Here is a 57,671-nt window from a genome sequence, read left to right as displayed (position 1 = left end):
TCTAAAAAAACTATAATCTAAATATTACTAAAAATTATTACAATATAATAACATTTCTTATTATAACAAAATTTTTATAGCTTTTGGAGAAAAATTAAATAGAGCTAAAAAAATTTAACTCTATTTAACATAAAAACCAATCTATCCTAGGAATTCACCATTATTATCTAAAACATATTCAGTTCTTTCTTTCGAAAAATCTCCAGTAATATCAAAAGCTTCTATTGATATTCTTATTGGCTTTCCTTTTGGAAGATAAAATCTACTTTTATCAATTACAATTTTAGTTGCTTTTCTTGGTAATGTTCCTGCATAATTATCATTTACAAAAACATTATATCCATTTAAATCATCCTCTTTATTAGCTGTCCAATTAACAAATATTTTATTACCAGATATATATGCGTTTAGTCCAGTAACTGCAGAAGGTGGCATTAAACTATCTATGCTATTTGGCCCCCAGTTTAAATCTACCGGACTTCCAACTCCATCTAATTTTCCTTCATCAGTAAATTGCCACATAGTCCATCTCTTCCATCCTCCAACATTTGGTGGAATCCTTGGATTAGAAGGAATTCTAGTGTACATAGCAATCCATAAAGGCATATCACTTAAAGGGTATCCCTTTCCTGGAACTTTAAAATCATCATAGAGACCTATGAAGAATAATCCTGTATATAACATTAATCTTCTTCTAGTTTTTTCTTCAAATCTATCTCTAAATCTATCAATCCAATTTACAAGCTCTGTAGTAGTTAAGGATTTATCTGTAGGAGTTTCCACATCTAATACTGGAAATAGATCTCCATAGTCCCCATCTCCAAAACCCTGTTGCAAAACATCAATAAATTGATCTGCTTGAATAACAGCACTATCTAAATCCTTAGAAGGTTTAGCAAAATGATATGCACCACATGGAATTCCTAATCTTCTGCACTCTTTTGCAAACTCTAAAAACTTATTATCAATTCTTAGTTTACCTGTTCCAGAGCCTGAAGCTCTTAAATAAATAAAATCTGAATTTTTAGCTAGTGTTAAGAAATTAACATCTCTGCTAAATTCATTTAAATCTGGACCAAATGTACTTAATGGATTTTTATCTTGCATTAATACTCTCCCTGCAAAGTAGTTCTTACTATATAAAATATAATATTACAGGGAAAGTTGTTACTAAATAAAATTATTCTCTATTAACCTTTAAAGATTTTTCTATTATTGTATCTAAAAGTTCTTCAAAACTCATATTTATTCCTGCTGCACTTTTAGGGAATAAACTATTCTTTGTCATACCAGGTAATGTATTTACTTCTAATACATATGGAATATTATCCTTTACTAGCATGTCTACCCTAGCATATACATCACACTTTAATAACTTGTAAGTTTCTAAAGCCATTTTTTCTACTTCTTTATGAAGATCTTCATTTAATTTAACTATAAATTCATCTGCTCCTCCATCTTCATACTTTGAAGCTATATCAAAGAATTTTCCCTTTGGTTTTATAGCTAAAACAGGTAACATTTTTCCATCAATTATAGGACAAGTTATCTCATCACCTTTAATGTATTCTTCAATCATTACTTCTGTATCATATTTTAAGGCTTCTAACACAGCATCCTTAACTGCTTCTTTAGATTCAACTAAAGTTGTAGCAACTGATGATCCCCCATTATTAGGTTTTATAAATACTGGATAACCTAAATTTTCTATTTTTTCATAGTCTATTTCATCTACTGATGAAACCATTACCCATCTTGCTGTTCTAACATTTCCAAAGGCTAAAATTCTCTTTGTCATGTCCTTATCCATACATATAGCACTACTTAATGGACCACATCCTGAAAATGGTATTCCTAAAGTTTTAAGAACAGATTGAACAGTTCCATCTTCACCAAATTTTCCATGTAAAGCTAAAAGAGCAAAATCAATTCCTTTAACCTTCTCTATTAAATCTTCTTTTTCATTTAAAACTATAGGAATAGCTTCATATTTATCTTTATCTAAGGCATGAACTACAGAATTGCCACTTTGTATTGATATCTCTCTTTCTGAAGAAATGCCTCCCATTATTACTCCAACTTTCATATTTTTACCTCCAAATAGAAATAATTAAGGACTTGTCTTTTTTAAACAAGCCCTTAATATTATATCATTATCTTTTTAAAATAGAAAGTTTATGAAATCATTTAAACTTATTAAATCTCCTAATATATTTCATAAATATCAGCAAACTCTATTGATATTTTTTCAACCACTGTTTTATAATCTAAGCTTCCATTTTCGCAAACATCATTCTCCAATTTCACATTAGGTAGTAATATTGAAAATTCACTACCTGATTCATTACTTTCTCTTAAGAAAACTTTTCCTTCATGTAATTCCACTAAGGATTTAACCAAGGATAATCCTATTCCACTTCCTTCTTTATTTCTATTTAAGGATTTATCATTTTGTATAAATCTTTCAAAAATAAATTCTTTCATGTGTGATGGAATTCCTATACCTGTATCCTTAACCCTTATATCTACCCAAGTTTCATCTGCAAAAATACTAACTTCTATTTTTCCACCTGGCTCTGTAAATTTTATGGCATTAGATAATAAATTTAAAATTATTCTCTCAATTTTATCTGGGTCACATCTTATCTCTAATTCCTCACAATTAGTATCAAAGATTATATCTATATTCTTAGATTCTACATAAGGAATTACAGACATAGTTATATCTTCTGTAAGCTTTATTATGTCATAATTAATAAAGTCCATCTTAATAAAACCAGAGTCTATTTTTGTTATATCTATAAGATTATTTACAAGCCTTAACATCCTAAAACAATTTTGTTTTAAAGTTTTTTCATACTTATCATATAAATTAGCAAAGTTTGCCTTATTCTTTTTACTAGTGTTTAAAAGCTGTATGCATGAATATATTATGTTAATAGGAGTTCTAAGCTCATGAGATAAATTTGCAAAAAACTCACTTCTAACCTTGTCATATTGCTTTATTTCTTCAAATTTATTCTTTAATATTTCTATTTCTCTTACATCCTCTATATTTCTAGCAACTCTTACCCATCCTAAGGTATTATTTTTATTATCCTTAATTCTACTAGAAATGGATTCTAATTGAACCAACCCTTTTTTAGATCTTACCTTATCTATTGTTAAAATCTTATCTTCATTAAAATATTTGCTGTCTATTATATTTAAATTAGATTCAACTAATAATAAATCATAATAATTTTTTCCTATTAATTCTTCTTCACTATATCCTAAAACATCTATTACTGCTTTATTTACATAGCTTATTTTTCCTTCAACATCAATTGTAAATATTAAATCTTTTATATTTTCAGTAACTCCTCTAAGCCTTTGCTCCTCTAATTTTAAATTTTTCTCCATTTTGTATTCTTCTGTTATATCATTAATTCTAAGTACATAATAAAGATTTTTTTCTTTTTTTATTCTCTGAAGATTTATTTTTACAACTTCATCCTCTCCATTTAACTTTATTATACCTTTCCATTCCTTAGAATTTCTAAGCACACTTTCTATACAAATTATATTTTTATCATATAAAAATCCTTTAATTTGTTTTTCTAAATCAATATAAGTTTTATTTTCTCTATTTTCAGGTGATATTCTCTTACTTCTACATTTTTCATTTGCATAAAGAACCTTTAAATTGTTACTAAGTACTACAACTTCACTATTACAATCAAATTCTATTAGGTTAAAAAATGCACTTAGTTCTTCTTGCATAAAATTTTTATTTTTTATAACTTGAAGTAAATCAAAAAACATACCAAATACAAAGCTCATAAATGATATAAAATTAAAAAATACAATGTTTATTTTTATAAGATTATTATTAGTTATACTTAAAGAAAGGCCATAAACTAATTTTAATAACATAAGTGAAGCACTTATCATTATTACTAAATAAGTTATTTCTCTAAATTGAAAAATTCTAACTAAACAAAATATTATACAAGATATATATGTTAAAACTATTAAAACTAAAGTTAAATTATATATAAAATTATATGTATATATTCCTATGTTATAATTGACATTTAATATTTGTAATATAATCGTTACCAATATTACAAGTACTAAGGTTAATTTTTTATGTTTCCTTATAAAAGCATCAAAATTTTTAAGGCATAAAACAGCTAAAAGTAGTAATATCCCTCTAAATAAAAAACTAAATAAATTTAAGTCATAAACCTGATTTTCAACTATTTTTCCTGTTAAGACTATAAAAATCATTTCAGTAATAATACTTACATAAACAAGGGATATACCAAAGAACTCTTTTCGTTTAAGTCCTCTATAATATATAAAGCATATAGATAATATCATAATACAAAGAATTATTTGAGTCATTACTATAATTTCTTCAGCAGCATAAACTACACTTACATCCTTAAACAAATCTCTATTTAAGGCACAAATTAAATTTAACCCTTTTATAAAAAATAAACTAAGTAATATTACTGTGACTATTGCTATTCTTTTTAATGTTTTCTCTTTAATACCTAAATTGTTAAAAAGTCCAATTAACATATCTAAATTTTCCCCATTCTTATTTAGCATAGTACTTCTATTATATATTAAATAAATATTTAAAATAAGTAAAAATACCTCTTTTTTCAAAAATTTATTCATTTCTTCATAAAATTACTATATATTATTAATATTGACCTATTTATTTTTAACATCTAAAATGTTATTATAAAAATTTTAACAATTTAATAGGAGGATTAAATGAATAATAAAACAAAAGGTATAATTTTAATAACCATATCAGCACTTAGTTTTGCTCTTATGAGTACATTTGTAAAATTATCCGGTGATTTACCATCAATAGAAAAAAGTTTCTTTAGAAACTTAGTTAGTTGTTTTGTGGCATTTTATTTAGTGAAAAAAGATAATGCCTTACTTTTTGGACAGAAGGAAAATAGACTTTCTCTTATAGGACGTTCTGCTTTAGGAACCTTAGGAATTTGGGCTAATTACTATGCAATTGATAGATTAATATTATCAGATGCTACTATTCTTAATAAATTAAGTCCGTTTTTCGTTATTATATTTTCTTATTTATTCCTAAAAGAAAAATTAAAACCAATTCATATAATATGTCTTTTAGCTGCATTCTCTGGAGTTTTATTTATAGTTAGACCTTCTGGGAATTTAGCAAGTAACTTTATTCCTGCTATAATTGGACTTTGTTCAGCAGCCTTTGCTGGAGGTGCTTATACCTTTGTTAGATACTTAGGTGGTAAAGAAAAGGGAGCTACTATTGTTTTCTTCTTTTCTTTCTTCTCAATAGTAACTACTTTTCCTATTATGTTATTTCAATTTGAAACCTTTAGCTTAGAACAATTTGTATTTTTAATTCTTGCAGGGGTTGCCGCTTCTTGTGCTCAATTTGCATTAACAGCTGCCTATAAATATGCTCCAGCAAGAGATATTTCAATTTATGACTATACTCAAGTTATTTTCACAGCCTTAATAGGCTTTGTATTATTTGGAGATATACCAGATAAAATATCCCTAATAGGATATGCCTTAATTTTATTAGCATCTTTTTCTATATTTTTATATAATAAAAAAGAAGCTAGCAAATAAAAAAAGCTACACTATTTTGTGTAGCTTTTTATCTATTATTTTTAAAATAATCACAGTATTTATTTATCTTACATATATCACATTTAGGCTTTCTAGCTATACAACATCTTCTCCCGTGAAAAATTAAAAGATGATGGGTTAAGGACCATTCTTTTTTAGGTAATTCTTTTTGAAGTTGTTTTTCAGTTTCAAGTACATTATCTGAATGTGCTAAGCCAATTCTATTTGAAACTCTAAATACGTGAGTATCTACTGCAATAGATGGAACTCCAAAGGCATTTGATAAAACCACATTGGCAGTTTTTCTTCCAGCCCCAGCTAAAGAAGTTATTCCTTCCATAGTTTTAGGAACTTCTCCACCAAAATTTTCTTTTAATTGATGAACCATCATAATTAAATTTTTAGCTTTATTTCTATAAAGTCCTATTTGCTTTATTCTATCCTCTAGTTCCTCTTGACTTATAGTTAAAAAAGATTCTACATCTGGATAGTCTTTAAAAAGCCCTTTAGTTACCTCATTAACCTTTTTATCCGTAGTCTGTGCTGATAAAATAGTAGCAACTAAAAGTTGAAAGGGAGTTTCATAATTTAGCTCACATTTAGCATCTGGATACTCTTCTTTTAATATTTCTAATACCTCTTTAGTTCTCTTTTTCATAGTATATCCCCCTAATCCTTATATACCCCTCTATAATCTTCTGGTAAAAGATTGGCTATATTTTTCATAAGGTAATTTAAAGCCCTTTCTTCATACTCATGCTTTCCTTCATCTTTTTCTTTTTTTGGAAGGTCAATAGGAGTTCCAAACTTTATGTTAACCTTTGAATGATGAAACTTTTCTGCTCCCATATTTTCATCATTTATTGGCATAAGCTTTTCAGTTCCAGTCATTCCAAAAGGTACTATTTTGGCCTTTGTTAATCTTGCTATAAGTATAATTCCCTTTTTAGCTTCTATCATTTTTGCATTTCTACTTCTTGTTCCTTCTGGGAAAATAACTATATTTTCTCCACCCTTAACAGCCTTAACAATTTTGCTTAGGGATTCTCTGTCTGCTGAATTTGGCTTTATTTTTATATTTTTAACTAATCTTGTACCTATATTAGTTAAAGCCTCATCATTTAGCTTTACTCCAGCAATAAAATATGGATCATATTCTTTTTGTAAAACCTTATCTAAAACTAATCCATCTGCATTACTTAAATGATTTCCTATAAATATAAATGGACCCTCTTCCTTCTTTATTTTATCAAGTCCATAAACATTAAGGTCAGCATATTTATTTAAACATCCACCGATTAACTTTCCTGCTATTGGTTTAAAAATACTATCCGGTAATCTAACTAATATATTAGCTCCTATACGAGTAAACATAACTTTACCTCCTGTATCAAATTTTAACAATATATTATTATACATCATAAAAATTTAAAAGTCTATTTCTAAAATTTTTAAGACTTTCAGAATTTAATTCATAGTTTGATATATCTTCCTTATTAATTAAGACCTTTTTAATCATTATATTCCTTAAAATTGTATTTTTACCTCTCCATCCACAAGAAGTCTTTTTAAAAGTTTCATTAAATTCTTTTTTGCTTATTCTATGAAAATCTTCAAAAGAATCCTTTTGCATAAAAGTAAGAGGTTTAAAATCTTCTATATTTGTATAAGTTATTTCTTTATTATATGGACACTCTTTTTGACAGCTATCACATCCAAATATTCTTCCCTTCATAAGTTTTAAATATTTATCTTCTATATCTTTTTTCTGAGTTATATAAGACATACATGAATTAGTATTTTTCATCTTACTTCTATTTAAAACCTTAGTTGGGCAATTTTTATAGCATATCTCACAGGTACCACATTCCTTATGAGTTCTTAATTCCTCTAAAGTTCTTTCTTCTTCACACTGAATTTCTAAATCCGTAATTATTTCTCCTAAAAACACATAGGAACCATACTTTTTAGTGATTAGCATATTGTTTTTACCTATGAATCCTATATTACCTAAATATGCAATATATCTTTCAGGTAATGAATTACTATCAACTAAAGAAATTGCCCGTCCCCCTAAAGACTCTATATATTCGCTTATCTTCTTAAGGAAATTAGAGACAACATAATGATAGTCCATTCCTCTAGTATAAACTGAAAATCCATTATCAACATAGTCTTCATCATATAAATAAGGAAAAGCAATTGTTATTATGGTCTTCCCGTCTTCCATGTACACATTAGGATTTACTCTTTTCTCTATATCCTGTTCCTCAAACTCATTTTCAAACCCTTTATCTTTTCTTATATTGTACACCTCTTCAAGTTCTGAAAATCTTCTACACTTTACAAATCCCACAGTATCTAATCCTAAAGATTTACAAAACTCTAAAATCTTTTCCTTCAAAAATTATCACCTCAAACTAAAAAAGACTATATTAAATTTTTAGTTAGTAAATGTAAAACATATGGTTTTAATTTTTCTCTAACTAATAAAATTTATATATAGTCTTATTATAAACCAAATAATAAAAATTGGCATATTTATAAATTAATTTTTAATAACTGCTGGAATTCCAACAGCGGTTTTTCCCTTTGGAACATTCTTTAATACTACAGAGTTTGCTCCTATTTTTGCTCCATCGCCTATACTTATAGGCCCTAAAATTTTAGCCCCACATCCAATAATAACATTATTTCCTATAGTTGGATGTCTCTTACCCTTGTCCTTTCCAGTTCCTCCAAGAGTAACTCCATGATATATAGTTACATTATCTCCTATTTCTGCAGTTTCTCCTATTACAACACCCATTCCATGATCTATAAAAAGCCCTTTTCCTATTTTTGCCCCTGGATGAATTTCTATACCTGTAAAAAATCTTCCTAACTGAGAAATTAATCGTGCTAGAAAAAATAATTTTATCTTATATAGTCCATGTGCTATTCTATAAAATATCAAAACATGTATGCTTTGGTAAAGCAATAAAACCTCTAGTTTTGTTCTAGCCGCTGGATCATTTTTCATAACATTTTCTATATCATATTTTAAATTTTTGAACAAAATTTTCACTCCTACAAATTACTCATATAGCCCTGTTGAAAAATATTTTTCTCCTCCATCAGGTGCTATAACTAACACTTTTTTATCTTTTGCTATATTTTCTAAAATATCCTTTGCCCCTTTTAATGCAGCTCCAGAAGATATACCTACTAGAACTCCTTCTTTATCAGCAAAGTTTTTTGCCATAGTGTATGCATCTTCATTTTTAACTTTTATTATTTCATCAACTACTGATGAATCATATATTTTTGGTACGAATCCAGCACCTATTCCTTGAATTTTATGAGGACCAGAATTTTCTCCTGATAATACAGCTGAATCACTAGGTTCTACAGCAATTATTTTTATATTAGGATTATATTCCTTTAATTTTCTTCCTACTCCTGTAATAGTTCCTCCAGTTCCTACCCCTGCAATAAATACATCTAAATCTGGAATATCTCTTATTATTTCCTCTGCAGTAGTTTCATAATGTTTTTTAGCATTAGCTTCATTTAAAAACTGTTGAGGCATGAAATATCCCTTTGTACTAGCTAACCTCTCTGCTTCTTCAATAGCTCCCTTCATTCCTTTGCTTCCTTCAGTTAAAATTATCTCTGCACCATAAGCTTTGATCATATCTCTTCTTTCTTTACTCATTGTCTCTGGCATAGTTATAATAACTTTATATCCTTTAATTTTACCAATCATAGCTATGGCAATTCCTGTGTTTCCACTAGTTGGTTCTACTATAACTCCATTTTCTTTTAATAATCCATTTTTTTCAGCTTCTTCTATCATTCCTAAAGCTGCTCTATCTTTTATACTTCCTCCTGGATTAAATTTTTCAAGCTTAACAAATACATTATTCCCTTCAAATAAATTATTTGCTTTTAATATTGGTGTGTTTCCTATTAAACTTAAAAGACTGTTAAAAACCATATAAATTTCCTCCTTAAAAATATAATAAAAAGGCCTTACACTATTTAGAGACGAAGCTTTTTACTCCGTGGTTCCACTCTAATTAGGTAAAGACCTCACTTAATCAAGTACTATAAATACTCTATCACGTTAACGGGTGATACTCGAAAATTTCTACTTATAACTTTTCGAAATTCCTGTTCAAAAGCGCACTTCTTATAAAGCTTTGGTGAAAGATTTCCAGCACCACTTTCTCTCTGTGACCTATCCTTATAATACTTTACTTTATCACAACATTTATCCGACTATTTTGATATGAATTATATACTTTATTATATTCTTTTATTAAAATTTGTCAACTAATCTGTGTACTTTTTCTTAAATTTTCTTTTTAAGTTGTTAGGAATTAATTCATCAACTATATCGTGAATAAGAACCATACCAACTAATTTTTCTTCATAGTCCACAACAGGAATAGATATTAAATCATACTTTGTTGATTTTTCTATGGCATCCTCTATAGTACTATCTATATTAACACTTATGGAAGATGTGTGCATAATTTCCTTAAGTCTCTTATTTTCTTCATTCATTATTAAATCTCTTAAAGTTACAACTCCATTTAATCTATCTTCTTCATCAGTTATATAAACATAGTACATAACTTCTTCATCTGCATCTAATTCTCTTAAAAGTTCTATAGTCTCTTTTACAGTAAGATCTAAATTAAAAGATATAAAATCCTTGTTCATTATACTACCTACAGATTCATCTGAATATCCCATAAGCTCTTTAACTTCTTCTGCGTCTTCATTTTCTAAGGCAATTAATACTTTTTCTCTTTCTTCCTCATCTAGTTCATCTATAATGTCTGCTATTTCGTCATTTGGAATATTTTCAAAAAGCTCTGCAGTTTTAGAATGGGAAAGTCCCTTTATTATACTGCTTTGTACTTCTGGTTCTATTTCTTCTAAGGTATCTGCAGCTAAATCTTCATCTAAGCTATCGAAGACTTTTTTTCTGTTTATGGCATCAAGTTCTTCAAGTATATCTGCTAAGTCAGCTGGATGTAATTTTTGAAGCTTTTTATATGGAATAGCTAACTTTAAGTTATCATTAATCATTTCTAAAGACTCAACATCTTCCCACATAATAACTTTTTCTTGAAACTTTTCTTTAAAAACTTTAGCTAATAATTTTCCTAGTCCCTCTAATCCATTACGTCTAAACTTTACTATCTTCCCAGTTTCAACAGCTATTACCCTAAACTCACCTGCTATTTTTACTATTCTTAAATCATCAACCTTAACTACTTTTTTCCCATTTATATCTACTATTTTTCTATCTAATAAATTTTGAGATAAAAGATAGCTATAATTTCTAGGTAATATCTCTCTACTACCCCTTATTTGTATTTTAAATTTCCCATTATCTTTTTGGTAAAAATCTATATTTTTAAACTCATAATCAAATATGACTCCATCTCTCTTTACTTTATATCCTATAATTCTTGGATAACCATCCTCTGTAGTTACATAAACATCCTTTAAAACTCCTAGGACTTCATTGAATTCATCATATATTTTCTTATTGATTATGTTACTGTATAAAAACATTGTTAATTTGTTCATCCAGCTCTCCTCCTTTTTAATTTTAAAAAAATTTTAAAATTAAATTTCATTTTTAAGAAAAGGAGAAGTATATTATAAGTTTAATCTAATCTAGAAAATAACTTCCCTCTTTTCTTATAATATTTAATTTAAAATTGCACCTATCTTCTCGAGGGCTATCTTCCATTTAGTTTCACCACCTATAAATAAAAAATTACATAACTCTCTAATTTATTATATTATATAAACTCTAAAATGCAACGTTTTGTCAATATTTAAATAAAATTATTTCATTTCTCATTTGACTTTATCACTTCATCATGATAAAGTATTAGTGTAATAAATCGAAAGGAGAAAGATATGAAAAAGTTATTATTTTTATTAATTAACATAGTAATTTTATCTATTCTTATTTTTGGTTGTTCCTCAAAGAAAATAGAATCTAAAAAAGATAATAACACAGTAATTATAGGAATAGATGATACTTTCGTTCCTATGGGTTTTAAAAATGAAAAAGGGGACATAGTTGGTTTTGATGTTGATATAGCAAAAGAAGCTTTTAAGCGTATGAATTTAAAAGTTATTTTTCAACCAATAGATTGGTCAATGAAAGAAACTGAACTTACTAATGGAAATATAGATTTGATTTGGAATGGATACACCATGACACATGAAAGAGAAAAAAAAGTTGCATTTACAAATTCATACTTAAAAAATAGACAAGTTATAGTTACCCTTTCTAATTCTAATATAAATACCTTAAATGATCTAAAAGGGAAAACTGTAACTACTCAAGATGGTTCTAGCTCTCTTGATACCTTATTTGAAAATCCAGAACTAACTAAATCCTTTAAAAATGGAGAGCCTGTACTTTTTGATAGCTTTAATGATTGCTTTATGGATTTAGAAGCTGGAAGAAGTGACGCAGTTGTTTGTGATGAAATTCTTGCTCAGTATTATATTTTTAAAAATGACCCTAGTAAATTTCATGTTCTTACTGAAGACTTAGGGGAAGAAAGTTATAGCATAGGACTTAGAAAAAATTCTAATTTAATAGATCCTTTAAATAAAACTTTAGAAGATATGAAAGAAGATGGAACTATAGCTAAAATATCTAATAAATGGTTTGGAAAAGATTTAGAGAAATAAGGAGGTATTAACTTTGAATTATATTATTACTTTAATGCCCTCAATAATAGAAGGCTTAAAAAATACATTAGGTGTTTTTATATTAACACTACTTTTATCTATTCCTTTAGGAATAATAGTTACAATACTTAGATTATCAAATATTAAAATAGTAAACTTTATATCATCTTTATATGTTTTAGTTATGCGTGGAACCCCCTTATTATTACAACTAATATTTATATTTTTTGGACTACCAATAATAGGAGTTAGCATAGATAGATTCCCATCCGCCATAATAGCATTCACCTTAAATTACGCAGCTTATTTTGGCGAAATATTTAGATCTGGTATAAAAGATATTGATAAAGGACAATTTGAAGCAAGTAAAATCCTAGGTCTTTCAAAATGGTTTACCTTTAAAAAGATAATTCTTCCTCAATCATTTAAAAAGACTTTGCCTTCAATTGCTAATGAAGTTATTACCTTAGTTAAAGATACATCCTTAGTTTATGTAGTTGGCATAGGTGAACTTTTAAGAGCTGGTAAAATTGCAAGTAACAGAGATGCTTCTCTCCTTCCCTTGTTTTTAATAGGCATAATATATCTACTGTTAATAGGAATTCTAACTAAAATATTTAATAGGTTAGAGAAAAAATATTCATATTATAATTAGGAGGATTAAAAATGATAGAAATAAAAAACTTAGAGAAATCCTTTAAGGGTAATAAAATATTAGAAAACATCTCCTTTACTCTTAAGGAAGGAGAAATATTAACCTTACTAGGCCCCTCTGGAGCTGGTAAAACAACAATACTTAGAATTTTAAATGGACTTGAAACCTGTGACTTTGGAGATATAACCTTAGATTCTTTAAAAATTTGCGAAAAGGGAATATATAAAGATTCCAAAGCACAAAAGGAAATTCACAAAAAAATAGGACTAGTATTTCAAACATTTAACCTTTTTCCTCATATGAATATTTTAGAAAACTTAATTTTAGCTCCAATGCACACTCTAAACCTTTCTCTAGAAGAGGCTACTAAAAAAGCATTACAAATTCTTTCTAAACTTTCTTTAGAAGATAAAGCTAAATCTTACCCTTGTGAACTATCAGGTGGGCAAAAACAAAGAGTTGCCATTTCTAGAGCTTTAATGTTAAACCCTAAATATATATGTTTTGATGAACCTACCTCAGCCTTAGACCCATCTTTAACTAAGGATGTTTCAAATATTATAAAATCCTTAGCTAAGGAAAATATTGGAGTATTAATAATAACCCATGATATGGAATTTGCAAAAGAGGTCTCTTCAAGAATTATAAAATTAGATTCTGGGAAAATATTAGAGGATATACCTTCAAAAGAATTTTGGATCTAATAATCCACTTAACTTTTAAAAGTTTATTTTAAGTCTATTATTACCTAAAAAATAAGGGAATATATCAAAATTACTTAAGTAAAACTTATAAACAGTATAAAGAGAATTACTAGACTTTGACTTTCACTTAGAATCTAGTAATTCTCAGAATCTGTTTATAAGTTTTATTATTAACTCTTGATACAGTCCCTTATAGAAATTCTATTTTTCTTAAAAGTTAAAACTATATAAAAACCTAAAATACATAATATTAGCTCACTAATTATAGCACCATTTAAAAATTTAACTCCTAATAATTCTAAGGAGTTTTCTATTATTATAAAAGCTAAGGTCACCCCTAAAAATACTATACCTTTTTTATCAGAATGGTTTTCCTTTTTAAAAAGTATCAAAAAGCTTAATATAGCTACTAAAAAAAGAATATATATGGATTTAAGTAAAATTTGTTTTTCCGTTGTAATTACGTAACCATATTCCCAAGACATCTTAAAAAAAGGTTTAAAAATAGCTATGACTCCAATATAAAATCCTGTTAATACTATTGGTGCAAATTTAAAAAACTGAAAATTTATCTTATCACTTCTAAGTAAAATATAAAAGGCTATTAATGCCATTAAAGGAATATATATTATATCTAAAAAACCTACATATTTAAATAAACTTATATACCTTTGATCACTTACTAAAGCTAGTGCTATTAAGGATACGATTCTTATAATTTGCAACAAAAAAGCTATACCTATTATATTTTTTATTTTTTTAGGTGAATACCTATAATTTTCTACTAAATTACTTATAGTAATGAAAATTATAAGAAACAATACTGTGTAATAAATAAATGTTTGATTCATAATTCCTCCTAATTTATTTCTCACCTATCTTGTTTACATATTAAATCTCATTACTATAAGTTATTATTTATATTACTTATTTATTCCTAAAACTTGTATTCCATCTTTAATACATTGAACTCTTAATGGGAAATCTGGCCCTCTCTCTCCATCTATATCTGTAACTATTTCCTCATCAGACTCTATAAGAAGCTCATCTGTTCTTATATACTCAATTCTAGAATCTTCTAAGTGTTCTCCCTTTAATACCTTTATAAACATAGGTATTAATTCTGGAATATGACAAGCCTTAAATATAACTATATCTAAAAGTCCATCCTGAACCTTAGCCTTAGTTGCTAATTTAAAGTTTCCTGCTGTTTGACCATTAAACACAAGCATTAAATATATAGGCTCATTAAATACCTTGCCATTAGCAGTTATTTTAACATCTAGTTTTCTAAAGTTAGGCAATTCTTCTAAACCTTTTAAATAATATGCTAATTTACCTATTGTATTTTTTAAATTTGTATCTGTTTTTTGAGATACATCAGTAAATAATCCTGTAGATAATACATTTACAAAGTAATTATCATTTACCTTACCTAGGTCTACTCCAACTGCATAAGAATCTAATATTTGCTCAACACATGCACCTGCATCTTGAGGCATACCTAAATGTTTTGCAAAGTCATTTGCTGTTCCCACTGGAATAATTCCTATTGGAATTTCTATTCCTCTTTTTTTCATAGCATTTACAACAGTGTCTATAGTTCCATCTCCACCTGCAATCAGTATGTATTCATAAGTAGAATCTACTATATCTAGAGCATTTATTACATCTACTCCCCTTTGAATTCTATAGGGAACTATAGTATATCCCTTATCTTGATGCATAGTGATTATTTTATCAAGTTCCTTTAAAATAGCATTCTCTCCCGAATATGGGTTATATATAAATCTTACTTTCTTCAATGTCTTACCCTCCACTTTTAATTACTTACTATAAATAAATTAAATTGATATTTCTTTCAATTAATGGTATCATTTTTAATATATTATACAAACCCTACAATATTATAAAATTATATCATTTGTTAATCCTATTGTCGATAATGCTGTATAAGTAATTACATTTTGACTTATACTAAAAATTATGCAATAATATCTATGTTTTAACTTTTTATTCACAATTAGTCCAAAGTTATTTTGTTCTAAGATATATTTAATTTTGGGATTTACATTAATATAATTTTATTATTGTTAATATTTTTATTAGGAGTGATTATATGAGAAAAAGTAGTATACCAAATATATTTACTTTTATAAACCTATCTTTTGGTATATTATCATTATTAGCAACATTTAAATCAGAGTATTTATTAGCAGCAATATTTATACTTCTTGCTGGATTAGTTGATAGATATGACGGAAGAGTTGCTCGTTATTTAAATGTTTCTAGTGATCTTGGTAAGGAACTAGATTCTTTAGCGGATTTAGTATCATTTGGTGTGGCACCATCAGTATTAACTTTTGTATTTTATAATTTTGAATCTTTAGGTCCTATGGGAATTATAGGTTATGCATTATTACTTTGCTTCCCTATTTGTGGAGCTTTCAGATTAGCTAGATACAATGCAACTGAATTTGACGGTGTATTTAGAGGAGTACCTATAACTATTGCTGGAGCTGTTGTTGCTTTATTTATTTTATTATCAATAAAGTTTACTTTAAATATTTTATTCCCAGTAGTAATTTTAGTTGTATTCTCTTACTTAATGGTTAGTAATTTACAATTAAAGAAATTTTAACAAAAAATCCTATTAAAGAATTTTCTTTAATAGGATTTTTTATTATTTATTCTTCTTCCTCTCTATTAGAGTTTTCAAAAAGTAAGTCCTGCTCTACTTCAGTTTGTATTATATCCTTTGAAGCCTTTTCCATTATAAATTTAGATTTAAGTTTTATATACTTAATATAAGCTTCTTCATTATCCTTAATGACCTCTAAAATAGAATCTATTATCTTTCCCATTTCATCAACTCTATCTAAGGCATCATCTAAATCTCTCTTTCTAACTTTGGATATATTATTTAATTCTCCAGCAGCTCCAACTAAAAGTCTATAGGTATTAGCATAACTACTTAAAACAACACTTAAATTATTAACTTCTTTAAAATGTTTTCTAAAAATCTCGATTTGTCCCATTTAAAATTCTCCTCTTTAATACTAACATTCATTTAAAAGTCTAAAGTATCCTTGAGGGAATCTACATAGAGGACAATTCATTGGAGCTTCCTTTCCTTCATGGATATATCCACAATTTGTACATACCCATTTCACAGGTTCTTTTGATGAATATAAACTTTTTGATTTAATCTTATCATAAAAGTCCATATATCTTTCATTATGAGATTCCTCTACCTCTCTAAGTTCCTTAAAAAAGTCTGCTATTTCCTCATAGCCTTCACTACGTGCTGTTTCTTCAAACTCTTTATATATTTCTTTAAATTCATCACTTTCCCCCATAGCTGCTACCATAAGGTTATCTGCTATATCTCCTACATTACCTAAAAATCTTCTAAAAACTTCTCTAGCATGAGCATATTCATTCTTAGCAGTTTCATCAAAGATATCTGCTATCCAATGTTGTTCTTCCTCTCTTGCCTCTTCAGCAAATAAATTATATTTTGTTCGAGCACGACATTCTCCTGCAAAGGTTTTGTAAAGATTTTTTTCAGTTTGAGATCCTTTTAAACTTTTCATATTAACTCCATATTTTATATTATTTATATTCTATAATATGAAAGTTTTTTCCTATTCATCACACATAAATAATATATCTGACCCATCTTTACCCTTACTACTTAAATTTACCTTTCTTCCCCATAAAATATTTATATACTTTAAGGTTTTCTTTGCATAATTAGCTTCTAATTCTCTTCCATCAAAAACATGCTCTAAATTTAAAGTCATATCTTTTTTATTTAGCTCTCTAACTCTAATATGTGGAATAGAGCTTACACCGCATTCATCTGCAATAAGATTCCTAATACTCTTCCATCCTAAATCATCAGAAACTTCCTCTACAACATAATCAAATCCCTTTTTAACATACTGGAATAAATTAAGCTCCTCACAAAGCTCCCTAGTTAAATATTTTCTTATAAAGGAATTATCTCTTTCTAATGCTCTTACTTCAAAGATCTTTTCTCTGCCATACCTTTTTTCTATATCCTGAAAAATTCTAAAACCTATATAATAAGGGTTAAGTCCATAAGAAACAGGAGCCACAACATCATTATGTCTTTTTAAAAACTCTAAATGAAGTCCCTGTGGTAAATTTAACTTTTTCAAAATATTATAATGCCAATAACTTGCCCAGCCTTCATTCATTATCTTAGTCTCTATTTGTGGTAAAAAGTATAAGCTTTCTCTTCTAACTATTTTTAGAATATTTTTTTCCCACTCTTCTAAATTACTATAGTCTATTATAAACTGAATAATATCATCATCTGGATTAAGTGGAATTTTACTTATATCAGGAGGAAGTATTTCTTCCATAGAGTCTAAAATACCTCTATTTTCTTTTTTCTTATTAAATATCTCTAATACTCTTTTTCTCTGCTCATCTTGCGACTCCCTCTTTTCACCTATAACCCTTGGCACTTGATATCTTATGGAATGAGCAGAATCTAATATTCTTTCAACTTGGCTATAACCTATACTTGGATCATTTATATATCCTCTTATAGTATCTGCATCTAGCTTAAACATTTCTAAAGCATTATTTGCATCTGTTCCTTCTTTAAACAATCTATTATTTTTAAAGAAATCATTATGACCATATACATGAGCCATAGTTAATATTTGAAGCAATAAAGTGTTATCCTTCATTAAATAAGCTAGGCAAGGATTAGAATTTATAACCATCTCATATGGTAATCCTGTCATATTTAATGAATATAAGGTTTTATTCTTTTCATAAGCCTTACCATAACTCCAATGTGGATATTTAGAAGGCATTCCTACATATGCTTCATAACTTAGCATTTCATTATAGCCTATAATTTCATATTCCTGAGGATAATAATCTAGTCCTTCACTCTTTGCTATTTCTTCTATCTTATTGTTCCATCCTTCTAAATCTTTTAAATTATAATCCATATTTAAAGCCCCTTATCTTAAAACTCTCATTCCTTATTCTTTTCCTGTAGTTCTTCAGATAGCATATATTTTATAGCATTCCACAGATCCTTCTTTTCCTTTACAGTTACAGAGACAAAATTTTTCTTACTTATTTCTTTTTTAAATCTGTAGAACATTGTAGTGGAATAAGTGGATGGTAAAAGCTCTATATATCCAAACATATTACTTAAATCTGAAATTTCATTTACAGCTTCCATAGCCTTTTCATTATCCTCACTCCAGTTATCGCCGTCTGAAGCATAGAAAGGATATATATTCCAAACGCCTGGGTTATACTTTTCTTTTATTAAATCTATGGCAGCATTTATTCCCGAAGATATATACGTTCCTCCAGATTCCCCTTTGTGGAAAAACTCATATTCATTAACATTCTTAGCTGTAGTAGTATGAGATATGAATTCAAAGGCTACATTATTATATTTTCTCCTTATAAACCTAGATAAAACAAAGAAAAATGATCTAGCTAAATATTTTTTAGTGTTATCCATAGAACCTGAAACGTCCATTATAAAAATCATTACAGCATTGCTTTCTTTTTTAGGATGTTTTTTCACTTTATAATATCTTAAGTCATCTTCTCTAAAAGGAAATCTTCCTATTTCCGCTTCTTCTCCTATTTCACGCAATGCTCTTTTTTTTCCTTGTTTTCTAGCTATTTTACACATAACAGTTTTTTTCTTTGCAAGCCTTGGCCTTACACCATATTTTTGATATCCTCTTTTTTTAGCTGCACTTTCAACTATTATTTCAGAGTACTTCTTCCTATCTAAGTTAGGTAAATCAAGATCCTCAACTATATAATCCATAAGTTCCTCTAAGGTTATCTCAGTTTCATATATATCCTTTCCCTCCTGATTTCCTGCTTTATTATTAGAAATAGCTTTTCTCTTATCACTAGAAATTCTATCCCCTCGTCTTTCTTCTCCAGTACCTGTTGTGACCCCTTTATTATTTGCACCATAAATAAATTGATATTCCTTTATTCCTCTAATAGGAATTTTATATTTTTTATTTTTAGTTTCTCCAATTATGCTCTCCTCTGAAAGTATATCTCCTAAATTTTCTTTAATAGATTTTTCTACTAACTGCCTGTGACGTCTTCTATCCTCTATAGATCTATCATGTTCTACATGGTTTTCTGCTTGATCTCTAAATATGGCCATATTTTAATCCTTCCATAGGTTATTAGCTGCATATTTTAATATTACATCGCAGCAATGTGGACAATAACCATTTTTCTCCATTTGATTTACCATTGAATTATACTTTCTATCTTGATCTTTATCTCTTACTCTAGATTTAGTTATTATTCTTGATAAATCCTTAACTGAAGCTGTTAGTTTCTTTTCAATAGCTTCTTTTAGTGGTTCATAAGATCTATAGTCCATTTTTCCGCCACTTCTAACTATATAGAACATATATGATGTTACATCTGCCCTAAATCCCTTGGAAGAAGATTCTGATATTCCTATTTGTTCCTCTATGCTTCTCATAAATTCTTCATCTGGCTCTAACTCTTCACTAGTTGAAGAATCCTTAAGTTTTGTTTTATTTACATAAGCCTCTGCATTATCTATATAATTATTAAATAAACTTTCTGCTTGCTCCTTAAAAGAGTGAATAAATGCCTTTGTAATTTCTTTTTCAAGAATCTTATTATATTCTTTTCTTATGGTATCTTGAATATATCCTAAATATTTCTTCTTATCCTCTTGAGATATATCCATATCCTTAACAGATTTTATTATACTTTCCATAACGCTTAATGGATTTATACACTTATGCTCTGCATTTGATAGAGCATTATCTATTGCCTTTATAATAAATCTTGTTGAAATTCCCTTCATGCCTTCCATGGTTCCAGCTTCTTCTTTTAACTCTAAAACATCAATTCTCTTAGTTGTTCCCTTTTCAACAATTTCCTCTCCATTATAAAGTTTAAGTTTAGTAATTGGATCAACTTTCATAGAAGGAAGTAATCTTGTTAATATAGCAAACATTGAAGCAATTTCCATAGTATGAGGAGCTATATGAGCATCAAAATTAGATTTCTTTAATATTTTTTCATAAATTTTAATTTCTTCACTAAGCTCTAAACAATATGGAACTTCAATTTTTACTATTCTATCTAAGATTGCTTCATTAGTATGATCTGATTTAAATTTATTCCACTCAGCTTCATTAGAATGAGCTATTATAAGTCCATCAAAATAAATCATTGATCCCTTACCTGGTGAAGGAATAGATTTTTCTTGAGTTGCAGTTATTATGGTGTGTAAATATTCCACATCATTTTTAAATACTTCAATAAATTCAACTAACCCTCTATTACCAACATTAAATGCACCATTTAATGAAAATATTCTTGGATCATCCTCTGGATACATGTCCATTTTAGAAATATCAATAGATCCTGTTAAAATTGAGGTATCTTGATTATTAGGATCTACTGGAGGTACAACTCCAATTCCTTTTCTAGAACGAATTGAAAAATTCTTTGTTGAAACTGGAAACTTTTCATATTCTCCACCAAATTCATTTAATAATCTATACTTACAAACTGGACATAAATCTCCTTCAATCTCAACACCTAACATATCCTCAAATTCTTTTCTTAAATGTTTAGGTATTAAATGCAGTGGCTCTTCATGCATAGGACATCCCTCTAAAACATATACTGGCGGTGCTGTTTCTAAAACTCTTTTAATTGATTCTACTAAAGAGGATTTACCTGCTCCCACAGGTCCTACTAAGTATAATACTTGTCTTGCTTCTTCTCCCCTCATTGAAGCTGAATGAAAATAATTCATTAATTTCATAACAACTGTATCAATTCCATAAAAGTCTTCTTTAAAAAAGTTATATCTCTTTATTTTTTCATTCCCATATATCTTTTTAATTTTTGCATTTTCCTCAGGTCTTAATATTTCAAAGCCCTTATCCATAATAAGATCATAAATCCTTTTATGAGAAAGTTTTGCAACATCAGGATTATTTTTTACAATTTCTAAATAATCAAGAAATGTTCCCTTAAACTTCTGCTTATTATGTTTTTCCCTATCACTTTTTATAAACTCTTTAAAATCCATTGTAATCCCTCCTTTACCCTAAATATATTCCTTATCTATTATGTTCTATGACAAAATATCCTTATAAAACAAAAAAGAAATTAGTAAAACTAATTTCTTTTTCCATACTTTTCATAATCTCTTAAGGTTGTAAGAATAAAAGGGCCATACTTTGTTATTTTCTGCTCTCCAAAGCCCCTAATATTTTTTAAATCCTCTTTACTTTTAGGATTTTTATTTATTATCTCCATAATCATTGAATCTGTAAAAACTATGTATGGTTTTACTCCTTCTCTTCTTGATATATCTTTTCTTAAAATACGAAGTTTCTTGAAAAGTTCTAAATCCATGCACATGCTTTCTTCATTATTATTAACCTCTAAAAGTACCTTTTCTTCTCCCTTTAATATTCCTATAGATTTTCTATTTAACTTTAGCATAGAATATGTTCCTTCTTTTCTCTCTAAAGCCTTAATAGATAAAAGCTCCTTTATTATGTCCTTTATATACTTACTTGTATATTCTTTCATTATTCCAAAGGTTGAAAGCTCGTATAGCTTATATTTTTCAATCTTTGGCCCATGAATCCCCCTTAAAATATCTATTAAAACACTTTCTCCAAAGGCTTCCTTTGTTCTATATATACATGATAATATTTTTTGTGCCTCTAATGTCATATCTATTAAATCACTATTTTTTAAGCAGTTAGTACAATTGTTGCAATACTTTATGGAATTTTCCTCTCCAAAATAATCTAAAATATATTTTCTAAGACACTTATCATAATTACAAAACTCTATTATTTTTTCTAGTTTTTTAAGCTCTATAGTTCTTCTAGATAGTTCTGTAGTTGAACTTATTAAATAATCCATGACTCTTATATCTTGCTCTGAATAAAGAAGATAACACTTAGCTAAGCTTCCATCTCTTCCTCCACGGCCTATTTCTTGATAATAATTTTCTATACTTTTTGGAAATGTTGAATGTATTATAAACTTAACATCAGGCTTATCAATTCCCATACCAAAAGCATTTGTAGCAATCATAACCTTAAAATTATCATTTAAAAATTCTTCTTGGTAATAATTTTTTTCCTTATCTTTTAAGGATCCATGATATTTCCCTACACTTTTCCCTCTATAAAGCATATGTTTATAAAGTTCTTCAACTTCATTTTTAGTTGAGCAATAAATTATTCCTGACTCTTCCTCATGTTCACTTATAATTTCACTTATAATTTCTAATTTATCAACTTCTTTTAATACATTTATCTCCAAATTATCTCTACTAAAGCTACCCTTATAAATAAAGGGATTATAAAGACCTAAAAGTTCAATGGAATCCTTCATAACTATCTCTGTAGCCGTAGCTGTAAAGGCTGTAATAATTGGTCTTTTCTTTAAATTACAAATAAATGGTTTTATCTTGCTATAACTTTTTCTAAAGTCATGGCCCCACATTGATACGCAGTGAGCTTCATCAACTACAATTTGTGCAATATTAGCTTTTTCTATATTATCTAAAAAATATCTATTTTCTAATCTCTCAGGTGATACATAAAGAAGCTTAAATTCTCCTTTTATGAATTTCCTAATTATATTTTTAACCTCTTCAAAGTCATTTCCTCCACTTATATAAGCAGCATTAATTCCTAAGGAATTTAAGTTATCAACTTGATCCTTCATAAGAGATATTAAGGGAGAAATAACAAGTGTTGTTCCTTTAAAAATATAAGCAGGTATTTCATAACATAAAGATTTTCCTCCTCCAGTAGGTAATATACAAAATACATCCTTTCCATTTAAAATCTTATCTATTACCTCCTGTTGCCCTTTTCTAAAGTCCCTATATCCAAAAATATTATTTAATACCTCAAACTCTCTTCTCATATCCTTCTCCTAAAATCACTACTTATCTAACTTATATAAAATTAAGACCACATCTAAACTAAGCATATGTAAAATAAAATTTATACCTATTTAAAATTAAGGTTTAGTTAAAATAGTCCTTAAATTATAAATATTATACTATAAAATAAACTCTAAATAAAAAAGAGATTCTATAACTTAAGAACCTCTTTTTGATTATTTCATATTTTAAGTTTAATATTCAAAAATTTTTATTTACTAAGAATATTTAAAAATTCCTTACTTTTTTCTCTTATATTATCACTATTTAACAAAGCAGATATGACAGCTACCCCATCTAGATTTTCTAAAATATCCTTATTTAAGTTATAAGGAGTTATACCTCCAATTCCATAAAGTGGAATATTAGAAACAGATTTTATCTCTCTTAAGGTTTCTAAGGTCATTAATGTTGCATCATCTTTACTATTAGTTGAAAATAAAGCTCCAACACCTAAGTTATCTGCTCCCTCTTTTATAGCTTTTAAAGCTTCCTCTTTATTATGAACAGTAACACCTATAACTGCATCCTTTGGCATTATTTCTCTTGCTATGAAAACTTCCATATCATCTTGTCCTATATGAACTCCATTAGCTTTTACTGCTAAGGCTACATCTATTCTATCATTTACTAAGAATAATGCTCCAAACTCATCACAAAGCTTTTTTAACTCCTTAGCTTCCTTACACATTTCTTTAGTTTTTTTATTCTTTGCTCTATATTGAACAATGGATACCCCTCCAATTAAAGCTTCCTTTGTTTTTTCTAAAAGCTCATTAAAGGGAATTCTATAGTCTGTTACTAAATATAATTTTTTGTAATCTTTATTAATCATAAATAACCTTCTCCCTTTCCTTTATTGTTTCATCATTAATAATTGAAAGTTCATCTAAAAGATTATGCTTAAATGTCATTAACCCTTCTTTTTCTCTTAATCTTTCCTCAGCTAATTCTCCACATATTCCCCATGTAGATACTGCTTTAACCACTTCTTTAAATCTTAAATCTTTATGGTCATAAAAACTTAAAGCTAGTGTTAATAAAGCTCCTAACATACATCCAGTACCTGTAATTTTACTCATTTTATAAGTTCCATTTTTAACACTTGCACTTTCTTCTCCATTAGTTATAAAATCAACCACTCCAGAAACAACTACTATAAGATTTCTTTCTCTTGCATATTCCTTTATCTTATTTTTTGTATTTTCACTTAAAGAATCATCAAAGGAATCTATCCCAATTGAATTTGAAGTTTCACCTATAAGGGTTTTTATTTCAGCTAAATTACCCTTTATAAGTGAAGGCTCTCCCTCTAGTATTAATTTTTTAGCAAAATCTTTTCTAAGTTTTGATGCTTGTACACCTACTGGATCTAAAACAGAGGGAATTCCTTTTTCCTTTGCTATTTTCATAGAAATCATTGATGACTCCATTTGGTAAGGCTCTAAAGTTCCTATATTAACTAATAATCCATTAGCCATTTTTGTTATATCTTTTAATTCATCATGATGGGTAGCCATAAGAGGTAAGCCTCCATAATTAATGGTTACTTGTGCTAAATCATTAACTGTAACATAATTAGTTATCATATGTATTAAAGGATTTTCTCTTTTTAAAACTTCCATTTTTATTCCTCCTAGTAAAATTTATAGAAATGATGTGTTGGTCCAACACCCTTTCCAAGTTCAAAGCCATTTTTTATAGCACCTGTAATATATTCTTTTCCACCTCTCACAGAATCAACTATATTCATTCCCTTTGATAAATTAGCTGTAATAGCTGATGATAAGGTACATCCTGTTCCATGAGTATGCTTTGTATTTATTCTCTCTTCATTAAAAAGAGTAAAGTTTTCACCATCATATAAAATATCTATGGCCTCTCCTTCTAAATGTCCACCCTTAATTAAAACATTTTTTGCTCCTAATTTTTTAAGATCACAGGCTGCTTTTTTCATATCTTCTATTGTAAGTATTTCTCTACCTAATAATTCTTCTGCCTCTGGTAAATTTGGAGTTATCAAAGTAGATATAGGTATTAACTTTTCTATTAAAGTATTTTTTGCATCATCTGATAAAAGCTTAAATCCACTTTTTGAAATCATAACAGGATCTAATACTATTTGAGGCAATTTTTCTACTCTTCCTAAAGCATTACTTATGGCTTCTATTGATTCAATTTTAGATACCATGCCTATTTTTATGGCTCCTACTTCTATATCATTAAAAATAACATCTATTTGTTTTTCTATTATTTCAGGAGTAACATCCATTATTCCAAAAACTCCTTGAGTATTCTGAGCTGTTATGGCAGTTATTATACTCATTCCGTAAACTCCATTAGCAGAAAAAGTTTTTATATCAGCCTGTATTCCTGCTCCCCCCGAACTATCTGACCCTGCAATTGTTAATGCATTAAATAATTTACTCATATTTTTCACTCCTTCTAAAAAAGAAAAAGCATATACAGCCCTAAGGCTATATATGCTTTAAAATCAATTTAAATATATGTGTCTCTTGGGCTTCCCTACGCTGGTATTAACCAGATCAGGTTAAAGGGTCAAGAAATTTCATTTCTAATCTCAGCCAGACACTACTGGCACCCCTAGCTATTTTTTATGCTATTTTCTAATCCAAATGATATCATAGTCACCCTTCTTTTTCAACATACCTTTTTTGAAATTTTTTAATTTAAGGATTATAATCTTAAATATATGATGAAGCTTAGGAGGATATTTTATGGTTAGCTTAGTTTTAGAAGGAGGAACTTTTCGTCCTATTTTTAGTGCAGGAGTTATGGATGCTCTTCTTGATAATAATATAATATTTCCTTACTGTATTGGAGTTTCAGCAGGAATAACTAATGGTTTTTCATATTTTTCTAATCAAAAAGGAAGAAATATTGAAATATTAAAAAAATATAGAAATGATAAGAGATATTTAAGTCTTTCTAACTTCTTTAAGTGTAGAAGCATCTTTGGTTTAGATTTTGTATTTGATGAATTAGCAAATAAACTCTTCCCTTATGATTTTAATGCACTTTCAAATTATAAGGGAAGAGTTTTAGTAGGTGTTACAAATGCTAACACAGGAAAAACAGAATACTTAGATGGAAAAGTTAAAGATGAAAAATATATGGCTTTAAGAGCAACTTGCGCTATTCCTATACTTTTCCCAGCAATAAAAATAAATGGAAATGAATATTATGATGGTGGACTATTAGATCCTATTCCAATAAAAAAAGCTATAGCAGATGGAAATGAAAAACACTTAATAGTTCTTACTAGACCTAAAAGTTATAGAAAAACCTTAGGAAAAAGTAATAAGTTAGCATCTAAAATAGTGGGACGTAAATACCCTAACTTAAAAGATACATTTTTATCAAGACATATAAAATATAATGAAACAGTAAAATTTTGCGAAGAATTAGAAAGAGCTGGGAAGGCGATTATAATAAGACCAAATGAAGATGAAGCTATTGAAAGTTTTGAAAAAGATGTAACTAAATTAGAAGAGGCTTATAACTATGGATATAATGCCTGTATAAAAAACTTAGAAAAAATAAAGGCTTTATTTTAATATTAAGCTCTATTTTAAATCTTAATTTATATTTTAAAATTATTTTTACCATAACTAAAAGAGACTACATAAAAAATTTCATGTAGTCTCTTTTAGTAAATAAAATTAAATTTATCTTTAAAGTCTTTTGCAACTTTCTCTTTCTATTAGTTTTACAGGTAAAACTATTTTCTTAGCTATTTCTCTTCCTGTTCTCATTCTCTCTAAAAGTGTCTCAACGGCAATACTTCCCATATGATCTGTAAAAACTTTTATTGTTGTCAAGGAAGGTGTCAAAAATTTAGCAGTACATATATCATCAAAACCTAATATACTTATATCCTCTGGTATTCTTAATCCTTCTTCAAATATTGCTTTGTAGGCTCCTATGGCCATAGGATCACTAGCTATAAAAAATGCTGTAGGAAGATCCTTCTCTTTTAATACCTTCTTCATAAGTTCATAACCATGCTCTGGTAAAAATCTTCCCTTTAGAACCCACTTTTCTTTATAGTTACCCATTTTCTCCATATATTCTTTAAAGGTTTTCTCTCTGTAATTTACCTTTCTTATGGACTCATTTCCATTATGAGGAATTGATTCACCACCTAAATATCCAATATCTTTATGGCCTAAGGATGTTAAATAATCTAAACAAATATTTACTCCATACTTAAAATCTACTACCACTGAATCGTATTTCCACTCTTCTGGAGAAGAATCTACAAAAATTATGTTCTTAGATAGCTTTTCCATTAAGCTTATCTCTTCTTCTTCAAATATTCCAATAGCTAATATTCCATCTAAATCCCTATATTCTCTTGTTCCTTCATTGATTATCTTTTGAAAATCTATTGGTTTAAATTTAATTTTTTCTTCATTACACTTTTTCTCAACAGCCATTCTTATTGAAAGAAAATATGGATCGTTTAATTCCTGTATTTCTGTGTACCAATAAACTATTCCTATGGTGTAATTTTTTATTTTATTTTTTCTTTCTTTTACTGGTACATAATTTAATTCTTCAGCTATTTCCATTACTTTTTTTCTTGTTTCTTCAGATACGTTAAGCGTTTCATCTAAATTTAAAACTCTAGATACAGTAGCTATTGAAACTCCAGCACCCTTTGCAATATCTTTAATAGTAGCCACATAATCACTCCTTACTTTTCTTATTTTATATTATATATTTTTTTACTAAAATTTTCTAACCTTTTCTTTGTATAATATATAAAATTTAACTAAACAAATATAAAATAATACTTTCTTTATTATTTTTTAACAAATTTCCCTTGTTTTATTTCCATTTTATGTTATAATTTACTTAAAATTACAATAAAGTTTTAAGGTAAAATAGGGAGGACTTATTATGAAAAAGAAAGGTTTAGCACTAATTTTAATTTCAGCTTTAACTATGGGTACTTTAGTTGGTTGTGGTGGAGGTTCAGGCTCTACTGGATCATCTGGTGATACACCAAAAGAAAACGATTCACCTAAGATAGGAGCTACAATTTATAGTTTTGAAGATAACTTCATGTCATACCAACGTAGAAATATAGAAAAACTTTGTAATGGAAAAGCCGAGTTATTAATGAATGACTCTCAAAATAATCAATCTAAGCAAATAGAACAAGTAGACACTATGATAGCTAAGGGTGTTGATATTCTTGCAATAAACTTAGTTGACCCTAAATCTGCTCCTACTGTAGTAGATAAAGCTAAGGCAGACAACTTACCAGTAGTATTCTTTAATAAGGAACCAGACGAAGCTGTTATGCAAAGCTACGACAAGGTTTGGTATGTTGGTACAACTTCTGAAGAATCAGGAATAATTCAAGGAGAAGTAATGGCAGAAGGTTGGAAAGCTAATCCTGCTTGGGACAAAAATGGTGATGGAAAAATACAATATGTAATGCTTAAAGGAGAACCTGGTCACCCTGATGCAGAAGCTCGTACAAAATATTCTATTGAAACAATAAACAAGGCTGGTATAGAAACTGAAGAATTAGCAATGGATACAGCTATGTGGGACTCAACTAAAGCTACTGAAAAAATGGATGCTTGGATTGCTAAAAATGGTGACAATATAGAAATGGTAATCTGTAATAATGATGGAATGGCTTTAGGTGCTATTTCTTCTCTTGAAAAAGCAGGATATTTAGATGGAACTCCTGAAAAGTTTGTTCCAATATATGGTGTTGATGCTATTCCTGAAGCTTTAGATAAAATCAAAGCTGGTAAAATGGCTGGTACAGTATTAAACGATGCTAAGAACCAAGCTCAAGCTCTAGTGGATTCTTGTATGAATTTAGTAAATGGAAAAGAGATAACTGAAGGAACTAATTGGAAACTTGATGATAAAAAATCAATCCGTGTTCCATATGTAGGAATAACTAAGGACAATATAAACGTTGCTGAGGATTCATATAAATAATTTATAAAAAATAAAGGGGCTATATCAAAATTAATTTTGATATATGCCCTTAATAAAACAGGAGGTAAAAAAAGATGAAAGACTCTTCAAACCTGTTAGAAATGCGAAATATCTCTAAAGAATTCCCAGGGGTTAAAGCCTTAGATAATGTAAGCTTAAAAGTAAAAAAAGGTTCTGTACATGCATTAATGGGAGAAAATGGTGCTGGTAAATCAACCTTAATGAAATGTCTATTTGGTATATATCACCCTAATTCAGGAGAAATTTTTATTTCTGGCCAAAAGGTACAATTTAAAAATTCAAAACACGCCTTAGATAATGGAGTATCTATGGTTCACCAAGAACTAAATCAAGTTAGAGAAAGAAATGTTATGGATAATCTTTGGCTTGGTAGATATCCTAAAAAAGGACTTTTTATAGATGAAAAGAAAATGTATGATGAAACAGAAAAAATCTTTAAGGATCTAGATATTAATGTTAATCCTCGTGATAAGGTTTCTACCCTATCTGTTTCTCAAATGCAAATGGTTGAAATAGCAAAGGCTGTTTCGTATAACTCTAAAATAATAGTAATGGACGAGCCTACTTCCTCTTTAACAGAAAAAGAAGTAAGTCACCTATTTAAAATAATAAATAAACTTAGAAGGCAAGGAATAAGTATAATCTATATCTCTCATAAGATGGAAGAAATCTTAGAGATCTCTGATGAAGTTACCATAATGAGAGATGGTAAATGGATTGCTACTGAAAAAGCTTCAGATCTTACTATGGATTTAATAATAAAACTTATGGTTGGACGTGAACTTACTGATAGATTCCCTAAAAAGGATCATATTCCTAAAGAAACTATTTTAGAAGTAAATAATCTTAGTGATGCAAAAAATGAATTAAAGAATGTTTCCTTTAAACTTAGAAAGGGAGAAATTTTAGGAATTGCAGGTCTTGTTGGTGCTAAAAGAACTGAGACCTTAGAAACCTTATTTGGCCTTAGAGAAAAGGGCTCTGGAGATATTATTTTACATGGCAAAAAAGTTGATAACAGTAAGCCTTTTAAGGCTATGCAAAATGGTTTTGCCCTTGTTACTGAAGAAAGAAGACAAACTGGAATCTTTGGAAAATTACCTATAGATTTTAATTCTATAATAGCTAATATAGATAGTTATAAAACATCAACAGGTCTTTTAGCAAATGGAAGAATCTCTAAAGATACTCAATGGGTTATAGATTCAATGAAAGTAAAAACTCCAAGTCAAAAAACTCTAATCGGTAGCCTTTCTGGTGGTAATCAACAAAAGATAGTAATTGGAAAATGGCTTCTTAGAAAACCTGAAATACTACTTCTAGATGAGCCTACTAGAGGTATAGATGTTGGTGCTAAATTCGAAATATACCAACTTATAAATGAACTTGCTAAAGAAGACAAAGGAATAATTATGGTTTCTTCTGAAATGCCTGAACTTTTAGGTGTATGTGACAGAATACTAGTCATGAGTAATGGTAGGGTTTCTGGCATAGTTAATGCTAATGAGACTACCCAAGAGGAAATTATGCATCTATCTGCAAAATATCTATCAGTAACAGGAGGAGTTAACAATGCAAACCAAATCAAAGAAAAAGTTTAATTTAAATAGCCAATGGTTAATGAATAATGCTATTTATATAGTTTTAGTGGCCTTATTAATAGGAATTTGTATTATTTCACCAGATTTTTTATCACTAAAAAACTTTATTAATATATTAAGCCAATCCTCTTCTCGTATAATAATAGCTCTTGGAGTTGGAGGAATACTTTTAACTGAAGGTACTGACCTTTCTGCTGGTAGAACAGTTGGACTTGCTGCCGTAGTATCAGCTTCTTTACTTCAAGCTGGAGATTATGCATATAAAATGTATCCTAATTTACCTGAATTACCTATATTCATTCCAATTTTAATAGCAATGGCTGTTTGTGGAATAGTTGGTCTTGTAAATGGATTAGTTGTTTCTAAATTTAATGTTCCTCCATTTATAGCTACTCTAGGAATGATGACAGGAATATATGGACTTAACTCAATATACTTTGATAGACCTCCATATGGAGCTATGCCAATAGGTGGTCTTAGCCAATCCTTTAGTAATTTTACACTTGGTTCCATTCCTATATATGGAAATATAAAAATACCTTATTTAGTTATATATGCAATTATTGTAATAGCTGTAATTTGGACTTTATGGAATAAAACTAAATTTGGTAAAAACCTTTATGCCATAGGTGGTAACAGAGAAGCTGCTGTGGTTTCAGGTGTAAATGTTGTTAGAACACTTTTATTAGTTTATATGTTAGCTGGAGTTCTTTATGGTTTTGCAGGTACCCTAGAAGCTGGTCGTGTTGGTAGTGCTACTGCTAGTACTGGTGAAATGTATGAACTAGATGCCATAGCTTCCTGTGTTGTTGGTGGAGTTTCCACTGCTGGTGGTGTTGGTACTGTTCCTGGAATAGTAACTGGTGTTTTAATATTCCAAGTTATAAACTATGGTCTAGCTTTTATAGGTGTTAGCCCTTATTTACAATTCGTTATAAAAGGTTTAATTATAGTTCTAGCTGTAGCTCTTGATATGAGAAAATACATGAAAAAGAACTAATAAAAATGGAGATGTATCAAAACATAACAAATTAAAACTTACAAACATATTCTGAGAATTACTAGATTTCGCTAAGAATTTATAAGTATTACTCCGAAGATATTACTAAAGCTTCAAAACTTGCTTCGCTTCGAACAGTTTCAGCTTCTTAACGTAATATCTTCTCCGTAATACTTTAAATTCTAAAGCTCATCTAGATATTCTCTTCATACTGTTTGTAAGTTTTATAAAAAGTTTTTTGATACACTCCATTTTTTTACATATACTCAAATTCAAAAGTTGTTTTTTGATAATACTCTTCATCCTTTTTAAGTATTATTCCATCTAAGAAGCAATCATCATATCCTACTGGTAAGTTTTGTGTTTCAAAACATATTCCATCATGCTTTTTGGCTACTTTGCCATTTTCTAAAGGCAATTCATCTGGAAAATTCATTGAATAACATACTACTGCCTTTTGATCTGTCTTAACCTTCATAATTCTTCCTGATTCTTCATCTACTAAGATTGCATCAAAATCACCCTTCTTATTTAAAACCCATGGATGATCATATCCTGATCCAATTTCTAATTGCAAGTGGTTTTTATTTATATCCTCACCTATTTTTTTTAACTCCCTAAAGTCAAAAGGTGTTTTTTCTACACTTAAAAACTCTCCTGTTGGAATTAAGTTTTTATCTAATTCACATATTTTATCTGAATCTATATAAAGTTTTTGTTCTAATACATTTCTTTTATTGTTTCCTGATAAATTAAAATATGAATGATTAGTTAAGTTTACTACTGTATCTTTATCTGAATAAGCTCTATATTCTATGGAAAGCTTGTCTCCTTCAAGAGAATAAGTAACCTTGACCTTTAAATTACCTGGGAATCCTCCTTCTCCATCCTTGCTAAAGCAAGTAAATGTTGCTGTAGATTTTTCTTCATCCTCATTATATGAATAGTCCCAAATTTTTTTACTAAAACCTTTATACCCTCCATGAAGGCAGTTTCCATTATTATTTTTATCTAATTCATAATTAATACCATTTAATTTAAAGGAACCCTTTCCTATTCTACCTGCTACTCTTCCTACTATAGCACCTAAACTTGAAGGATTTTCAATATAGCTTTTCTCGTCCTTATATGCAAGAACTATATTTTCTTTATTTCCATATCTATCCTCTACATTTATTTTTTCTACAATAGCACCTAAGTTTAATATTTCCACAGATACTTTATTATTTTTTAATACTATTTTACTTATTTCATCATTAATTTTACTTTCTATAACCAAATTATTCACTCTCCCTCTCATATCTATAGTTTGATTTTAACAACTTAATATAAGTTTTTCAATAATCTTTACTCTATTAAACATGCTAGTTTTAAGAATTTTATCAAAAATTCTATATTTAAAAATAACTTAACAAAAAATTAGTAAAATTTTTAGTAAAACAATTGATTTTTATTTTTTGTAATCGTATAATTAAGTTACAGATTTTCTATTCGGAGGTATATCATGGAATTAAATACACTTAAATCAACTTTTATTAATAATTTTGGTAAAGAACCTACTTCATTATTTTTCTCACCAGGAAGAATAAATCTTATAGGTGAACATATTGACTACAATGGGGGATTCGTATTTCCTTGCCCAATAACTCTTGGAACTTTTGCAGCAGCAAGCTTAAGAGATGATAGAATTTGTAGAGCTTACTCTCTTAACTTTGAATCTCTTGGAGTAATAGAGTTTTCTTTAGATGATTTATCTTATAAAAAAGAGGATAATTGGACAAACTATCTTAAAGGAGTACTAAAAGTACTTATAGAAAAAGGATATAAAATAGATAAGGGTATTGACTTAGTTATCAATGGAAATCTTCCAAACGGAGCTGGTCTTTCCTCTTCAGCATCTTTAGAAATGTTAATAGTAAAAATTTTAGATACTTTCTTTTCTCTTAATATTTCAAAGGTAGATGCTGCACTAATAGGTAAAGAGGTAGAAAATACTTATATAGGTGTTAATAGCGGTATAATGGATCAATTTGCTATTTCTCTAGGAGAAAAGGATAAGGCAATTTTACTTGATTGTAATAGCTTATATTATGAATATGTTCCTTTAAACTTAGGAGATAATTCAATAATTATAATGAACACTAATAAAAGACGTGAACTTGCAGATTCTAAATATAATGAAAGAAGAAAAGAATGTGATGATTCTTTAGACACTTTAAAGAAATATACTAATATTTCTTCTCTTTGCGAACTAACTTCCTTAGAATTTGAAACATATAAAGATAAAATAGAAGATTCTAATAAATTACGTAGATGTGTACATGCTATTTCTGAAAATGAAAGAGTAAAAGATGCTGTAAAAGCTTTAAAAGAAAATAATCTTGAATTATTTGGACAACTTATGAATCAGTCTCATATTTCTCTTAGAGATGATTATGAAGTTACTGGTAAAGAATTAGATACTTTAGCTGAAAATGCTTGGAAACAACCTGGAGTTTTAGGTGCTCGTATGACTGGGGCTGGCTTTGGTGGATGTGCCATAGCAATAGTTAATAATGCTCATGTTGATGAATTTATTAAAAATGTTGGACAGGCTTACAAGGATGCTATAGGATATGAAGCGTCATTCTATGTTGCTTCTATAGGTAATGGTCCTACTGAACTTTAAAATAAAACCTTTGGGCTGTATCAAAATATAATAATAAAACTTACAAACACATACTCTTTGTAAGTTTTATAAAAACCTATTTTGATACATGCCCTCTTCAATTTAATTAAGGGGGATTTTTCATGTATAATTTAAATGCTTTAATAGATAGATTAATAGAGATATCAATAAATAATAATCTTATAGAAGACATGGACACTGTATATACTAGAAATAGACTTCTTAGTCTATTTAATGAAAATAGTTATACTCCATGTGAAGAGAAGCTTACGCTTTCTTTTCATGAAACATTAAATGAACTAATAAATATAGCTATAGAAAAGAAAATCATAGAAAATGCTTTATATTCAAAAGACATATTTTCTAGTGATATAATGAATATATTTTTACCTACACCATCTTTAATAAACAAGGAATTTTATAAAAGATATGCTATTTCACCTAAGGAAAGTACAGATTATTTCTATTCTTTAAGTAAAAGTTCAAATTATATAAGAACTGATAGAATAGCTAAAAATATAAATTTTAAGGCACCATCTAAATATGGTACTATGGATATTACAATAAACTTATCAAAACCTGAAAAAGACCCTAAAGAAATAGCTTTAGCAAGAAATTCTGTTAAAAGTAATTATCCAAAATGTTTATTATGTATAGAAAATGAAGGATATGAGGGAACAGTAACTCACCCTGATAGAGCTAATCACAGAATGATAAGATTAGATCTTAATGATAGAACTTGGATGCTTCAATACTCCCCTTATCTTTATTATAATGAACACTGCATAATACTTTCAGAGGATCATGTTCCAATGAAAATAGATATTTCAACATTTAAAAATTTATTGAGTTTTGTGGATAAATTCCCTCATTACTTTGCTGGTTCAAATGCTGATTTACCTATAGTTGGAGGTTCTATTCTTTCCCATGAACATTATCAAGGAGGAAATCATAGATTCCCTATGAATGATGCTAAGAAACTATTTGATTTCTCTATAGAGGGCTTTGAAGATATAGAATGTGAAGCTATTAAATGGCCAATTTCTACTATAAGATTAAGAGGAGAAAATATAGATTCTCTAGTATTAGCTTCTGATTTAATACTAAAAAAATGGAGAGATTATTCAGATGAAACTTTAGATATATTAGCTTATTCTAATAGTGAAATGCATAATACAATAACTCCTATGGTAAGAAAAGAAGATGGAAAATTCGTAGTTGATTTATCTCTTAGAAATAACAGAACTTCTAAAGAGCATCCTCTTGGAATATTCCATCCTCATGAAGAAGTTCATCATATTAAAAAGGAAAACATAGGCCTAATAGAAGTTATGGGACTTGCTGTTTTACCTGGAAGACTTTTAAAAGAGCTTGAAAAAATAAAGGAATACTTAAGGGATGAAATTTCTTTAGATAATATTGAAGAATATCATAGACCATGGGCCCTTGAATTAAAGAAGAAATTTGATTATTTAAAATCATCAACAGATTTAAATGACTTTGTAAATAAAGAATTATCAAACAAATTCGTATCTGTTTTAGAGCACTGTGGTGTGTTTAAATTAAATGAAGAAGGCTTAGAAGGTTTCAAGAGCTTTACAAATTCACTTAATAGATAAATAAAATAGAGATGTATCATTAATAAAGCTTACACTTTATTTTGATACATCTCATTTATTTTAATATACTTTATTATTAAAATATCTTCAAACTAATCTTTATAAATTGTATTAATCCCTACTTAATTTCTAATATATTTTAAGTATTACAGATAATAAATTCCTTACTATATTTTTAATTTTAATTTAATTAATACTTATAGAAGCAACTTCCACCTATAAATTCTCTTAAAATCGAATTTTCAGGTACTCTCTCTGGCTTAACTTCCACAAAAAACTTTAATGTATTTATTATTCTTTTAGCTTCATAGTAAACACTGCTATTTTTATCTACTTTTTCTAATTCTCTTAAGGCATATTCCTTTAACGCTGCTAATTCATAAACTAAAGTGGAGTTAAACATAACATCTGCTTCTTCCTGATAAACAAATATGTTCTTTTCCTCTCCTCTTTTTATAGAACTCCACATTTCTAAAGTTTGCTCTGCTCCATATCCTCTTGATAAAGAATCCCTAACTATACGTCTTATTTTTCTGACATCTGTAGTTGGAATTCTATTGTGATTATCTAAATTTAATTGTGTTAAAGCAGAAATATAAACCTTAAACTTATTCTTTGAAGGAATTTTTTCTGTCAGTTTTGGATTTAGTCCATGTATTCCCTCTATAACAAGCACTCCATTATCAGGAAGTTTAATCTTGTTGCCTAGCCATTCTCTTTCTCCTATTTTAAAATTATAAGAAGGTATTTCTACTTCTTCCCCTTCTAAAATATCATAAAGATTCTTATTAAATAATTCTAGATCTAAAGCATTTATAGATTCAAAATCAGGTTTTCCCTCTTCATCTAAAGGAGTATGAATTCTATTTATAAAATAATCATCTAAGGATATAGCTATTGGTATATAGCCATTAACTCTAAGCTGTATAGAAAGTCTTTTTGAAAATGTTGTTTTACCTGAAGATGAAGGCCCTGCTACTAAAACAATTTTAACTTCTTTTCTTTCACTTATCATATCTGCTATTTGTGCTATTTTTTTCTCATGTAAAGCCTCAGAAACTCTTATTATGTCTTTAGATTCTTCTCCCTCTAACTTATAATCTAAAGAACCTACATCTGGAGTTCCTAATATATTTAGCCATGTTTCATTTTCTCTAAATACATTAAATAACTTTTTTTGCTCCTTAAAGACAGGTACAACTGTTGGCTCCTTATGGCTTGGTACCATAAGTATAAAACCTGGATTATAATATAATAAATCAAAATATTTTAAAACTCCTGTAGAGTATGCCATATCTCCATAAAAATAATCATACCTATCTTCTAATTTATATAAGTTTACATACTCTTCTTGAACCCAATGTAATAAATCAACCTTATCCTGCATCTTATAAGATTTAAATATATCAATAGCCTCTTTCTTAGGCATCTTTATTTTTTCTATTATAATATTTTTATCTATTATATCTTGCATTTTTTTCTTTATTTTTAGTATATCCTCTTTATCTAAGGCCTTTTCTTTGTGAATTTCCCCAAAAGTTCCCTTGCTTATAGAATGCTCTATATTTATTCTAGCATCTTTAAACAAGTCTAAAGTTGCTTTTATAAATACAAACTGCAAAGTTCTACTATAAGCTATTTTTCCATGTGGATCACTTATATTTATAAGTTCTATATCCCCATCATTATTTATTAAATCAGTAAACTCATAATACTTATTCCTCTGCTTAACCAAAGTAATAGGTATTTTTTCATTTATATAGTCCTTTTTTAAAATTGCTGAATATTTTTCTCCCTCATTAAAGAGTAAACTTTCCCCATTTACATTAACCCTAAAGCTTTTCATAAACACCATTCCTCTCTACTTATAAGCCGCCTTATTGTTATTATACACTTAAAACTTCAAAAAAATTATCTATTTTTGTATAAATCCCCTTTAAATTTGTTACCCTATTTTATTAGAGGAGGTATTTTTTATGCTAATAACTTTTATAAGAACAGCAATACTTTATTTCATTGTAATTATAAGTATTAGACTTATGGGTAAACGTCAAATTGGGGAATTGCAACCTTACGAGCTTGTAATAACCTTAATGCTATCTGATTTAGCATCCTTACCAATGCAAGATACTCGTCTTCCTCTCCTTTTAGGAATAGTACCTATAATTACACTTTTATTTGTAAAAATATTAATATCTGAAATCCAACAACATAGCCGTTTATTTGAAAAAATCCTAGATGGTACTCCTTCCATAATAATAAGTGATGGAGAGATCAACCTAGAAATGATGAAAAAACAAAGGCTAACAATGAACGATATATTAGAAGAATTACGAAGCGCTGGTTATCTAGATATAAGCGATATTCAATATGCCATTATAGAAACTAATGGAACCATATCAATAATTCCTAAAAGTGCTTGTGATAATGTTAAGAGAAAAGACTTAAAAATAAAAGAAAGCGAATCAAAAATTCCAATTGTTTTATTTGAAGATGGGCGTTTAAATAAAAAAGCTCTTCAAGGAATGAACAAGGATGAAAAATGGTTAGATGAAAAATTAAAGTCCCTTAATTATCCACCTAGAGATAAATTATTCCTAGTTATGATGGATTCTAATGAGAAATTATTTATTCAAAGAAAAAATCAGAAAGATAAGGAGGACATAATACTATGAAAAATACCCTAATTTCATCATTAATATTTTTTTCCCTCCTTGCTTCTGTTCTATTTTTTAATAATAAACTAATAAATGTATGTGACAAGGTAAATGATTATAGTAATAAAATAGAAAGTTCCTTAAGTAAAGAGGATTGGAAGGAATCTTATGAAGAGTCTTTAAAGTTAAGTAATCTCTTAGAAGAAAATTATGTTTCTTTATCTCTTTACATAAATCATGAACAATTAGATAATTTAAGTAAGGAAATTCTTAGTCTAACTCAATATATAAAGGCTGAAGATGTTTCCAACAGTTTATCCTCAGTACATATAATCAAGAGCTATACAAAGCATATAAAGGATATTCAGAAGGTTAATATAGGTAATATTTTAAATTCCAACCTAAAAAATATATTTTATTGTGGAATTTATAATGATTTTAGTTTATAATGTTATTGAAAGGGGCAAGTCCCGCATGGACTTTTTTTGTCCCTATATATAAATCTAATAAAAGTTAATGAAAGATTTTGAAAGGTGGTAAACAAAATGGCATTAGTTAACGCAAAAGAAATGTTAAATAAAGCAAGAGAAGGAAAATACGCTGTTGGTCAATTCAACATAAACAACTTAGAATGGACAAAAGCTATATTATTAACTGCTCAAGAAAATAACTCACCAGTTATATTAGGAGTATCAGAAGGTGCTGCTAAATACATGTGTGGATTCAAAACAATAGTTGGAATGGTTAACGGAATGTTAGAGGAATTAAAAATAACTGTTCCTGTAGCATTACACTTAGATCACGGTAGCTACCAAGGAGCTATAGATGCTATGGATGCTGGATTCTCATCAGTAATGTTCGATGGATCACACTACTCAATCGAAGAAAACATAGTTAAAACTAAAGAAATAATCAACTTAGCTGCTGCTAAAAACGTATCAGTTGAAGCTGAAGTTGGATCAATCGGTGGAGAAGAAGACGGTGTTGTTGGAGCTGGTGAAATCGCTGATCCTGCTGAATGTAAACAAATCGCTGAATTAGGAGTTACTATGTTAGCTGCTGGTATCGGAAACATTCACGGAAAATACCCTGCAAACTGGGCTGGATTAAACTTCGAAGCTTTAGCTAACATTAAAGCTGCTACTGGAGATATGCCTTTAGTATTACACGGTGGTACTGGAATCCCTTCAGATATGATCGCAGAAGCTATATCATTAGGAGTATCAAAAATAAATGTTAATACTGAGTGTCAATTATCATTTGCTGAAGCTACTCGTAAATATATAGAAGCTGGAAAAGACTTAGAAGGAAAAGGATTTGACCCAAGAAAATTATTAAATCCTGGATTCGAAGCTATAAAAGCTACAGTTAAAGAAAAAATGGAATTATTCGGTTCAGTAAACAGAGCTTAATAGTTTTAAATAATAAAAGAGAGATTAGATTTTCTAATCTCTTTTTTTATTTCTCTATATAATTTTTAATATTTTTTATAACCATATTTATGCTTCCATCACCATTTCTCACAATTTCAAATTTAGAGTCATCATGATAAGCTTCATCATCAATATATAAGTCTATTTCCTTATCTATTTTAAGTCTAGTTCTCTTCATCTTTTTTTCGATCCAAAGTTTATCAACTTCAACATCATTCTCTAAGCCATGACCTCTTACAAAGGTTGTAAAATCATTCTTTAGTATAGGCTCTTCTTCATTAAATAACTCACGGGATAATTCTTCTATATTTATAATTTCCTCTTCTTTAAGCTTATTCTTTATTTTACTTCTTATACCTTCAGCTTTTTCTGCATCTTCAATAATATTATTTCTAGTCCACTCTTCTGTTGCCTTTACAAAAGTTTTTGTCATATCTCTTTCATTTTGAAAAACTGTGCATCCTAAATAATTATCTACAAAGTAATTTAAAGATAAATAATCATCTTCTGAAGATTTCTTTTTCTTATCTATTACCATAAGATTAACCTTTTGATCTTCTCTTATAGGTTTTATAAATGCACACTTTTGAACTTTTTGTCCTGATGCTGGAAGTCCTGCTGCCTGTTCTACTATTCCTATTCCTATTTTATCATGGACAAAATCAACCTTATGAGTAAAGTTCTTTATGTAATCCATTTTTAAAATTCCTAGCATAGGTCCTTGATCTGTGGATATTGATACTGTAAGTAAATCACAACTTGGAATATTTATATTTGCCTTCATAATATAAAACATCTGTCTTGCTAGTTCCTTAGAAACTTCCACTATATCATTATTAACTCCATTTAAAAAATCTTGAGAAACTTCCTTAACTATATGTCTTTCTGGATTAAAAACAGCATACTTTAAATCTTCACTTTTTAACCCCTTTTCTACATGCTTATATATAAACTTATAAATTTCATCTGTTAACTCTAATTTATACTCATTTAATATAGGTTCATCACTGTTACTGTCTAATATATGTATAACAGCTTCTATTATATTTATATCATTTACGTATTCCATCTTTATCCTCCCACTTTTCTTAAATTTGACACATCTTATATTTTATCAAAGTATAAAGGAAAAATCACCATACTATTCTTTTCTCCCTTTAACAATTTGTTTATAATAGTATTATAAAGAATTTGGAGGTAGTTTAATTATGAAAGAACTTGAAACACGTATTATAGATATAGATTTTGAAAAGATAAGAGAAACATTAAATAAACTTGGGGCAGAAAATGTAAAGCGTGAAAATCAAACAAACGATATTTTTGATTTTCCAGATAGAAAATTATTAGATAAAAAAGGTTATGCAAGAATAAGAACTGTTGAAGATCTTATAAACAATAAAACAGTTTATTTTATGACTACAAAAAAAATGCTTAGCCAAGATAAGTTTAAAGTAATGGAAGAAAATGAAACAATCATAGAAGATGGAGCTATGGGTAAAAATATCTTTAAATCTTTAGGATTAGAATTATTTGAAACTATAAAGAAATATAGAGAAAGCTATAAATATAAAGATTCATTAATAGAAATAGATATTAATGACCCATCATTTTGTCCATTTCCATACATAGAAATAGAAACTTCTTCTGAGGAAAAACTTAGTGAAATTTTAATAGACTTAGGCTATTCAATGGAAGATACAACATCTAAAACAATTTATGAAATTTTAAAAGATAAAGGTATTTCCCCTGATTCTAATAAAAAAGGACTTTAGATAATAGCCTTAATTTATAAAAATAATTATAAAAATACAAGTAATTTTCTCTGAAGAAAAATTTATTTAAAGAAAAATACATTATATAGTTTTGTTTTTTTTAACAAAGCTATATAATGTTCTCTAATCCCCTTTTTATTTAAATAACTTAATCTATATAATAACTTAATAGTCTCAAAATCATAAAAAATATAATTAATCTCCATAAATTATATATTTTTTATTTAATGATTATATCCTAGTTATAAACCTAAGTAAATTGCTTTATTTTATTATTTATAAATTTAAAAAATCCACTTCCCTTTTTAGGTATAGCAAAGCTATTATGGTGGTATCTCTTTTCATTTACTATATCTTGACAAAACATTTCTAATTCTATTTCTAATTGATCATATTCTAAATCATTATTTTCTAAACCACTTTCCCATAGATTTAATTTAGCTAATACTCCTATGCCCTTCTGCCAAACAATATATTTCTTGTTACATATCTCCATGCAGTTTTCTAATAATTTTTCTATTTTTTCTACTCCACTTAAAACTTCAATATCACCATTTAAAATAGCTGAAAACTTTATTTCTTTATTATGCTCCTTATTCTTATTTTCCTCTCTAATGGCCTCTAAAAACATTTTTGATATTCTATTAAACTCATCTTTTCTTAATGAAGTAATAAAAATCACATTATCACAATTTCTAATTTTATCTTTTATTCCATCTAACTCATTATCACTTAATAATATTTTAGTACATTCTACCTTACCTAATAACTTTTTTTCTATATAATTTGCTATATAATAGGAATTACTCTTTTCCCCTTCATAACTACTAATAAATAATAATAATTTTTTCACCAAACCACCTCCCATTATTTTACATTTTAATTATATAATATTTTACAAAATTTGTATATTGAATAAATAAAAAAACAAGTTATATTTAGTAATAGTTTACTAAATATAACTTGCTTTATAATAAATTTATTATGTTAATCTTAAAGAACTCTTCTTGCTCTTCCTATTTTACTCCATGGAACAGATGTAATAGAAACAAATTTACCTTTGTTAGGAGCCTCTATCCATTGACCATTTCCTATATACATACCTACATGGCCTAAATTACTAAAGAATAATAAGTCTCCTGGCTTAGCATTACTTGGAGAAACTTCATATCCATTGTTTATTTGATCCCAAGTTGTTCTTCCTAAACTAATTCCAGCTTGTCTAAAACTCCATTGCATTAATCCAGAGCAATCAAAAGCTCTGTAATTTCCATTTAAATAGTTTGATGGTATATCATAAAATCCTCTTGCAGCATGATCTGGGAAAGTTCTTCTTAAGCTACTTAATAAGCTTGAAGTTAGTGTTTCTCCAGCTCCTCCATAAATATATGGAGAACCAATTTGAGATTTCATAATACTTAAAACTTGTTCATATTTACTTTGGTTAACTTGTCCGCCACCTGTGCTTCCATTTTGGCTTGAACCTAAATTTTCATTTACGCCTCCATTTGAACCTTCATTTGAAGATACTATTTTAACATAATCTTCATGTAAATAACCAATTTTTCCATTATAATTTACTTTAAACCATCCTGAAGAAGTCTTTCCCTGTAAAGTAAATCTTTCATTAGGTAATAAATATGCTAAAACAGAACTACTAGTACTAGGTTGACTTCTAAGTCTTAAATTAGTTGTTACATTTACAACCTTTCCAGCTTTTCCATTATAAGATTCATCTAAATTGTTATTTTGGCTTCCACTTTGGTTATTATTACTTCCACTATTAGAACTTTCGTTTCCACTTAATACTTGTACATAATCTCCATGAACATGTCCTTTTGTTCCTTGTGCATCAATATTATACCAAGCTCCATTTTTACCATTTATCTTAAAAGTTTGTCCTGCACTTAATGATCCAACAACTGAGCTACTTGTACTTGGTGATTGTCTAATTCTTAAAGAAGTACTTACATTTACAACCTTACCAGTTTTTCCTGCTAATGAAGTATCCATTCCTGAGTTATTTTCTGATGATTGTCCATTATTTCCTGATGATTGCCCACCATTATTTGAACTATTTTCACCTACTTGTACATAATCTCCATGAATATATCCTGTAAGTCCATTTGCATTTATATAATACCAACTTCCACTTTTACCCTTTATCTCAAATGTCTGACCACCTCTTAGGCTACCTACAACTGAGCTACTTGTGCTTGGTGATTGTCTAACTCTTAAAGAAGTACTTACGTTTACAACAGTACCCTTTTTCCCAGCTAATGAAGTATCTAAATTTGAATTACTTCCACTATTATTGCTGCTACTATTAGAATTTCCACTTACTTCTTTAACATAATCTCCATGAATATAGCCAACTTTACCATTAGCATTTATTTTATACCATGAACCTTCTTTTCCATCTATATTAAAAATTTCACCATTAGTTAAATATCCAATAACATCACTGCTTGTATTTGGACTCTTTCTAATTCTTAAATTTGTACTTACATTTATAACTTGTCCTTTTTTTACCGATCTAGTTTGATTATTCTCTTCTAATTGATTAGAATTTTTATGTTCTGTTGCATAAGCATTTTCACTGTGTGCTGAAACAACACATACCGTTGATACAGCAAAAATCAAAGCTGCTATCTTATTCCTATTCATACACAATCCTCCCTAGTAGTCATATTAAGCCCTGCCTAAAATAATTCTTCACCTTCTATAATATATTCTTTAGTAGAATTTATCAACAAAATAGTTACAAAAAAATATCAAAAATAACAAAAAAAGAAGTTGCCCCTATTTAAACTGGACAACTTCTATGTTCTATCATCTTTCTACACTCAACAAATCATCAGATTTTTCAACAATATATTTATAAGAATCTATAACCCCTTGTATATAAAATTGTGCTCCTAAATTTTCTACAAAAAATCTTATAAGTTTATCTAACTCTTCATCATCTAAACTTTCATTTTTTTCAAGTTTAAAATATTTTAAAAGTTCTTCTTTCAAAAAATCTTTTTTTTCTTTAGAAATATCAAAATTATTATTTATTGTAACGCTACCTTTCTTATTGTTATCTATAATAATATCACTTATAAAAAAACTAGTGTAACAATGCCCTTGCTTATCATAATAATCTTCCTTATTCCCATAATATCCTTCTTCAACTTTATTTAAATCATTTTTATTCATACAAATTCACGCCTTCTAAATAAATTTGGAATATATCCCATATAATACATTTTATTCACCAATCATATTAAAGTTACTTAATATATTATTTTAATCTTTAAGTTTTTATCATTAAGGAAATTATAAAAAGATTTTAATTTGTGATTATATAAATTAATTTTGTAAATAATAAATTTGAGGTGATTTTATGTATAAAGCAATTGGTATAAATATGGATAAAGAATACAAAGCCTTAAGAAAAAAATCTAAACGCTTTGTTCCCCCATCTCATTATAGAGATAACTATTCAATGAATAACTCTAAGGAAGATGACTTAGAGGATTATTCATTCTTTGATTCTATGGAAGATTTAAAGGATTGTGCTAACTCTAATGATGAGAATTGCAAAATAAGATCTTGTCTATTAAACAAAGAAATTCAAGTAAATAAAAAAGTTCTTATTGCATCCTGCATAGGAGCTGCAGCAGGCATTATAGGTGTAACCTGTGCAATGAAAAAAATGAATTCAAAATCAAACAAAAGTCTTTTAGCAGCTGCTCCTTCTTTAATGAAATTTGCTAAAACTATGCTTTAAAAAGTAAAAAGAAGCCACATAAAACTTTGTGGCTTCTCTTTCATTTAATAATTAAAATTTATTTTAAAATTCTAAACTTTTAATTTCTTAAAAGTTCTTTTAAACTATATTCTAATTAGTTTTTACTATTTTATTAAAAATGCAAATTCCCCTTCTACAACACTTAATAAATCTTTTGGATTCATTTTTATTTGATGTCCTATCTTTCCTTCACTAAATATTATAAAATCTAAATCTTCTGCACTCTCATGTATAAATGTTTTATAGTTCTTTTTCATTCCTATAGGGGAACATCCACCACGAATATATCCAGTATATTTCATTATATCCTTAACTGCTATCATTTCAACTTTCTTTTCGCCTGCTATCTTAGCAGCATTCTTTAAATCTAATTCTTCTGCTACTGGTATAACAAAAACATATAACTCTTTGCTTGTTCCTTGAGCCACTAATGTTTTAAATACATTTTTCTCATCTACTCCAATTTTATGAGCTACTGAAATTCCATCTATCTTTCCATCTTCACTTTCATAACTCAACATTTCATATGAAACCTTTTTAGAATCTAATATTCTCATAGCATTTGTCTTAAGCTTCTTATCTTTTGCCATAATTTTCACCTCTTAAACTTAAATCATTTATAATTATACAATAAAACACTTAAAATATATAATCCTAAAATAAAAAAGACTAAGATTATATAATCTTTCTACACTTTATACATCCACTAGACTTTAGGAATTAGCTTAAATACCCTTTCCTAAATTTCCCTTTTAGTGACCATACCATTTCTATACTTAGCATGTATTTCCTGATGACATGAATTAAATAAAGAAAACAGGAAGCTTATCCTTAATCCAAGCTTCCTGCTTTCCTTTAACTTTATTATGTGATGTACAACATAAGTAACTCTTATTCTTACTTAAACAAACTTTGCATAATCCTAAATCTTTAAAAATAACCTTATGACATTCTTTAGAATTATGAAAAGCTTGTTCATCTTTGTCTTTTCTTCTTAACTTATAATTCTTAGGTATATCATTATTTTTATTAAATGAATACTTACTACAATATGTTTCATTTAAGTTAATAAGTTTATTGCATCCACTATAATTACAAACCTTTTTAATTTTTAATCTCTCCTAATAGATATTTTAGTGCTTCTTCAATATCTTTATTTTCTTTAATTAAATTTTTATTTTTTCTATATTTTTTAAGGAATTTAAATATACTCTCCATCTGTTTTGTATCTAATGGTAAAAATTCTTTATCTGATTCTATAGTTTCTACATCAATATCATCATCTATAAAATCCCAATAATCTCCTAAAAGTTCTTCTCTTGTATATATTGGAATAGGTTTGTTTATAGTGCAAAATAAAATATCTTTACACTCATCTCCTAATATATTTTCTACTAAAAAATATATGATTTCTTCAATATTATAATTTGTTTCAATCATCTTTTTATTTTTAATATAATAATCATATATATTCTTTATAGTTCCTATATTTTTATTTGTATCATAAATCATTAATTCATATATTAAATCTTTTATTTCTGGCTTTATATCTGGAATTATAATTTTAAAGTTTTCATTTACACTTTCACTTTCAAAATTACATTCTCTTCCCCAAACATATTCATAAAAACTTTTTTTTACTGAGATAATATATTCTAATATCTCTGTATAAACTATAATATTAATTCTTCTTAATTTTTCTCTTTGCTCATCCTTTTTCTGATTTTTAGAATACTCAATTGAAATTAAAACAGCAATTATTGTTGCATACACTCCTATTAATGTAGTTACTACAGTTGCACAAAATATAATCCATTCATTAACTTTAAAATAATTACCCCATATCTCCCAAATGCTAAACAATACAAAATATATAAATGTTAACATTAATATTAACGCTATTGTTATATTTTTTATAATAGTTTTTTTCTCCATTTAATCACCCCAATATTAAATTATATATTATTGCAATATTAACCTCAACAACTTGCAAATAATACCCCATAGTACATATTGTGTTCTTTAAATGGTTTATATTTTTCTTCTCAATCCCTATATAGTGTAAAGTTATTGAAGGGTCAGAATGATTAAGTCTCTTATTATTTCTACATAATTCATATCACCGCCTCACATATAATTAAATTTAAAAGTAATATTTTTATCTATTACAAAATTAAAAGAACCTACATTTGATGGAAGTTCTAGTATTTTAAATTATATATATCTATTTATTATCTCTTTTCTCTCTCTAAATATTTTTCTGCTATAAGTTTCATTTCTAATTTTAAAAAGAATTTTATTCCCCTTTCTTGAGATAATATATTGGTAAAACAATTTGTTGTTTTAGTTTGCAAAAAAATATCCTCTATTGTTGTTTCAAATAAATTTGAAATTTTATATGCTAAGTCTAAAGAAGGTTTTCTTACTCCCTTTCCTATAATACCTAAATAACTAGTTGTAATACCTAAAATACAAGCTATTTCTTTCTGAGTAAGACCTTTTTAAGTCTTAAAAATAATATTTTATTTTTCATAAGTCCACCTCTAAACAACTTATCGTTGTTTATTCTCTTATGCTAATACAACAAATAGTTGTTTGCCAAGTTTTTTTGAACATTTTGTTGTTTTAGGTGAATTATACAACTTTAAGTTGTATAATTATATTGATAATGAAAGGTGGTTTTTATGTTAAATAATAGATTAAAAAGTTTAAGAAATGAAAAAGGTGCATTACAAAAAGATGTAGCTGAATACTTAAAAATATCTACAAGTGCCTATGGTTTCTATGAACAAGGAAAAAGAATTCCTGATGTTGAAACTTTAAATAAACTATCTGATTATTATAATGTTTCTATAGACTACCTTTTAGGCAAATCAAGTATTAAAGAATCAGCTGAAGATATTATTAATGATAATAGTTTAACTTTAGCTTTACATAATGATAATGATATCGATGGTGAGCTTCCTGAAGAAGCTAAAAAGGAAATTAAAGACTTTATTGAATATGTTAAACATAAATATAAAAAATAGAATTTAAAAGGAGATTTTTATTGAACGAATATACATATACAATCCCAAATAAGATTATTCCAAATAAAGGTGTCTATGAATTTGTAAATATTCTCTATTCTACTTTCAAAGATAAATCTAACAGTAAAATTTCTTTATTATCTGAAAATACTAAGTTCATAGATCCATTATTAATGGCACCACTTGGATTAGTATTAACTAAATTAAAGTTAAGAAACAATTACATTGTTTTCAATAAACTTAATAAACTTAATTACTATACTCTTAATAGTTGTGGTTTTTTAAAACAATCTCAGCTTGATCCACATTTAATATATACAAAATTACTTTTATATAAAACATTTAATTTAAAAGATTATTTAAAATTCAAACAATTTTTAAGTGATGAGTTATTAAATATTTCTGATAAAGATTTAGTTGATACTATTATCTCGCATTTATCTGAACTATTTGAAAATGTTAGAATGCATAGTGGAATTTCAATAAACTCGACATATTCTCAGGATATTTTCATAAGTGGATATTATGATGAAAAAACTAATTATATTAATTTTTCAATTTGCAATATAGGAGATACTTTTAAAGATGTAATATTATCAAAACGTAAAATAAACTATGAATTTGATTATGAATATATAAAATGGTCTTTAATACGTTCAAATACAACTAGAGATTTAACTACTCCTGGTGGCTTAGGTCTATTCATGATTTATGATTTTATAAAAAAATCTCATGGTAATTTATATATATCTTCTGGAAAAGGCTATTGTGAGATAAAAAATAATTCTGATGATTATTATGCTGAATTCTCTTCTCCATTTCCAGGAACTTCAATAAGTTTAAGTATTCCAATTGAAAAAATATATAAAAAAGAAAATTTAAATTTAAATACGATATTTAGTATTTATGATATGTTTAAGGAGGATTAAGAATGTGTCTACTTTGTTATTTAGATAGCTATAACCAACACAATATACGGGAAACAATCCAATTACGAACAGATAGATTTGAACATGCATTAAATAGATATAAATTACAATTCTTACATGAATTTAAGGAAAATATCAAATCTGACTTGTGTGAAATACATAATTCAAAAGAAAATTATGCTTTATTGGAATTATTAAAAAACATACCTCCAATAGAAATAAATAATTTCTTTGATACATTAGAAAAAATTTATTTATTTTGGATTGATTCCAAACCTACTAAAGCATTAAATTTATTTAAAAACTTGTTAAAAAATCATAAAATTTTATCTTTAAAATATATTATTGATGAAAAAGTTTTGTTTAGAGGACGTCAATGTGAAAGCATTCTTTCTCATTGGGATATGTTTCATATTCCATTTAATAAAAGATATTTAATAGGTAATCAACGCTATTCACTAGTTGGACAACCTCTCCTATACTTAGCAAGTAGTCCTCTTTGTGTAATATCTGAATTAAGAAATTGTGATAATATAAAGATTTCTTCATTCAGAATAAATAATGCATCAAAAAAATCAAACGTTTTAAAATTATTTGATAATTCTTTTAATCTTTTAAAATTTATTAAAGTAAATAATGAAAACCCATTAAATGAATCAATAGATCAAATGATAATAGATGACGATTTTAATCAAGATGGTATAAGAAAATATTTTTTTCAGTATTTATTAGCTTGCTGTTGTAGTTTTAAAACTTATGCTGCTAAAAGAAAGTTTACATTCTGCGAGGAATATGTATTACCACAATTATTAGCTCAACTAGTAAAAGAAACTGGATTTGATGGTATAGTTTTTAATTCTACAATTTGTTATGACAATAAATATTTTTCCAACAATCCACAATTATATAACTTACTATGTAAAAACTTTTGTGTTTTTACTAAATATAATCATAGAAATTCTCATGATATAACTTATGTTTATGATAAAATTTTATATAAAAAATTTATAATTTCATCTCCATTGATGTGTGAATCTAAAATTTGTGATAATATTTCAGTTTTTATTGAAGAAACACAAGCCTTGCTAATAGATTTTATAGGTGCTATTCTTAATTTAAAAGATTATATATATTATTTATCAGTTTCTAGTAACTTTCTATTATATATTCAACACTATAAAATCTTATTAAAAAACATAAATAAATCTAATAATTTATCTAAAACTGAAAAAACTATACTTGAAAACTCAATAAAGTTGCACATATTGTCAATAAGAAATATAATATTTAATATGAGAGATGAAATTAATCTCAAGGAGGATTGGTTATGGAATTAAAGGTTTTAGAGGAATTAAATACTTCTTCTGCAGTATCTTCCGAAATTGGAGATAAACTTTATGAAAAATTATGCAATATTGTTAAAAATAATGAAAAAACTAAGGATTTAATAATTGTTGATTTTAATGGTATAGATGATTTAACTACTGCATTTTTAAATAATAGTATAGGTAAATTATTTTTGAATTATAATACTAAATATTTAATGGATACATTAAGATTTTCAGGTTTAAAAAATTCAAATCATATTAATTTATTAAAATTAACAATCTTTAATGCAATAGAAAACTCACAAAGTTAAAGCGATTAGTAAAACTAATCGCTTTTTTTTATCCTCATAAGAACATACGTTCGACTTTTCCGCATATAAATGTTATAATTATCCTATAAATAGATAAAATGGATGGTGAAACTAATGAAAAGTTTAAGTGATATTTATAGTTTAATTGAATATGAGAACATAGCATTAGAAGAAGTTTATTTTAAATCATCTAATATTGAAGTTATCTATTTTAAAGTATCAGAAATGAATCCTATAATTGGAATACATAAAAATTTACTCACTGATACTAGAAAATATATATCTGTATTAGCTGAAGAACTTGGTCATCACTTTACTTCCTCAGGAAATTTAACTTCTGAATGTATAACTTACTCTGATAAACTTAATAGAAGTAAACAGGAAAAAAGAGCTAGAATATGGGCTTCTAATTTTTTAATATCTGATAATGAAATAATTGGAGCTATACTCCAAAATATAAATACTATATATGGACTCTCACTCCATTTTAATGTTACAGAAGAAATTATAAAATATAAGTTATTATCAATCTACCTAAAAGAAGATAAATTTAGAATATCTAAATTAATGATTATAGAAGATGAAATTATTTATAATTCTTGTTCAGTTTAATGGAGGTCTTACTATTAAAAAAGTTGCTATTTATTCAAGAAAATCTGTTCTAGTTGAAGGATCAGTATCCATAGAAACTCAGATTAATATGTGTAAAGATTACATAAATAATAAATTTCCTAATGCTAAATTTAAAGTTTTTGAAGATGAAGGTTTTTCAGGTGGAAATACTAATAGACCTGCCTTTCAAAAAATGCTTAGAATGGCTCAACTAAATGAAATTGATATAGTTGTTTGTTACAAAGTAGATAGAATTGCTAGAAATACCCTAGACTTCTTAAAAATATTAGAACTATTTAAAGAAAATAATGTTGAACTTATTTCTATAAGTGAAGGTTTTGACCCAAACACTCAAATGGGAAAAATTATGTTGACACTATTAGCTAGTTTTGCTGAAATGGAAAGAACTAATATTCAACAAAGAGTAAAAGATAATTTATTATCTATAGCAAAAAAAGGTAAATGGACTGGTGGCTCCCCTCCTACTGGATTTAAAAGTGGTTTAAATGGTGGACTTGAATGGAATAAACAAGATATGATTTTAGATGTTTTTAATATGAAATATGAGAAAGAAAAAAACTCTAATATTATTAAATATATAAAAGAAAAATATAATCATAATTTTCTTGGGGGAACTTTAGCTACCACATTAAGAAAACCTATATATGTTAAAAGCTCTCCCTCTGTATATTTATACTTAAAGACTAAAGGCTATATAGTTCAAGGTGATGAAGATAATATACATTCATATCTAACATATACAGATAAGAAAATAGCTATGATTTTAAATTTAATTCTTCTGCAACTGGTATAACAAAAACATAAAGCTCTTTGCTTGTTCCTTGAGCTACTAATGTTTTAAATACATTTTTCTCATCTACTCCAATTTTATGAGCTACAGAAATCCCATCTATCTTTCCATCTTCACTTTCATAACTTAACATTTCATATGAAACCTTTTTAGAATCTAATATTCTCATAGCATTTGTCTTAAGCTTCTTATCTTTTGCCATAATTTTCACCTCTTAAACTTAAATCATTTATAATTATACAATAAAATTCTTTAAAAACTAAGCTTAACTTTATATTAACTCAGATAAAGTTAATATAAATTAAGATATTTTGTGTCCATATTTTCAGTATATAATATCAAATCTTATTGAACCCAAATTCTAGATTAATGGTAAAATACACTAATTATAAACTCTTAAATCTAGTAAGATTATAAAGATCATATATAAATAATTTAGAAGCTAAAACACAAACTCATCTAACCAAAGCTAAATTAATTAAGCTACATTATTATCTAGATTTATTCTATTTATTTACTTCCAGGTGGTCATTTATGTCATTCCTTTTCTACACATATAAAAAGAAATGCTTTCATAATAAATTTATTATAAAAGCATTTCTTTTTATTTGTTTAAATCTTCAAATATAGCTTTATCATTATTTGAAAATTTGTTTAAATCATTTGATTGTATAAGATTCCCATTGGCATAGTTTAATTTAGTATAACCTTTTTCGCCTATAGTATAAACATACGGTTCTATTTCTTTATAATTTGATATAATATCAATAGCGTCCTGATTTTTAGTATCATACAAATCTAATTTTTTATTGAAATTTTCAGATGGCAAACTGTCCATCTACACCAAAGGATTCAATAGTATCTCTATCTCCTGTAGAAGAGTATCTAGGCACTTCATTATTTCCACAAAATAGAAATAAAAGAACAAAGCTTAAAGCTATAAATATTAAAGAGATTTTTTTCATTTGTTCCTTCTAAAAAGTAATTTTAAAAATAATTAGCTATTATATTAATATACTATTATCTTCTATATAATTATAAAATAAAGCACTTAAAATATATAAGCATAATAATTCTAAATTAAAAGCACAGTTAAAAACTATGCTTTTAATTCAGAATACTTACACTTATAATACTTTTACACATATAATGCTAATTTAAATGCTCTGTTTTTATCGCCGCATTAAATCCATCTTCAAAGCCGTCTTTAATATCTTTAAATCCGAAAATTAAAAATAAAACTATTACAATTAAAATTCCTATTACAAATTTCTTTTTTATATATTCCTCCCAACAAACCATATATTAACATTATATTATATTATTGTAAATAAAAAAAGAATAAGTAAGAATTAACCTACCTATTCTTTTAATATTATTCCCAAATATTAATTTTATAAATTTATTAAAACACCTTATTTTTATTTATCTTAGTAGAATTTTATAATCCATTTTTAACTACAAAATCTGTTACTTCCTTTGTTAAATCCTTAAAAGATCCGCTATTATCCACTGTAAAATCACATAAATCAATTATTTTTCTTGTATTCTTTTCAAGGTCATCTTGTGAATTTTGTTCATAACCATCTCTACTCTTTAATCTTTCTATTCTTACTTTCTCATCACATTTAACCCCCAATGTTTTGAAACCGCTCTTTTTCCAGAATTCAAAATCCTCATATGTTCTTCCACCAGTTACTATTATAAGTTGCTCATTATCTATATCCTTCATAGATTTCTTTTTAAATTTATCTAGTATTTTTCCTAATACATAATAACTTAAAAAGTCCTCATCTATTTCCTTAAGTTTTATAGCCGTATCTACATAAAATTCTCTTTTTTTATTTTCCCACTTATCTGTTGCTAAAAATATACATGACATATCCCTAACTAAGTCTCCTATATTAAAGAAACTAACACTTTTTTCTGAATATTCATTTATAAGCTTAGCCACAGTATCTTTTCCTGAACCTTTTTCTCCAAAAACTATTAACCCCTTCATATTATCAATCCCTTTCTTAGTTATAAGATTACATATCAATTATAACATTTATTGGAATTTTTAAACATCTTATTTTATTTTAATTATTCTTTAAAATTTAAAACTCTTTCTTCTCCATCACTTCCAGCATGGGAATTTTCAAATACCTCTCTTGCATTATTTATAAATTCCTTTGGATCATTAATAGATGGACTAAAATGAGTTAATAATAATTCCTTTACCTGACCCCTTTTAGCTAAATTAGCTGCCTCCTTAAAAGTCATATGTTTATTTTTTATAGCCTTATGCATATCCTCTTCACTTCCATAAGTCCCTTCACATATGTATAAATCACTTTCCTTTATAAAACCTGGTATATCCTCTGTAGGTCTTGTATCTGTTGTGTAACTTAGTTTTATTCCCTTTCTTTCACCCCCTAAGACCATATAACTATAATATTTAACTCCATTTAAACTAACTTCATCATTTCTTTGAAGTTTAGACCACACTTCCTTTGGAACTTTATTCATTAAAGCTTTCTCCACATTAAATTTTCTTCCTCTCCTTATATTAAAAGAGTATCCTAAACAAGGAAAAGAATGGTCTAATTCTAGAGTTTTTATACTTAAATCTGAACTTATTTTTTCATTCAATTCAACTAATTCCATTTTTTCTTTTTTAACCATGAATTCTAAATTACTTGCATCTTCTAGTATGTTAAGTTTATATGGAAGATGTGGGAGGGTTATTAAAAATCCATCTATAACCTCTTTTATTCCCTTAGGTCCTATTATATATATATCCTCTGTTCTTCCACTATTCCCAATTGTAGAAAGTAATCCTGGTAATCCATATATATGATCTCCATGAAGATGACTTATACAAATAATATCTATACTTTTAAATCCAGTTCCATTTACCCTCATAGAAACCTGCGTGCCCTCTCCACAGTCTAAAAGAATTTTTCTCCCCTTGAAATTCATAACAACTGATGATAAAAATCTATTTGGCATAGGCATGCCTCCCCCTGTTCCTAACAAGGTTACATTTAACATGTTAATCAATCCTCTCTTTCTATAACTAATTATATTATATAGCAAAATAATATTTATTATAAAAAAAGACCAAAATCAAAGATTCTGGTCTTTTTCTTATTTTTTTATTTCTCTAATTTCTGCTTGTTCTTAAAGTTATTGACTTCTTACTAGAAATTTCTCCATTTGAATACTTAGCAGCTATTTTAAAGTTGTAAATTGTGTGTCTATTTAAGCCTTTGAATTTATAAGTTGTCTCATCAGCACCAACTTCTCCAACCTTTTTACCATCTTTATATAAAATATATCCTTCTAAACCTTCAGTTGTCTTCGGAGCTTCCCAAGTTACATTTACATATTTTCTACTAACCTCTGAAGCCACAAAGTTTTCTACTGGGTTAACAATTATCTCTGCACTACCTTTGCCTACTGCTACCTCTCCACTTGTTAATCCTAATTCATAAACCTTTCCATTTTCTCCATCACCTAAGTTTGCTGAAATTACTTCAAAAATTTCTCTTTCTGATTCACTCTTAGGAGTAAGTGTTGCCTTTACTAAGTTTGCAGCATTTTCTATAGGATTTCCTAAACTAGCAGCTAATATTTTTACTACGCCTGGTTCTAATTCTTTATAATTTACTAAAACTCCATCTATTCCATTTGTAACTTCAACTAAATCAAATACTTCTTGATTATATTTTAAAGTAAATTCTGCTGCATAAGCTGATAAATCTTCTTTTATTTCATTAGCACCTAAGAAAACATCAAAATTCTCATTTACTTTAACACTTTCAGGTAAAGTTAAGAAACTTTGACCCACATTTTCCTCTGGAACCTCTAAAACTTGATGAACATTTAATTCAGCAGCTGAGGCAAATCCACCATGACCAGCTTTAGCCACTAATCTTACATGAGTAGCTTCTACTGGATCAAATTTTAATACCTTAGTACTATGGTCAGCAGTCCAATCTCCCTCTAAAACCTTTGTAAAGTTTTCTCCATCAGTACTAACTTGGAATTCATATCTACTTATACTACCATTTAAGGCATCTTGTCTTGGCATATAAGTAAATTTATTTATATTATAACTTCCACCTAAGTCTAAAGTAATGTGTTGAGGTAATGCTTCTACAGGACTCCATTTAGTATGCCATATAGTACTTTCATCTCCATCTATAGCAAAATCAGCTATTCCCTCTGATCCTATATTAGGATGCTCACTGCTAGCAGTTGCACTCATTTGCTCTTGAGGTATAACTGTAGGATCTACAATTTTATGAGCACCATCCTTAATAGTAATTTCATCTATGCTACCCTTAAAGGAATTAGTTGAACTTCCTATTTTATCTAAAG

The 57,671-nt window shown here is 27.6% G+C and carries 57 protein-coding genes, 1 pseudogene, 1 riboswitch and 1 other annotated feature (1 of these 60 running past the window's edge); of the genes and pseudogenes, 22 read left to right on the top strand and 36 right to left on the bottom strand.

Translation table 11 applies throughout. The features are described 5' to 3' along the window. Nucleotides 1-141: 141 nt before the first annotated feature. The 3 genes from I6G60_RS08805 to I6G60_RS08795 all read right to left on the bottom strand — a co-directional run bounded on the left by I6G60_RS08805 (nt 142) and on the right by I6G60_RS08795 (nt 4,671). A complete protein-coding gene (locus I6G60_RS08805) occupies nt 142-1,107 on the bottom strand; it encodes a glycoside hydrolase family 25 protein (protein WP_003481377.1) in 966 nt (321 codons plus the stop codon). A 73-nt stretch (nt 1,108-1,180) separates the two neighbouring features. Continuing rightward, entirely contained in the window at nt 1,181-2,086 is a 906-nt protein-coding gene (locus I6G60_RS08800; protein WP_003481378.1) for a D-alanine--D-alanine ligase, read from the bottom strand. 119 nt (nt 2,087-2,205) lie between these two features. Next, the gene (locus I6G60_RS08795; protein ID WP_197925242.1) at nt 2,206-4,671 is read right to left on the bottom strand and encodes a PAS domain-containing sensor histidine kinase; all 2,466 of its coding nucleotides are present in this window, start codon (nt 4,669-4,671) and stop codon (nt 2,206-2,208) included. 99 nt (nt 4,672-4,770) lie between these two features. On the opposite strand from I6G60_RS08795, the gene I6G60_RS08790 reads away from it, so the two are divergent. Further along, entirely contained in the window at nt 4,771-5,634 is an 864-nt protein-coding gene (locus tag I6G60_RS08790; protein ID WP_003470184.1) for a DMT family transporter, read from the top strand. Between the two features lie 28 nt (nt 5,635-5,662). Here I6G60_RS08790 and nth read toward each other — a convergent pair whose 3' ends face one another. The 6 genes from nth to I6G60_RS08760 all read right to left on the bottom strand — a co-directional run bounded on the left by nth (nt 5,663) and on the right by I6G60_RS08760 (nt 11,223). Continuing rightward, a complete protein-coding gene (nth, locus tag I6G60_RS08785) occupies nt 5,663-6,292 on the bottom strand; it encodes an endonuclease III (protein WP_057231524.1) in 630 nt (209 codons plus the stop codon). An 11-nt stretch (nt 6,293-6,303) separates the two neighbouring features. Beyond that, the gene (locus tag I6G60_RS08780; RefSeq protein ID WP_003477926.1) at nt 6,304-7,008 is read right to left on the bottom strand and encodes a lysophospholipid acyltransferase family protein; all 705 of its coding nucleotides are present in this window, start codon (nt 7,006-7,008) and stop codon (nt 6,304-6,306) included. A 37-nt stretch (nt 7,009-7,045) separates the two neighbouring features. Further along, nucleotides 7,046-8,038, bottom strand: a complete 993-nt coding sequence (queG, locus tag I6G60_RS08775) for a tRNA epoxyqueuosine(34) reductase QueG (protein ID WP_060670501.1) — start codon at nt 8,036-8,038, stop codon at nt 7,046-7,048. Nucleotides 8,039-8,182: 144 nt separating this feature from the next. Continuing rightward, complete coding sequence (gene epsC, locus I6G60_RS08770; RefSeq protein WP_003450775.1) at nt 8,183-8,692, bottom strand: serine O-acetyltransferase EpsC; 510 nt, start codon at nt 8,690-8,692, stop codon at nt 8,183-8,185. Nucleotides 8,693-8,710: 18 nt separating this feature from the next. Beyond that, on the bottom strand, nt 8,711-9,613 hold the full coding sequence (cysK, locus tag I6G60_RS08765; RefSeq protein ID WP_110016228.1) for a cysteine synthase A: 903 nt from the start codon (nt 9,611-9,613) through the stop codon (nt 8,711-8,713). 43 nt (nt 9,614-9,656) lie between these two features. Continuing rightward, nucleotides 9,657-9,893, bottom strand: a binding site (T-box leader). A gap of 58 nt (nt 9,894-9,951) precedes the next feature. After that, nucleotides 9,952-11,223, bottom strand: coding sequence for a magnesium transporter (locus tag I6G60_RS08760; protein ID WP_003477931.1), 1,272 nt, complete (start codon nt 11,221-11,223; stop codon nt 9,952-9,954). Nucleotides 11,224-11,562: 339 nt separating this feature from the next. Between I6G60_RS08760 and I6G60_RS08755 the strand changes: the two genes are divergently transcribed. Genes I6G60_RS08755 through I6G60_RS08745 form a run of 3 tightly spaced genes read left to right on the top strand, consistent with a single transcriptional unit; the run spans nt 11,563 to nt 13,710 of the window. Then, complete coding sequence (locus I6G60_RS08755) at nt 11,563-12,351, top strand: amino acid ABC transporter substrate-binding protein (RefSeq protein ID WP_110016227.1); 789 nt, start codon at nt 11,563-11,565, stop codon at nt 12,349-12,351. 13 nt (nt 12,352-12,364) lie between these two features. Then, complete coding sequence (locus I6G60_RS08750) at nt 12,365-13,006, top strand: amino acid ABC transporter permease (protein ID WP_110016226.1); 642 nt, start codon at nt 12,365-12,367, stop codon at nt 13,004-13,006. 11 nt (nt 13,007-13,017) lie between these two features. After that, on the top strand, nt 13,018-13,710 hold the full coding sequence (locus I6G60_RS08745; RefSeq protein WP_003460594.1) for an amino acid ABC transporter ATP-binding protein: 693 nt from the start codon (nt 13,018-13,020) through the stop codon (nt 13,708-13,710). A 170-nt stretch (nt 13,711-13,880) separates the two neighbouring features. On the opposite strand, the gene I6G60_RS08740 is transcribed toward I6G60_RS08745, so the two are convergent. Then, the gene (locus I6G60_RS08740) at nt 13,881-14,561 is read right to left on the bottom strand and encodes a hypothetical protein (RefSeq protein WP_110016225.1); all 681 of its coding nucleotides are present in this window, start codon (nt 14,559-14,561) and stop codon (nt 13,881-13,883) included. A 72-nt stretch (nt 14,562-14,633) separates the two neighbouring features. Beyond that, complete coding sequence (locus I6G60_RS08735) at nt 14,634-15,515, bottom strand: YegS/Rv2252/BmrU family lipid kinase (RefSeq protein WP_003460604.1); 882 nt, start codon at nt 15,513-15,515, stop codon at nt 14,634-14,636. A gap of 314 nt (nt 15,516-15,829) precedes the next feature. On the opposite strand from I6G60_RS08735, the gene pssA reads away from it, so the two are divergent. Then, nucleotides 15,830-16,351 carry a CDP-diacylglycerol--serine O-phosphatidyltransferase gene (pssA, locus tag I6G60_RS08730; protein WP_003453570.1) on the top strand — a complete coding sequence of 174 codons (522 nt, stop codon included), beginning with the start codon at nt 15,830-15,832 and terminating at the stop codon, nt 16,349-16,351. A gap of 46 nt (nt 16,352-16,397) precedes the next feature. Here pssA and I6G60_RS08725 read toward each other — a convergent pair whose 3' ends face one another. The 9 genes from I6G60_RS08725 to thiD form a co-directional block, all read right to left on the bottom strand. Further along, the gene (locus tag I6G60_RS08725; RefSeq protein WP_003453576.1) at nt 16,398-16,748 is read right to left on the bottom strand and encodes a hypothetical protein; all 351 of its coding nucleotides are present in this window, start codon (nt 16,746-16,748) and stop codon (nt 16,398-16,400) included. A 21-nt stretch (nt 16,749-16,769) separates the two neighbouring features. After that, nucleotides 16,770-17,306 carry a rubrerythrin family protein gene (locus tag I6G60_RS08720; protein ID WP_003473134.1) on the bottom strand — a complete coding sequence of 179 codons (537 nt, stop codon included), beginning with the start codon at nt 17,304-17,306 and terminating at the stop codon, nt 16,770-16,772. A 51-nt stretch (nt 17,307-17,357) separates the two neighbouring features. After that, nucleotides 17,358-18,707, bottom strand: a complete 1,350-nt coding sequence (locus I6G60_RS08715; RefSeq protein WP_003460596.1) for a SpoVR family protein — start codon at nt 18,705-18,707, stop codon at nt 17,358-17,360. Nucleotides 18,708-18,733: 26 nt separating this feature from the next. After that, nucleotides 18,734-19,912 (bottom strand): sporulation protein YhbH, encoded by a 1,179-nt coding sequence (yhbH, locus tag I6G60_RS08710; RefSeq protein ID WP_003460597.1) that lies wholly within the window; start codon nt 19,910-19,912, stop codon nt 18,734-18,736. A gap of 3 nt (nt 19,913-19,915) precedes the next feature. Next, a complete protein-coding gene (locus I6G60_RS08705) occupies nt 19,916-21,838 on the bottom strand; it encodes a PrkA family serine protein kinase (RefSeq protein WP_110016224.1) in 1,923 nt (640 codons plus the stop codon). Nucleotides 21,839-21,927: 89 nt separating this feature from the next. Next, nucleotides 21,928-23,706, bottom strand: coding sequence for a DNA helicase RecQ (gene recQ, locus I6G60_RS08700; RefSeq protein ID WP_110016223.1), 1,779 nt, complete (start codon nt 23,704-23,706; stop codon nt 21,928-21,930). Between the two features lie 230 nt (nt 23,707-23,936). Next, nucleotides 23,937-24,560, bottom strand: a complete 624-nt coding sequence (gene thiE / locus I6G60_RS08695; RefSeq protein WP_003460600.1) for a thiamine phosphate synthase — start codon at nt 24,558-24,560, stop codon at nt 23,937-23,939. Next, nucleotides 24,553-25,350: a hydroxyethylthiazole kinase gene (gene thiM, locus I6G60_RS08690; RefSeq protein WP_110016222.1), complete on the bottom strand. Its 798-nt coding sequence runs from the start codon at nt 25,348-25,350 to the stop codon at nt 24,553-24,555. The genes thiE and thiM overlap by 8 nt, the downstream gene beginning before the upstream one ends. 11 nt (nt 25,351-25,361) lie before the next feature. After that, complete coding sequence (thiD, locus tag I6G60_RS08685) at nt 25,362-26,156, bottom strand: bifunctional hydroxymethylpyrimidine kinase/phosphomethylpyrimidine kinase (RefSeq protein ID WP_110016221.1); 795 nt, start codon at nt 26,154-26,156, stop codon at nt 25,362-25,364. Between the two features lie 75 nt (nt 26,157-26,231). Beyond that, a riboswitch (TPP riboswitch) is annotated at nt 26,232-26,341 on the bottom strand. A gap of 122 nt (nt 26,342-26,463) precedes the next feature. Here thiD and I6G60_RS08680 point away from each other — a divergent pair. Next, complete coding sequence (locus tag I6G60_RS08680) at nt 26,464-27,303, top strand: patatin-like phospholipase family protein (protein ID WP_110016220.1); 840 nt, start codon at nt 26,464-26,466, stop codon at nt 27,301-27,303. A 117-nt stretch (nt 27,304-27,420) separates the two neighbouring features. Here the strand turns inward: I6G60_RS08680 and I6G60_RS08675 are convergent, their stop codons facing one another. Beyond that, complete coding sequence (locus I6G60_RS08675; protein WP_003470312.1) at nt 27,421-28,434, bottom strand: LacI family DNA-binding transcriptional regulator; 1,014 nt, start codon at nt 28,432-28,434, stop codon at nt 27,421-27,423. A gap of 217 nt (nt 28,435-28,651) precedes the next feature. Between I6G60_RS08675 and mglB the strand changes: the two genes are divergently transcribed. The 3 genes from mglB (at nt 28,652) to mglC (ending at nt 32,338) form a co-directional block, all read left to right on the top strand. Beyond that, nucleotides 28,652-29,716: a galactose/glucose ABC transporter substrate-binding protein MglB gene (gene mglB / locus I6G60_RS08670; protein WP_003477945.1), complete on the top strand. Its 1,065-nt coding sequence runs from the start codon at nt 28,652-28,654 to the stop codon at nt 29,714-29,716. A gap of 74 nt (nt 29,717-29,790) precedes the next feature. Continuing rightward, entirely contained in the window at nt 29,791-31,338 is a 1,548-nt protein-coding gene (mglA, locus tag I6G60_RS08665) for a galactose/methyl galactoside ABC transporter ATP-binding protein MglA (RefSeq protein WP_110016219.1), read from the top strand. Beyond that, entirely contained in the window at nt 31,310-32,338 is a 1,029-nt protein-coding gene (gene mglC / locus I6G60_RS08660) for a galactose/methyl galactoside ABC transporter permease MglC (RefSeq protein WP_003449090.1), read from the top strand. Before mglA ends, mglC begins: the two co-directional genes overlap by 29 nt. A 256-nt stretch (nt 32,339-32,594) precedes the next feature. On the opposite strand, the gene I6G60_RS08655 is transcribed toward mglC, so the two are convergent. Continuing rightward, nucleotides 32,595-33,617, bottom strand: a complete 1,023-nt coding sequence (locus tag I6G60_RS08655; protein ID WP_003460742.1) for an aldose epimerase family protein — start codon at nt 33,615-33,617, stop codon at nt 32,595-32,597. A gap of 225 nt (nt 33,618-33,842) precedes the next feature. Here I6G60_RS08655 and I6G60_RS08650 point away from each other — a divergent pair, with 225 nt between their 5' ends. Together I6G60_RS08650 and galT are read left to right on the top strand one after the other, a co-directional pair. Then, on the top strand, nt 33,843-35,006 hold the full coding sequence (locus tag I6G60_RS08650) for a galactokinase (protein ID WP_003460744.1): 1,164 nt from the start codon (nt 33,843-33,845) through the stop codon (nt 35,004-35,006). Nucleotides 35,007-35,128: 122 nt separating this feature from the next. Then, nucleotides 35,129-36,625 carry a UDP-glucose--hexose-1-phosphate uridylyltransferase gene (gene galT, locus I6G60_RS08645; protein ID WP_110034784.1) on the top strand — a complete coding sequence of 499 codons (1,497 nt, stop codon included), beginning with the start codon at nt 35,129-35,131 and terminating at the stop codon, nt 36,623-36,625. Between the two features lie 190 nt (nt 36,626-36,815). Here galT and I6G60_RS08640 read toward each other — a convergent pair whose 3' ends face one another. After that, the gene (locus I6G60_RS08640; RefSeq protein ID WP_087413802.1) at nt 36,816-38,471 is read right to left on the bottom strand and encodes a nucleoside kinase; all 1,656 of its coding nucleotides are present in this window, start codon (nt 38,469-38,471) and stop codon (nt 36,816-36,818) included. Between the two features lie 130 nt (nt 38,472-38,601). On the opposite strand from I6G60_RS08640, the gene I6G60_RS08635 reads away from it, so the two are divergent. From I6G60_RS08635 to fba, 3 genes are all read left to right on the top strand, one after another. Continuing rightward, nucleotides 38,602-39,300 (top strand): DUF421 domain-containing protein, encoded by a 699-nt coding sequence (locus tag I6G60_RS08635; RefSeq protein WP_003460747.1) that lies wholly within the window; start codon nt 38,602-38,604, stop codon nt 39,298-39,300. Continuing rightward, nucleotides 39,297-39,731, top strand: coding sequence for a DUF4363 family protein (locus I6G60_RS08630; protein ID WP_003469820.1), 435 nt, complete (start codon nt 39,297-39,299; stop codon nt 39,729-39,731). The genes I6G60_RS08635 and I6G60_RS08630 overlap by 4 nt, the downstream gene beginning before the upstream one ends. A 96-nt stretch (nt 39,732-39,827) precedes the next feature. Next, nucleotides 39,828-40,694 carry a class II fructose-1,6-bisphosphate aldolase gene (gene fba, locus I6G60_RS08625; protein ID WP_003449129.1) on the top strand — a complete coding sequence of 289 codons (867 nt, stop codon included), beginning with the start codon at nt 39,828-39,830 and terminating at the stop codon, nt 40,692-40,694. Nucleotides 40,695-40,740: 46 nt separating this feature from the next. Here fba and I6G60_RS08620 read toward each other — a convergent pair whose 3' ends face one another. Continuing rightward, a complete protein-coding gene (locus tag I6G60_RS08620; RefSeq protein ID WP_003469802.1) occupies nt 40,741-41,784 on the bottom strand; it encodes a nucleoid-associated protein in 1,044 nt (347 codons plus the stop codon). Between the two features lie 139 nt (nt 41,785-41,923). On the opposite strand from I6G60_RS08620, the gene I6G60_RS08615 reads away from it, so the two are divergent. Beyond that, the gene (locus I6G60_RS08615; RefSeq protein ID WP_003469797.1) at nt 41,924-42,487 is read left to right on the top strand and encodes a class IV adenylate cyclase; all 564 of its coding nucleotides are present in this window, start codon (nt 41,924-41,926) and stop codon (nt 42,485-42,487) included. Nucleotides 42,488-42,737: 250 nt separating this feature from the next. On the opposite strand, the gene I6G60_RS08610 is transcribed toward I6G60_RS08615, so the two are convergent. The 3 genes from I6G60_RS08610 to I6G60_RS08600 form a co-directional block, all read right to left on the bottom strand. Further along, nucleotides 42,738-43,340, bottom strand: a complete 603-nt coding sequence (locus I6G60_RS08610; protein WP_042262674.1) for a hypothetical protein — start codon at nt 43,338-43,340, stop codon at nt 42,738-42,740. Nucleotides 43,341-43,480: 140 nt separating this feature from the next. Continuing rightward, a complete protein-coding gene (locus I6G60_RS08605) occupies nt 43,481-45,154 on the bottom strand; it encodes a C40 family peptidase (protein WP_110016217.1) in 1,674 nt (557 codons plus the stop codon). A 165-nt stretch (nt 45,155-45,319) separates the two neighbouring features. Beyond that, nucleotides 45,320-45,688, bottom strand: a complete 369-nt coding sequence (locus I6G60_RS08600) for a DUF2164 family protein (RefSeq protein ID WP_003449139.1) — start codon at nt 45,686-45,688, stop codon at nt 45,320-45,322. 187 nt (nt 45,689-45,875) lie between these two features. Between I6G60_RS08600 and I6G60_RS08595 the strand changes: the two genes are divergently transcribed. Then, on the top strand, nt 45,876-46,262 hold the full coding sequence (locus I6G60_RS08595; RefSeq protein WP_011010406.1) for a hypothetical protein: 387 nt from the start codon (nt 45,876-45,878) through the stop codon (nt 46,260-46,262). Nucleotides 46,263-46,387: 125 nt separating this feature from the next. Here I6G60_RS08595 and ybaK read toward each other — a convergent pair whose 3' ends face one another. The 3 genes from ybaK to I6G60_RS15395 all read right to left on the bottom strand — a co-directional run bounded on the left by ybaK (nt 46,388) and on the right by I6G60_RS15395 (nt 48,637). Continuing rightward, on the bottom strand, nt 46,388-46,873 hold the full coding sequence (gene ybaK, locus I6G60_RS08590) for a Cys-tRNA(Pro) deacylase (protein ID WP_110016216.1): 486 nt from the start codon (nt 46,871-46,873) through the stop codon (nt 46,388-46,390). 514 nt (nt 46,874-47,387) lie between these two features. After that, nucleotides 47,388-48,218, bottom strand: a complete 831-nt coding sequence (locus I6G60_RS08585) for a hypothetical protein (protein ID WP_110034787.1) — start codon at nt 48,216-48,218, stop codon at nt 47,388-47,390. Between the two features lie 296 nt (nt 48,219-48,514). Then, the gene (locus I6G60_RS15395; RefSeq protein ID WP_257261388.1) at nt 48,515-48,637 is read right to left on the bottom strand and encodes a hypothetical protein; all 123 of its coding nucleotides are present in this window, start codon (nt 48,635-48,637) and stop codon (nt 48,515-48,517) included. Between the two features lie 330 nt (nt 48,638-48,967). On the opposite strand from I6G60_RS15395, the gene I6G60_RS08575 reads away from it, so the two are divergent. The 6 genes from I6G60_RS08575 (at nt 48,968) to I6G60_RS08550 (ending at nt 53,306) form a co-directional block, all read left to right on the top strand. Further along, on the top strand, nt 48,968-49,312 hold the full coding sequence (locus I6G60_RS08575; RefSeq protein ID WP_110034788.1) for a helix-turn-helix domain-containing protein: 345 nt from the start codon (nt 48,968-48,970) through the stop codon (nt 49,310-49,312). A gap of 20 nt (nt 49,313-49,332) precedes the next feature. Continuing rightward, nucleotides 49,333-50,241 (top strand): ATP-binding protein, encoded by a 909-nt coding sequence (locus I6G60_RS08570; protein WP_110034789.1) that lies wholly within the window; start codon nt 49,333-49,335, stop codon nt 50,239-50,241. A gap of 2 nt (nt 50,242-50,243) precedes the next feature. Further along, on the top strand, nt 50,244-51,578 hold the full coding sequence (locus tag I6G60_RS08565) for a hypothetical protein (protein WP_111744233.1): 1,335 nt from the start codon (nt 50,244-50,246) through the stop codon (nt 51,576-51,578). Continuing rightward, on the top strand, nt 51,569-51,880 hold the full coding sequence (locus I6G60_RS08560) for an STAS-like domain-containing protein (protein ID WP_110034791.1): 312 nt from the start codon (nt 51,569-51,571) through the stop codon (nt 51,878-51,880). Before I6G60_RS08565 ends, I6G60_RS08560 begins: the two co-directional genes overlap by 10 nt. Nucleotides 51,881-51,994: 114 nt before the next feature. Then, a complete protein-coding gene (locus tag I6G60_RS08555) occupies nt 51,995-52,492 on the top strand; it encodes an ImmA/IrrE family metallo-endopeptidase (RefSeq protein ID WP_110034792.1) in 498 nt (165 codons plus the stop codon). Beyond that, entirely contained in the window at nt 52,461-53,306 is an 846-nt protein-coding gene (locus I6G60_RS08550; protein WP_223932452.1) for a recombinase family protein, read from the top strand. The genes I6G60_RS08555 and I6G60_RS08550 overlap by 32 nt, the downstream gene beginning before the upstream one ends. Here the strand turns inward: I6G60_RS08550 and I6G60_RS08545 are convergent. From I6G60_RS08545 to I6G60_RS08525, 6 genes and pseudogenes are all read right to left on the bottom strand, one after another. Further along, nucleotides 53,272-53,505, bottom strand: a pseudogene (locus tag I6G60_RS08545) (Cys-tRNA(Pro) deacylase); the annotation flags it as partial. The gene I6G60_RS08550 and the pseudogene I6G60_RS08545 sit on opposite strands and share 35 nt — an antisense overlap. 402 nt (nt 53,506-53,907) lie before the next feature. After that, entirely contained in the window at nt 53,908-54,132 is a 225-nt protein-coding gene (locus I6G60_RS15270; RefSeq protein WP_223932453.1) for a hypothetical protein, read from the bottom strand. Further along, nucleotides 54,122-54,268: a hypothetical protein gene (locus I6G60_RS15265; RefSeq protein ID WP_223932454.1), complete on the bottom strand. Its 147-nt coding sequence runs from the start codon at nt 54,266-54,268 to the stop codon at nt 54,122-54,124. The genes I6G60_RS15270 and I6G60_RS15265 overlap by 11 nt, the downstream gene beginning before the upstream one ends. A 476-nt stretch (nt 54,269-54,744) precedes the next feature. Continuing rightward, on the bottom strand, nt 54,745-55,305 hold the full coding sequence (locus I6G60_RS08535; RefSeq protein WP_110016215.1) for an AAA family ATPase: 561 nt from the start codon (nt 55,303-55,305) through the stop codon (nt 54,745-54,747). 83 nt (nt 55,306-55,388) lie between these two features. Beyond that, complete coding sequence (locus I6G60_RS08530) at nt 55,389-56,339, bottom strand: ribonuclease Z (protein WP_110016214.1); 951 nt, start codon at nt 56,337-56,339, stop codon at nt 55,389-55,391. Between the two features lie 112 nt (nt 56,340-56,451). Next, nucleotides 56,452-57,671: the final stretch of a discoidin domain-containing protein gene (locus I6G60_RS08525; RefSeq protein ID WP_111744234.1), read on the bottom strand. The gene runs 3,217 nt beyond the window's last position; 1,220 of the gene's 4,437 nt are visible here — the last part of the coding sequence; its start codon lies off the right edge, out of view; it ends in the stop codon at nt 56,452-56,454.

The organism is Clostridium perfringens, assembly GCF_016027375.1.
Taxonomy (GTDB): Bacteria; Bacillota; Clostridia; order Clostridiales; family Clostridiaceae; genus Sarcina; species Sarcina perfringens.
Note: the sequence above shows the minus strand (reverse complement) of the source record. Positions and strands in the feature narration are given on the sequence as shown.

Bases quoted from the DNA above. Each gene is read 5' to 3' on its own strand.
- I6G60_RS08595 (WP_011010406.1), top strand. From the start codon at position 45,876: ATGTATAAAGCAATTGGTATAAATATGGATAAAGAATACAAAGCCTTA.
- I6G60_RS08795 (WP_197925242.1), bottom strand. From the start codon at position 4,671: ATGAATAAATTTTTGAAAAAAGAGGTATTTTTACTTATTTTAAATATT.
- I6G60_RS08560 (WP_110034791.1), top strand. From the start codon at position 51,569: ATGGAATTAAAGGTTTTAGAGGAATTAAATACTTCTTCTGCAGTATCT.
- I6G60_RS08760 (WP_003477931.1), bottom strand. From the start codon at position 11,223: ATGAACAAATTAACAATGTTTTTATACAGTAACATAATCAATAAGAAA.
- I6G60_RS08550 (WP_223932452.1), top strand. From the start codon at position 52,461: ATGAAATTATTTATAATTCTTGTTCAGTTTAATGGAGGTCTTACTATT.
- I6G60_RS08565 (WP_111744233.1), top strand. From the start codon at position 50,244: ATGTGTCTACTTTGTTATTTAGATAGCTATAACCAACACAATATACGG.
- I6G60_RS08605 (WP_110016217.1), bottom strand. From the start codon at position 45,154: ATGAATAGGAATAAGATAGCAGCTTTGATTTTTGCTGTATCAACGGTA.
- mglC (WP_003449090.1), top strand. From the start codon at position 31,310: ATGCAAACCAAATCAAAGAAAAAGTTTAATTTAAATAGCCAATGGTTA.
- I6G60_RS08615 (WP_003469797.1), top strand. From the start codon at position 41,924: ATGAAAGAACTTGAAACACGTATTATAGATATAGATTTTGAAAAGATA.
- I6G60_RS08635 (WP_003460747.1), top strand. From the start codon at position 38,602: ATGCTAATAACTTTTATAAGAACAGCAATACTTTATTTCATTGTAATT.
- I6G60_RS08575 (WP_110034788.1), top strand. From the start codon at position 48,968: ATGTTAAATAATAGATTAAAAAGTTTAAGAAATGAAAAAGGTGCATTA.
- cysK (WP_110016228.1), bottom strand. From the start codon at position 9,613: ATGGTTTTTAACAGTCTTTTAAGTTTAATAGGAAACACACCAATATTA.
- I6G60_RS08600 (WP_003449139.1), bottom strand. From the start codon at position 45,688: ATGAATAAAAATGATTTAAATAAAGTTGAAGAAGGATATTATGGGAAT.
- I6G60_RS08715 (WP_003460596.1), bottom strand. From the start codon at position 18,707: ATGGATTATAATTTAAAAGATTTAGAAGGATGGAACAATAAGATAGAA.
- I6G60_RS08705 (WP_110016224.1), bottom strand. From the start codon at position 21,838: ATGGATTTTAAAGAGTTTATAAAAAGTGATAGGGAAAAACATAATAAG.
- thiD (WP_110016221.1), bottom strand. From the start codon at position 26,156: ATGAGTAAATTATTTAATGCATTAACAATTGCAGGGTCAGATAGTTCG.
- I6G60_RS08585 (WP_110034787.1), bottom strand. From the start codon at position 48,218: ATGGAGAAAAAAACTATTATAAAAAATATAACAATAGCGTTAATATTA.
- recQ (WP_110016223.1), bottom strand. From the start codon at position 23,706: ATGAGAAGAGAGTTTGAGGTATTAAATAATATTTTTGGATATAGGGAC.
- ybaK (WP_110016216.1), bottom strand. From the start codon at position 46,873: ATGGCAAAAGATAAGAAGCTTAAGACAAATGCTATGAGAATATTAGAT.
- I6G60_RS08725 (WP_003453576.1), bottom strand. From the start codon at position 16,748: ATGGGACAAATCGAGATTTTTAGAAAACATTTTAAAGAAGTTAATAAT.
- fba (WP_003449129.1), top strand. From the start codon at position 39,828: ATGGCATTAGTTAACGCAAAAGAAATGTTAAATAAAGCAAGAGAAGGA.
- I6G60_RS08800 (WP_003481378.1), bottom strand. From the start codon at position 2,086: ATGAAAGTTGGAGTAATAATGGGAGGCATTTCTTCAGAAAGAGAGATA.
- I6G60_RS08640 (WP_087413802.1), bottom strand. From the start codon at position 38,471: ATGAAAAGCTTTAGGGTTAATGTAAATGGGGAAAGTTTACTCTTTAAT.
- I6G60_RS08805 (WP_003481377.1), bottom strand. From the start codon at position 1,107: ATGCAAGATAAAAATCCATTAAGTACATTTGGTCCAGATTTAAATGAA.
- I6G60_RS08790 (WP_003470184.1), top strand. From the start codon at position 4,771: ATGAATAATAAAACAAAAGGTATAATTTTAATAACCATATCAGCACTT.
- I6G60_RS08555 (WP_110034792.1), top strand. From the start codon at position 51,995: ATGAAAAGTTTAAGTGATATTTATAGTTTAATTGAATATGAGAACATA.
- I6G60_RS08680 (WP_110016220.1), top strand. From the start codon at position 26,464: ATGGTTAGCTTAGTTTTAGAAGGAGGAACTTTTCGTCCTATTTTTAGT.
- I6G60_RS08740 (WP_110016225.1), bottom strand. From the start codon at position 14,561: ATGAATCAAACATTTATTTATTACACAGTATTGTTTCTTATAATTTTC.
- I6G60_RS15265 (WP_223932454.1), bottom strand. From the start codon at position 54,268: ATGAAAAAAATCTCTTTAATATTTATAGCTTTAAGCTTTGTTCTTTTA.
- I6G60_RS08530 (WP_110016214.1), bottom strand. From the start codon at position 56,339: ATGTTAAATGTAACCTTGTTAGGAACAGGGGGAGGCATGCCTATGCCA.
- I6G60_RS08535 (WP_110016215.1), bottom strand. From the start codon at position 55,305: ATGAAGGGGTTAATAGTTTTTGGAGAAAAAGGTTCAGGAAAAGATACT.
- I6G60_RS08780 (WP_003477926.1), bottom strand. From the start codon at position 7,008: ATGTTTACTCGTATAGGAGCTAATATATTAGTTAGATTACCGGATAGT.
- mglA (WP_110016219.1), top strand. From the start codon at position 29,791: ATGAAAGACTCTTCAAACCTGTTAGAAATGCGAAATATCTCTAAAGAA.
- I6G60_RS08745 (WP_003460594.1), top strand. From the start codon at position 13,018: ATGATAGAAATAAAAAACTTAGAGAAATCCTTTAAGGGTAATAAAATA.
- mglB (WP_003477945.1), top strand. From the start codon at position 28,652: ATGAAAAAGAAAGGTTTAGCACTAATTTTAATTTCAGCTTTAACTATG.
- I6G60_RS08650 (WP_003460744.1), top strand. From the start codon at position 33,843: ATGGAATTAAATACACTTAAATCAACTTTTATTAATAATTTTGGTAAA.
- pssA (WP_003453570.1), top strand. From the start codon at position 15,830: ATGAGAAAAAGTAGTATACCAAATATATTTACTTTTATAAACCTATCT.
- I6G60_RS08630 (WP_003469820.1), top strand. From the start codon at position 39,297: ATGAAAAATACCCTAATTTCATCATTAATATTTTTTTCCCTCCTTGCT.
- I6G60_RS08720 (WP_003473134.1), bottom strand. From the start codon at position 17,306: ATGAAAAGTTTAAAAGGATCTCAAACTGAAAAAAATCTTTACAAAACC.
- thiM (WP_110016222.1), bottom strand. From the start codon at position 25,350: ATGGAAGTTTTAAAAAGAGAAAATCCTTTAATACATATGATAACTAAT.
- I6G60_RS08620 (WP_003469802.1), bottom strand. From the start codon at position 41,784: ATGGAATACGTAAATGATATAAATATAATAGAAGCTGTTATACATATA.
- nth (WP_057231524.1), bottom strand. From the start codon at position 6,292: ATGAAAAAGAGAACTAAAGAGGTATTAGAAATATTAAAAGAAGAGTAT.
- yhbH (WP_003460597.1), bottom strand. From the start codon at position 19,912: ATGGCCATATTTAGAGATCAAGCAGAAAACCATGTAGAACATGATAGA.
- I6G60_RS08755 (WP_110016227.1), top strand. From the start codon at position 11,563: ATGAAAAAGTTATTATTTTTATTAATTAACATAGTAATTTTATCTATT.
- galT (WP_110034784.1), top strand. From the start codon at position 35,129: ATGTATAATTTAAATGCTTTAATAGATAGATTAATAGAGATATCAATA.
- thiE (WP_003460600.1), bottom strand. From the start codon at position 24,560: ATGATTAATAAAGATTACAAAAAATTATATTTAGTAACAGACTATAGA.